Here is a 43648-nt window from a genome sequence, read left to right on the forward strand (position 1 = left end):
GAAAGCTAAATCATTAGCAGATGAACTTATAGATATGACCTTGCCTTACAAAAACTATATAAAGACAATTACTGCTGACAATGGTAATGAATTTTCAGACTTTAAGCGAGTTGAAAAGAAATTGAACCTACAATTTTTCTTTGCTCATCCTTATAGTTCTTGGGAGCGAGGTCTTAGTGAACACACCAATGGTCTTGTACGGCAATACATACCAAAAAACACTGATTTTAAAGATATTACAGATAAAGAAATTAAAAAATATCAATATAAAATTAATAATAGACCAAGAAAAGTATTAGATTTTGAAAAACCTAAAGATTTATTCTATCAGAAAGTAATCTGAAAAATTGCACTTGATGGTGGAATGGGCGTTCTACGATAAATAATCTTTTTCTTTTGTTTATTAAAAAATAATACATACCTTTGCAGAGAAATCTCAAAAGGTACTTTTTCTACTTCTTATATAAAAGAAAAGAAAACTATATGGGGAAAACAATTTCCTATATAGAGAATTAAAAAAAACTATCTCAGTAAAACGTTTTCTCATATAGAAAACCAAAAAAACTATCTCGGGAAAATGATTTCATATGTTGGAAACTGAAAAAACTATCTTAGTAAAACGATTTCCTATATAGGAAACAAATAAAACAAGTAATTATTTCATAAAATTTAATTGACAATCTTATGGCAAAGAAAACTTACTCAACTAATTTAGTCGAATCACAAGTGATGATTGACGGGTTAAAAGGTCGTAATGACAAATTGCCTTTGGGCGTGAAAGCCGAAGACATTACCAAGCTTGAAGAACTCCGCAAGAAGATGGAAACGCTCAACAGCGAACAAGAAAAACTCAAAGCTGACCTCAAAACTAAGACTCAAGAGCTTAGTAAAACTATTACCGAAATAGAAAGTAAAGTATCTTTCATTAAAAAACTCATAAAAATTGATATTCCTCAAACACAATGGAAAGAATTTGGTATTGAGGACAAACGGTAAAAAGAAATACCTTGTTAGGCAGTGCGTCCCAACAAGGTATTTTTTGTAATGATAAATAGTTAAGAACGAATTACTTTGTATATATAATAATTCGGAAACTATACATAAAATCAACTTATTGAATAGAACAAAATGATGAAAAAGTTATTTTTTTTACTTTGTTTACTGCCTTTTTCAGTAGTAGCACAAAAACTGTGGACATTAAGCGACTGTATTCAGTATGCCAAAGAAAATAACCTATCTATTAAACAATCGGAAATAGATTTAAAAGCCACAGATATTGATAAAATGCAAGCCAAAGCAGGTTTCTTGCCCTCGGTGAATGGCAATGCATCTTATAACTTAAATGAGGGAAAAAATATCAATCCTGTAACCAATCAGTTTGAAAATGCTTTCTTTCAATCGGCATCAGGAGGAGTAAGCGTAGACCTTACTCTTTTTGCAGGACTACAAAATTGGCGCAAGTTACATCAGGCGGAACTTAATCGTATAGCTTCTCAATATCAGTTAGATAAAATGAAAGACGATATAGTACTGATGATTATCAATGCCTATGCTGAAGTGTTGAGCAATAAAGAACAAATCAAGAATTTGAAAGCACAGTTAGAAATTTCAAAGGAAAGTTTAACGCGCACCCGAGAACTTATTGGTGCAGGTTCTTTACCTAAAGGAGATATTTATGAAGCCGAAGCACAACTGCTCACACAAGAACAGCAAATAATAGCAACCGAAAACGCTCTCTTTATTGCCAAAATGGGTTTGGCACAATTACTTTTGTTAAAAAACTATCGAGATTTTGATATTGCAGATAGTGCTTTTGAGCAACCTTCTGCTGATATTCTCAATAAAACTCCTGAAGAGATTTATGAGCGTGCCAAAGAGGTAATGAGCGATGTAAAATTAGCCGAAGCGAATATGCAAGTAGCTCAAAATAGTTTGCGTTTATCACAATCAGCTTATTCACCGCGTCTTTCTGCTCAATGGGGTTATAGTTCACGATGGAGTAAGAATCAAACGCAAGATTTTTGGCAACAACTTGATGCTAATAAAGGTATGTATGCAGGGTTATCGCTTAATATTCCTATTTTTAACGGATTTTCAACTTTAGGAACTGTAAAACGCCAGCGATTAAATTTTCTAAAAAGTCAATTTGCTAAAGAACAAGCAGAACTTACTTCTGAGAAGAACATTTATCAAGCCTATAATGATGCTTCGAATGCTAAAAAGCTATATGAAGCAAGTGAAAAGACGGTACAAGCAAAACAACAGGCGTTTAGTTATGCGCAAGAGCGTCATAATGTAGGTTTAATGAATACTTTTGATTTTAGTCAAGCTAAATATCAGTATGAGAATGCTCAAAACGATTTTGTTAAAGCTAAATATCAATATATTTTTAAGCTAAAAGTATTAGAATATTATTTTAGTCATTAATACAAAGTCGATGTTTTTTTGCCCAACTTTGGTACTTTCGAACAAGCCTTATTAAAGATTATCTCAGATAAAGTACAAGCTTTAACTTTGTTGTTTACCTAAATATCTGACAATTGGAAAGGTGTAATCAAAGATGCTCGCAACGTTAAGTACAAAAGTCATAAAAAGTAAAATTACTAATTTATCTATATATGAAAAAATGCATACTATTCAGTGCTATAACCCTATTTGTTGTAGGGCTACAAGCACAAAACAAATTCAAAGTAACGCCTGATGAGGCACGTAATGGTTCGTATACTATTAGTCCTACTTTGCCTGAAGACGGAATGGTAAAAGCAGGCACGGTTCTTACACTCAAAGCAACTCCTGCCACTGGCTATATTTTTGATAGTGGCTATTACTCTTTACCAGAACAGTGGGGAGCTATGTTTTATGAACAATCTACACCTGAGTTCAAAGTGAAAGTAAACAAAGATATGAATGTAGGAGCTTGTTTTATACCTAAAAAAGCGGAAGCTAATCTGAAAGTAGTGCAAGATATTGTTTATGCTAAACCGGGAGTAAAACCGCTGAAATACGATGTATATAGTCTTAAAGGTAAGCAAAATCTACCTTGTATCGTAATTATTCACGGAGGTGGATGGAGCTCCAATACCGAATCGGTGATGAGAGGTTTGGCACGCGAACTAGCAAACAGTGGCAGATATGTGGTTTTCAACATTGATTACCGCTGGATAGACAAACTTGACGGAGATAGTACTCCTACTCAATTACATCAAATTATAGAAGATGTGTATGGTGCTTTGTTACACATTTCTGAAAACGCTGCTAAATACGGAGGCGATAGCAGTAAGTTATTCCTTACAGGCGATAGTGCGGGAGGACATTTATCGGCTTCAGCAGCGAATTTTGTAGAACGTATAGGCGATAGAGGTTTTAATAAAACGCAAGGTGTTTACGAATTTATGCCTACCTATATGCCTAAAGGGAAAACTGTGGCACAAGTGCGCAATGAATTGGCTAAAGCTATCAAAGCTGCTGCACCCAGCTATGGGGTATTTCGTTCTGAAATGCTTACCCATCGCTTTAAAGACTATCCTTATTTAAATGAAATTGCACCTATCAACAGTATTCCAGAGGCTTCTAAAAGAGCAGTACCCCAATTGTTGTTTAGAGGTTCAGAAGATGAACTTATAAAAGATGAAGAGGTCAAAGCTTACGAACGCGCCCTTTCCAAAGCCGGTCAGAGGGTGGAGTATATACAAGTAGGAGGTGCCAATCACGCTTTCTTCGATTGGAAACCTGATACTAAAACACAAGCAACTTTCAACAAATACGGCAAATACCACGCTCACGAAATGTTGTTGTTCTTTGATTCAGTATTAGAAGATCTTAACAAAACAGAAAATACAAATTAGAAAATAGAAAAAGGAAATTAGAAATAATAGCAAAATGTCCGAGAAGTTAACTCTATAACTTCTCGGACATTTTATTATCAAAGTATTAAGAAAACTTATTCTGTATCTATAAAAACAATAAATGTAAAGGTTTGTAAGGCAATCCGAACCACTCGGAGATGTTGTGATGAGTAATGATTCCGTGATAAGAATAGAGTCCGTTTCTAAAACCTTTGTCTATTTGTAAAAGGTTTTCTACACCTCCCTCCTCTCCTATTTTTAGTAAGTAAGGTAATAGGGTATTGCTGAGCAAAGTTGAAGCTGTATGAGCATAACGGGAAGGTAAATTAGGCACTCCACAATGTACTACTTCGTATTTTGTAAAGGTAAGTTGTTCTAAAGTGGTAAGCTTACTGGTTTCTATACAGCCCCCTATGCCAATACTAGCATCTACTATCACAGCACCACGCTTCATCTGTTGTACCATCTCTTCGGTTACTACTATGGGCGAGCGACATTCTCCACTCATAGCCCCTATAAGCACGTGGCAATGTGTTAAGGCTTCTCGGAGCAACTGAGGTTGCAAAGTAGCGGTATATACTGAGGAGGGCAAATGTGTACGCAGTTTTCTCAAATCGGTGAGAGAAGGAGCAAATATCTTTACATTGGCACCCAATCCTAAGGCAGTTTTGGCAGCAGCTTTGGTCAGTTCATTTGCTCCCAAAAGTACTACCTCAGTAGGCGGTATTCCGGTGATATTGCCGAGCAAGAGGCGGTTTTCTTCTGCAAGCAGTTCAGAGGCGGTGAGTACAGCTGCAATACCTGTGAGCTCATCAACCGACTGCTGTATAGGATGATTTTCTGCTTCGTCCTTTATATATTCAAAAGCTAAGGCAGTGATTTGCTTTTGTGCAAGCGTCTCGAAGTAAGTTTTATCTTGAGTGTTAAGTTGTAAAGCCGACAACAATACGGTTTGAGCATTAAAGTAAGCGAGTTCATCAGTAGTGGGTGGTTGAACTTTTAGCACAATAGGGCACGCGAATATTTCTTGGGTATCGTATACTATTTCGACACCTGCCTCACTATAGTCGGTATCGGAAAAATGAGCCTCCTCTCCTGCCCCAGCTTCTATTAGTATTTGATGTCCGTTAGCCACTAATACCGCTACTTCATCGGGAGTTAAGCAGAAGCGATGCTCCTGAAAGGTGTGCTCTTTGGGAAGCCCTATTTTCAAAGATTTTTGTTCATTGCTTACCGCTAATCGTTCTTCTTGTGGTAATAGTTGAGATAAGGATTCCATCAGTCAGAGAATTTAGTTTCCAAATCACTTACATATTTCTTGAATGCACGGTCGGTTTCTATTAGGTTTTCCACCGTTTTACAAGCGTGTAGCACTGTAGCGTGGTCGCGCTGTCCTATTTGGCTTCCAATAGTAGAAAGCGAATTTTTGGTGTATTTCTTCGAGAAAAACATCGCCAACTGTCGTGCTTGAACCACATTGCGCTTTCTAGTTTTTGAATGCAAGGATTCTATATCTAAGCCAAAGTAATCGGCGATGATTTGCTGAATATGGTCAATCGTCAAATCGTTTCGGTTATTCTTTACCGATTTATCAATAATGCTTTGTGCGAGTTCTATAGAGTACTCTTTGCGGTTGAAAGCTGCTTGTGCAATCAGTGAATTACTCACCCCTTCGAGTTCGCGCACATTGGTACGAATATTTTCAGCTAAATAAGCGATAATATCCTCACCTATTTCAGCGCCATCATTATAGAATTTATTTTCTAATATTTTATAGCGTGTTTCATAGTCGGGCGTTTGGAGTTCGGCTGAAAGCCCCCATTTGAAGCGAGAGAGCAAGCGCTGTTCGATATCGAATAAATCAACTGGTGCTTTATCGGAAGTGAGAATTACCTGTTTCCCATTTTGGTGCAGATGATTGAAGATGTGAAAGAAAGCATCTTGGGTTTTTACCTTCCCTGATAGGAACTGAATATCATCAACTATCAGCACATCGATGAGCTGATAGAAGTGTATAAAGTCGTTAAGTGTATTCTTATCTTTATCTTTGGCTGTGGAAGCACTGATAAACTGTTGGGTGAACTTTTCGGCAGAGACGTATAACACCTTCTTTTTAGGGTATTTTTCTTTGATATCTACCCCTATTGCGTGTGCCAAGTGGGTTTTACCTAAGCCTACTCCTCCGAAGATAAATAGCGGATTGAAAGCCGTACCCCCAGGTTTGTTGGCAACTGCCATACCTGCAGAGCGCGCTAAACGATTGGAAGCCCCCTCCACAAAGTTGTCGAAGTTCTGATGTAAGTTCAGCTGAGGATCAACAGTTATTTCGCGAATACCCGGTATTACGAAAGGATTTTTAAGTCCAGGGTCTTTGGTTTCAGTAGCTAAAGTCAAAGTCTGTTTTGCTAATTCCGGCCGATTAGTACTAGGAAGTTGTTCTTTAGTAAGAGGAGTATCGACAATATATACGAGGCGAGAGTTTACACCTAAGGTAAAAGTCATAGCTGATTTGAGAAGAGAAATATAATTTTCTTCTAACCACTCGCAAAAGAATTTACTGGGCACTTTGATTTTTAGGGTGTTGCCCTCTAATTCTACAGGTACGATAGGAGCGAACCAAGTGTTAAATGGTTGCTCAGTGATATTGTCTTTTATAAATTCAAGACACCTACTCCAGACTTTTTCAGCTGCTTCTTTCATCTTTTTTAGTGCTACTTTTTAGCTAAAAATTTGATTATTAGATTTTTTTACTAATTTTGCCGGTGATAAAACTGTTGTTTTTTCAGTGAGCAAAGTTGTGAATAATTTTTGAATAAAAAAAATATTTAACATTTGTTTTTGTACTTTTATTTTATATGGGAGCACTGTTAATATTTTGTTAATATTTATATCTATCTAAATATGAAAGAATTATATTTTGATTATGTATTGCGTACACGCTATGCAGAAACTGACCAAATGGGGGTAGTGTACTATGGGAATTATCCTCAGTATCTTGAATTGGGAAGAGTGGAGTGGCTAAGGTCTATTGGCTTTACCTATAAGGCGATGGAAGAAGAAGGAATAATGATGCCTGTGGTATCTCTGCAAATTCAGTATAAAAAGCCTGCTTTGTATGACGAGCTCATTACTATTCGTACCAAGTTAAAAGAATTACCCTCTACAAAAATAGAGTTTGACTATGAAATTCTCAATGAAAAAGGAGAATTACTCTCTACGGCTAATACTGTATTGGTGTTTGTAGATGCGAGGACTTTCAGACCGGTGCGTTGCCCTGAGAAGGTGCTAAAGCTTATAAAAGCAAAAAGTGAAGAGTAAGGAGTGAAAAGTAAATAATTTGGTAATTTAACTTTGCCAAAGGTTGTAGCACAACAAGCTATTGAAACTTTGGCAAAGTTTATACCACAACTAAAAACTATTGATAGCTTTTAATCAAATTCTTCACCAATAATATCACGTTTGGCATTGCGATATTAGCGGCGTTGAGTACTTCTTCGTGTGATACATCGGGGGAGATGTCGGGACCACCTAAGTCGGTGATGACTGAAAGAGCACACACTTCCATATTCTGATGACGTGCTACAATTACTTCGGGCACGGTACTCATACCTACGGCATCACCTCCTAAAATGCGCACCATACCATATTCGGCTGGGGTTTCAAAAGAAGGACCTTGCAAACCTACATACACTCCTTTTTGGAGCTTGATTTTATGTTTCTTAGCTATCTTTTCGAGCTCGGTTATCATAGCTTGGCTATAAGGCTTGCTCATATCGGGGAAGCGCGCACCAAATAGGTCTAAGTTCTTACCGCGTAGAGGGTGCTCAGGAAATAAATTGATATGGTCGCGAATAACCATTACATCACCTATTGAAAAGTTAGGGTTCACCCCTCCTGAAGCGTTAGAAACAATCAGACGTTTAATACCTAATTGTGCAAAAACGCGTATTGGGAAGGTTACTTCTTGCATTGTATATCCTTCGTAATAATGCACACGCCCTGCCATCATTAGCACATAGCGGTTTTCTATTTTACCGTAAATCAGTTTACCTTTGTGTCCTTCTACAGTAGATTTAGGGAAGTTAGGGATATTGTTGTATTTAATCTCAGAAATTACTTCTACTTCATCTTCTAACTTATTGAGTCCAGAACCTAAAATAATAGCAAATTCAGGAGTGTGCTCTGTGATGTACGACTGTATGATACGAGCCGTTTCATTAATTTTATCGTAAACTTGTTGCATATCTTTATAATGTTTTATTTGTTACCTATATTGGTGTGAATAATACTAAAATATTGACAACCTCTCCCTCTACTCCTTCAAAAGAGGAATCGTAGCGATGCTTATCATATCTTTTAGTTATTGAAAATGGGTGACTCCAAACTTAGCAGCTTCAGCACGTGCTTTGGGTACTAAGGCAGTGAGGTTTTTGATACGAGAGGCATCAGAAGGGTGGGTGCTTAAAATAGTAGGTGTAGATTTACCATTACTCTTGGCACTCATACGTTTCCACAATTCAGGAGCCTCAGCGGGGTCATAACCAGCAATTGCCATAATCTGGATACCTATGGCATCGGCTTCTGTTTCGTTAGAACGACTAAAGGGCAACATTACCCCTAAGTTAGACCCTAAGCCGTAAGCGAGCATAAACTGGTCGGTATAAGCAGCGTATTTGCTAGTTTGCAAGGCTACTGAACCTGCAATAGCACCTATTTGTTGTAAGGTAGCAGCACTCATACGTTGTGCTCCGTGGTCGGCTAAAGCGTGAGCCACCTCGTGCCCCATTACCACTGCCAAACCTGTTTCGGATTGTGTAATAGGTAAAATTCCCGTATAAACCACAATCTTCCCCCCTGGCATACACCAAGCATTTACCTCGGGACTATCTACCAAGTTATATTCCCAACGATAATCATCTAAATAGCCTTTATAACCATTGGTATCGAGCCATAGTTTGGCAGCTTTGGCTATACGTTCGCCTACTCGTTTCACCATAGCGGCATCGTTTGTATTTTTCACTACCTTATTAGATTTTAAAAAGGTGGAATACTCACTAAAAGCCATCGGAAATACCTGACTATTAGGCATAAAGTTAAGGGTACTCTTTCCTGTAAAAGGGTTTGTCTTACAAGAAAAGACAATTAAAAGGAATGCGATTAAAGTTAATTTCTTCATAAGATTTTATTTGAGGGCAAAGATACAAATAATAATCGGAAATACAATAGTAATACTTTATAAATTTTATTGTTAATGAAAAACAATAATATAATAGGTGAAAAGTATTCTTTTTACAGTGAGACTACGTGCCAGAAATCGAACAAATTCGTTTCAAAATTAAAAGAAAATGAAGGTTGATTAATACAAGTACTATATGACTTTGGAGAAGCTGAGAAAAAAATGCTAAAATTTCTAAAATAGGGCATATTTTTTTAAAATAAGACAACAAAATTCTTTTTCATCTTTTAGTGAATAGAAAATAATAATTAGTTGTATATCAGTTAGATATAAAATATACCTATCTTACCTTTTAGATGTATCTTAACCGAAGGAAGAGCGAACCTAAGACGAAGGAAAGACGAACAAAAGACGAAGGAAAGAGGTTACTAAGTTGAATCTCAATTGGTAGAAAGAGGTATCTACGTTATTGAGAAAAAAATCATAAAAACGTGATTTTGGCAAAAAAAATGCAATTTTTAGTGTGAGTAACTTTTGAGGAATGTTTATGAGAATTGAAGATAAGAAGATGTAACTTTCGAGGAACTTCAACGGACTAATTGTCAGAAGAATGCGGTTGGCACAAGTTTTGTTGCTAAATAAAAAGTTGATAATATTTGGTGCTTTAAAAATAAAGTGCTACATTTGCGACTTCAAATTAGTACATAAAACAAAAAACTGCGTTAAAATTGCAAAACAATATGAGAAAACCATTATTAATGGCTGCTGCCTTACTGATTTCGGCAGTGGCATTCGGACAAAAAAAAGAACTCAAAGAGATTGAAAAACAAATCCGTAAAGGAGATTTAGCAACTGCCAAAAGCGGATTAAGCTCCATTAAAGGTTCTATTGAGGGTACTGAATTTGCACCTCAGTTCTATTTCTTGGAAGCACAAGTGAATGTGGAGGCTGCCAAGAAAAATGAAAATGTATTGGCTTCGTTGCAAGCGGCTTCTTCAGCTTTTGCGAAAGTAAGACAATTAGAAGGAGGTAAAGGCAAATACACAAACCAGTTGCAAACTTTGGCTGATGAGGCTATTAATATTGCAGCTAAGCAAGCACAAGACAATTACGAGCGTAAAAACTACAAGAATGCTTCGGTTGCTTTTGAACAAGTATACCGCCTCAGTCCGCGTGATACTGTATTTTTGTACAATGCGGCAGTAGTATCGGTTGAAAATAAAGATTATGACAACGCTGTGAAACTTTATAAAGAGTTGAAAGACTTAGGTTATGACGGTGCTGAAACACTTTATTTGGCTACTAATAAACAAACTAAAAAAGAGGAAACTTTCCCTGATAAAAATCAGCGTGATTTGATGGTAAAAGCAGGTACTCACGAAAAAGCTAGAAATGAAAAAACGCCTTCAAAACGTGCTGACATCGTGAAGAATATTGCCTTTATTTACGTAGAGCAAAACAAGACTGATGAGGCACTAAAAGCTTTTGCAGAAGCAAGAAAAGCTTATCCTAAAGATGCTAACATCATTCTTGCTGAAGCGAATGTTTACTTGCAATTAGACAATAAAGAAAAATTCAAACAACTAATGCAAGAAGCTGCACAGCTTGACCCTAATAATGCTGATCTTCACTACAATATTGGGGTTATCAATATGCAACAAGGTAACAATATAGAGGCTCGTAAAGCTTTTGAACAAGCACTTAAAATTAAGCCTAAATATGCTGATGCTACTTTGAACCTTTCGACTACTTACATTAATGAAGGTAATGCTTTGGTTGAGCAAATGAATTCATTAGGCAATTCGGCTGCTGATACTAAGAAATTCAATGAACTTAGAGACCAAAAAGAAGCTTTGTTTAAAAAAGCTGCTGAAGTATTAGAAAGCTACGTGAAAGCCAATGGTAACGATAAAAATATCTTGGAACAACTAAAGAGCATTTATGGAGCTTTGAGCGACAGTGCTAACTTCCAACGTGTTAAAAAACTATTGGGTGAATAATAATTTAGTATAAGATGTTCGTTAAAAGGTAACAGAGTTATGCTCTGTTACCTTTTACTTTTTATAAAGATAAAAATGCGTTATTTTATAGAACTTTCTTTCTTTGGTAAAAACTATTACGGTTGGCAATCCCAGCCCAAAGCTATTTCAGTGCAAGAAGTTTTACAGAAGGCTCTTTCTACTCTTTTGCGAACGCCTATAGAAGTTGTGGGAGCAGGTCGCACTGATAGTGGTGTGCACGCTTCGCAGATGTATGCTCACTTTGATGTGATAGAAACGTTGCCCGCTAATCTGGTTCACAAGTTAAATGCTTTTCTTCCAAAAGATATAGCTGTTCATCATATATATGAAGTACAGCCTAATGCCCACGCCCGTTTTGACGCTTTGAAACGCACTTATCAGTACCATATTAGCACTCAAAAAGATGTTTTTGCTTACGATTATGCGATGGCATTTACTCTTCCGTTAAATGTAGCGCTTATGAATGAAGCGGCTCAAATACTTTTTGATTATACTGATTTTCAGTGCTTCTCTAAAACACATACCGATGTAAAGACATATAATTGCAAAATATACGAAGCGCATTGGGATAAGGTGGAGAAGCAACTTATTTTTACTATTACTGCCGACCGTTTCTTGCGCAATATGGTACGGGCGATTGTAGGAACACTTATAGATGTAGGCTTACAGAAACTTTCGCTTACAGATTTTGAAGATATTATCATCAGTAAGAAACGCAGTAAAGCAGGAGCTTCGGTTCCCGCTTGTGGGTTATATCTCACTCATATAGAATACCCCGAAAGTCTCTTTGTTGAAAAAAAGGATTAAATATTAGCATTATTCAAGAAGAATTACTACCTTTGCAAACTTTTAAAACAAAAACAGAAATGAAATATTTACAGAACAAATATTTAAAGATAGTTATAGCCGTGCTTATCATAGCGTGGGCGGTATATCAGTTCACACAGGGGAATATAGGAAATGGTATAGCGCTTATTTCGCTTTCTCTTATTCCTATTTTACTCTATTTTCGCAACGAATTTATACTTCTCACATTCTTACGTTTGCGCAAGCAAGACTTTGCAGGAATGGAAAAATGGCTCGGCAAAATAGCAGACCCTCAGACAGCTTTACTCCGCAAACAACAAGGCTATTACAACTATATGTACGGTATTATCTACTCGCAAAAGAACCTTACTCAAGCAGAAAAATACTTTCGTAAAGCCCTACAATTGGGACTTACGATGAGTTATGACATAGCGATGGCAAAATTGAGTTTGGCAGGTATTATGATGCAAAAGCGGAAAAAACGCGAAGCACAGGAACTCCTCACTGAGGCTAAAAAGCTAGATAAGCAAAACTTGATGAGCGACCAAATAAAGATGATGCAACAACAACTCAAGAAAATTTAAAGCATAAAAAAGGCTGTCATTTTAGACAGCCTTTTTTATGCTTTGGTTCTAATATTTTATCCCTTTAAATACACTATTTTCTTAGTCTCGAAGAAAGGTTCATCGTAATAACTACTGATATCAGTCAGTTCTGCCTTAGGGAAAGGTGCTAACTCCTCAGTAAGGTCACCGCCTTTTAAGTAAAGAATACCATTGGGGAGGTCGTTTTTAGAAGTCTTCTTAAACTTTCCTTTTACCCAAGGTACAAAGTCCTTCATTTGAGTAACGGCGCGACTTACCACAAAGTCGTAAGTATCTTTTAGTTCTTCGGCTCTTATCTGCATAGCCGTTACATTGGTGAGCCTTAAAGCTTTTACTACTTCTTGTACTACTTTTATTTTCTTCCCGATAGAATCGACCAATGTAAACTGACAGTTAGGGAACATTATAGCCAAAGGTATGCCAGGAAATCCTCCACCAGTACCGACATCTAATAGTACTGTGCCATCAACGAAATGAATGCGTTTAGCTATTGCCAAGCTATGCAACACGTGTCGTTCGTAGAAATCGTCTATATCTTTGCGCGAGATGACGTTTATTTGAGCATTCCACTTTTCGTACAGTGGTTTGAGCTCTGCAAATTGTTGTTGTTGCAACTCACTAAGTGAGGGAAAGTATTTGAGTATGATTTTCATAGTTGCTAAAAATGTATTACTTTTGCACCCGTTTTTATATATTATAATGAATTTACGAGCCTTATTATTGATTTTTTTGTGGGGAGGTTGCCTTTCGTTCTTTGCACAAGAGCGCGATACTACCTACATTCAACCTTATCCGCAAGAAATATGGCTCAGAGCATATACTCCTACCAAAATGCTCATACTTACGCAAGGGAAAGAGGCTTATTCACCCAACTACCCATTTAGTTTAGGAGTTGGAATAGGTTTGCGCAAGATATTAGGGCTTAACGTACTTTATGCACAGAACTTATTCCGACTAAAAAATGAAACAAATCTAAAAACTCGCAGTATTGATATACAAGCACATAAATACGGTAAACGCATACTTATAGATGCTTATTATCAAGACTATACAGGATTTTATATCGATAGAGGTAAAGGGAATTACACCCTCTTCCCTACCCTTTCTACCCAGCAAATAGGTGTAGAAAGCACTTACGTATGGCGTGCTGACAAGTTTTCGGCACGAGCTGCCTTTGAGCAAAGCGAACTCCAAGTGAAATCGGCGGGGAGTTTGCTTTTTGGCAGTGGTTTCTATTGGCATCGCATAGAGCCTGATGCTAACACAGAGAATGTAAGTAGCGAGGCTTTTGAGAATTTCCAAATAGGTTTTCACGTGGGCTATGGCTATTCGTGGGTAGCTGGCAAACACTGGTTACTTACAGGGGCATTTATCGGTGGATTGAATTTCGGTAACCAAATGGACATACTGCAACAGCTGAATATTAAGGTTTATCCTACTTCTGTGACACGCTTTTCGTTTGTATATCTGAAAGATGATTGGACTGTAGCCTTATCGGGAATTTTTAATAACAAGTCAGTTTATCCTACGGATAACAAACCTATTCGCTTGATTACTCCCCTCCCAGTGTACAACTATCGTTTACTAAGCATTTTTACCTCAAAAGAAAAAACTTTCTCACTCGATTACCTTCCCTAAAAGTACGACCAACCCCTCAACGGAACGGGTAAATATAAGATATTCATTACCACCTTCCACAATACGGTATTTCTTTTTAATTTCTGCTACCGATAACGGATAGTTTTTAGAGAGAATACAATATTTACTACCTTTTTTTAACTCTTTAGGATTGATAGGAGTTACCTGCAAAACACGTCCGGCAAAGGGCTTTTTTAGTTGCTTGGAAGTGTATAGATGGGTATTTACGTCCAACTTCTCTACCTCAAAATACTGCGTTATATAATTAAAAGCGCCTGATTTCAACAAAGCATTATTAGGGATATACAAGTATTGTTTAGGCGCACTATACACCACTTGAGAACTATGCAACACTTCTTCTGTAAATTGCAAAATAGGCTCTTCAGTCTCCAAATTCACACAATGTATTTGTACTTGCGTTTCTTTTTTAGGTTCTTGTACTACCAATACCTCCTTTACTTCATTGCGCAAGGCTACCAAATGAATATGTGTTATCTTGGGTAGCGTATGCAACAGATAACTAATATCTATCATAGGTGATAGTTTGGTAAGCACTTTATCTGCTTTTTGCAATAGTACAGACTGTAACTCTAAGATATTAGGTGAGAGGTCTTCTAAAAGAAACTTCTTTTGTTTGAGTGCGTCTCTACGAGCAGGATCGAGATAAATAAGGTTGTAATGTGCTGTTGTGGCTTTCAAAAAAGCTTCTGCGCTTCCATTTATAAATGTAGCCTTGCGCCCTAGAACCTGCCAATTATGTTCTACTTTACTGAGAAGTTCCTTATTTTGTTCTACCAACGTAACTTCTTTAAACTTCTCTGAAAGAAAAAATGCATCAATACCGAACCCACAAGTAAGATCTAAAAACCGTTCTCCGTGCAAGCCTTGTGCCTTGTACTGAGCGGTTGCCTCGGAGGAGGTTTGCTCTAAATTAAGTGTTGGAGGGAACAATATACCTTCCGTAGTAAGCAAAAAAGGAAGTTTTTTAGCTGCTGTACGCCTGCCTTCAATCTGTTGTGCTAATTCTTTGTTAGAAATGCCATTGAACATAGTTTTTTTAAGGAGCAATGTTGTAGTTGTCCCCTCGTATTCCCTGATAAAGCGTTGTACATTCTCGTCTAACAAATTCATAGCGCGCAAAGATAGTGTATTTTTACAAAAATCAAAGCCATTTTTTGCGTTTGAAGTAGAAAATCATTGTTACTGAAATACCTATCATCACCAACCATACTAACGGATATGCCCACCATACTTCTAATTCAGGCATATACTTGAAATTCATACCGTATACCCCCACAATAAAAGTGAGCGGAATAAAGATAGTAGAAATAAGGGTGAGCAAGCGCATAATGTTGTTCATTTTGTTACTCATTGCCCCCATATAGGTGTCAGTAAGTCCCCATAGAATATCGCGGTAGGTGCTGAGTGTTTCGACAATTTGCACCGTGTGGTCGTGGAGGTCACGGAAATAATGCTTAGTATCGATGTCGATAAGATGATGAGGGGTTTTCTCTATCTTGTTTACTACCTCACGCGAGGGCGTAATCGATTTTTGCAAAAAGATAGCACTCTTTCTCAGCAACTGGATTTCGGAAATCATATCTTCACGAGGGTGAATAATAATATCATCTTCAATGGTTTCAATCTTATCGCTTACTTTATCCAAAATCACAAAATAGTTGTCTACAATAGCATCTAAGAGTCCGAATAGCAAATAGTCAGCGGGGCGTTTGCGCAGACTGCTATCGGCGTTTTGTAAACGCTTGCGCACAGGGTCAAACACGTCTTCGTCTTCACTTTCTTGAAAAGTGATGAGGTAATTTTTGCCCAATAATAAAGCTAAGTGCTCTGAAATGAGTTGCTTATCTTTGCCGTAGTACAGCATTTTAATGATCACAAGAATATGTTCATCGAGGATTTCTACTTTAGGTCGGTGTTCGGTATCGAGTACGTCTTCCAAAAATAGGTTATCTAAATGAGTATAAGCACCTAACTTTTTTACTTCCTCAATATTGTTTAAGCCGTTTACATTCACCCACGTGATACGGCTATCGATTATAAATTTAAGAGCTTCCTCAGCCGAAGAGACTTTCTTTACCTCACAAGAATGCTCGTTATAGGCAAAGACTTCTATATTGAGAGGCTTCTCTTTATTACCGAAATACACCAGACTACCGGCAGGCAAACCTACCTTTTTGGAGCGATTTGCCTTGCGTTTCCTCTTGGTAGTAGAGACTATATTTTTACTCATATATAATTATTATATTAAAATATTGGTTATTAATATTCTATTAAAACATTTTAAAGCTAAAGTATAAGTATCATAACAAAAACGAAAGCATTAGTAAGCGTAATAAATGCTTGTTGCTTTTGTTTAAATTGGTGGTTAATATACTGATTATTAGATTATTTTTACATTTATATACATAGTAAATAGATACTTTATAGAATATATATTAAATAAAAGATTTATATTTTTATTATAAGTTACTTATATTCAGTAGTTATTAACTTGTAAAACACCCAACCTTGCGTTCTTTCTTCTTGTATTAAGGATAGTCCTACTGAGTTTAAAAATTGACTAAAATCTTCTGTTCTTTTTAGCTTAGGAAGGTAATAACTAATCTTTGCATATTCACAAGCAATGAGAAAAATGCCTTTGTCTGAAAGTATGCGTTTGACTTCCAAAAAAGCCTCTTTGAGGTCTTGCCAATGGAAGTGTGTTTGAAAAGCAGTTATCAAATCAAAAGTTTTATCACCAAATGAGGTATGCCGAATGTCCTCTAACTGAAAGATAGCTCTTGTATGAAGCTTCTTTGCTTCCTTAATAGCGATTTCGGATATTTCAATTCCCCAAACTTCACTATGAGGAAAATATTCAGTGAGTAGGACAGTTGATTTGCCATTTCCTACTCCTATATCTAATATTTTTCGTGGAGCTTCTGACGGTTTATAAAATCCTAATGCCCATTGTACCATTGGTATATAAACACGATTAAAAAGTTTCATCATTATTACACCTACAAAACCCGAAGGCTTTTTAGACTGCTGAATTAGGTAATAAAGCAGGAGTATTAAGATTGAGAAAGTAAGAGCTGTTAGAAAAATAATTTTCACTTGTTAATTGTGGTTTTAAGAGAGTACCTTACCGAACTCCTCAGAGAATTTGGTAGGAGTAAACTCAATGACCTGGTAGGTTGCTATTTGGTGCTGATAAAAAGGGTCTTGGGCAATGATAGCTTCTACCTCTCCCCTACTACCTGCCTTGCACAAAATTACCCCACCTACACGAGGTACTTGTGCTCCTGAAGCGACAAAATGTCCTGAAGCATAATGCTTATCTAAATAAGCGCGATGCGCTTCTAAATGTTTTTCAACCTCTGAAAGGTCTTTTTGATACGTTAAAATAATGATGTACATATTTTAGTTTATTAGTCGTTAGTTTTTAATTGTTTTATGGAGTTGTATTGGCTACTTGTACTACTTTTCCATTGAATACCTTACTACCATTAACGGCAAAATCGGCAATGTAGCGTGCCATTTGCTGTGGGGTGATATTAGCTTTATAATCAGGGAAGGCTTCAGTGAGCATTTCGGTCTGTACGGCTCCCAAGGCTAAGGTGTTGAAAATAATTCCACGTTCTTTATATTCTTCGGCTAAGAGCTCCGATAGGGTAATAAGAGCACCTTTAGAGGAGCTATACGCTGCCAAACCGCTAAACTTCAAACTCCCTTGCACACCTCCCATACTGCTGATACTTACCACGTGCGACCCATTCCTCATAAAAGGCAATACTTTCTGAGTGAGTTGTGCCACTCCGAATACATTTACCTTGTACACTTCTAAAAAGTCAGTTTCAGTAAGTTGTTCAAAGGGTTTGTTGATGAGTTTTCCTGCGTTATGAATGAGTATATCCACGCACTGCCATTGTTGCAAATAGGTGACTACCGTTTGTAGGTCTTCTGTCTTTGTAATATCAAAAGGGAAACAATGCACATTAGGCAATTGCAGTGCCTTTATAGAAGCAGTATGCCGCGAAAGGGCTAAAATATTATGCCCTTCCGCAGCCAACTGTTGTACCAGCGCAAAGCCTATCCCTCGACTGGCACCTGTTATGATGATGTTCTTCATATTACCCTAAGAGATGTGTTTCTCCTACAACATACAAAACAAGGTACCCTATCACCATACTGATAAGCCCTACGATAAGCCCCATTTTCAGCATATCATTCTGTTTTACTAAGCCTGTAGAGTACGCAATGGCATTCGGAGGCGTAGAAATAGGCAAACACATTGCTGATGATGCTGCTAGAGCTATCCCAATAAGCACTGTAGAGGTACCACCTATCGCGCTTAGGTTTTCTCCCATTCCTTCACAAATAGTTACCAAAATAGGAATTAATAAGGCTGCCGCAGCAGTATTGGAAATAAAGTTGCTGAGAAGATAACAAATAAGTCCTGAGGCAATCAATACTATTATAGGCGACCACGACCCAAATGGAATAGTATCAATAGCAAGTTTGGCTAAGCCCGATTCATTGATACCTAAACCTAAAGCGAATCCTCCCGCTACCATCCAAATAACGCTCCAATTGATGGACTGTAGGTCTTTGGCGGTAATCACACCTGTTGCTGCAAAAATACCCATTGGTACTAAGGCAACGGTATTGGCATCAATACCAGTTAGTTCACTGGGGAGTAGCCATAAAAGAATAGTAATGATAAAAGTGTCACTTACTACCCACATACGCCAACCTTGGTGTACTTTTCCTAAAATATGTAAGTTAATTGTTTTTTGAGTAAAAGGAAAGAATTTTAATATAAGTCGCCACGAGATGAAGAGTAACAAAAGTACCAATGGGAACATAAACGACATCCATTCGCCGAAATCAACGCCCATATTCAGTCCTTTTGGGTCGTTGAGAGCTTGCAGAGCAATAGCGTTAGGAGGTGTACCAATAGGAGTAGCCATACCGCCTAAGTTAGCGGCAATCGGGATACTCATCGTGAGTGCGGTACGTCCTTTGCCACTTGCAGGCAATGCTGCAAAAACAGGAGTAAGAAAAGTGAGCATCATAGCTGCCGTAGCGGTATTACTCACAAACATTGAGAAAATACCCGTAATGAGCAAGAAACCCAATAGCACATTCTCGCTTTTATTTCCGAACGGACGTATCAAATTTTTGGCAAGCAAGACGTCTAACCCCGATTTGGTAGCGGCAATAGCCAAGAAAAACCCACCTAAAAAGAGTATAATCACAGGGTTGGCAAAGGTAGCCATAATCTCTTTACTGCTGAGTAGTTTTCCGAAAATCTCGTTCTCTTCTCCTTTAAAGAAAAACAGACTGTGGTTAGAAACCGTTAAACACATTAGGGTGATGATACCCAGCGAAGTAGCCCACGAAGGGATAGCTTCACTAATCCACATTAAGGTAGCAAATACAAAAATAGCGATAATTCGCTGATGTACCACCGTTAGTCCGCTAATATGAAACACCTCCGTAGGTAAATTCCACACTACAGCGGTTACAATCACTATACATATCAAAGCGATAAGGTGTTTTTTTTCAAAGTGATTGGTCATTACATTTTCTAATTCTTTAGACATAATATTTTGGTAAGTTTAAAAAGTTATTTGCTATTTAACAAACGAATGACAAAGGTATAAAAAAAGAATAATCCACCAAAGAAAAACGATAGTTTTTTATTGATGGATTTATTTATATTTTACTTTCTTTGTTTTAATTGAAATATATCCTATAACTCAATCTATTTAAAGAGAAGTAATAAAAGTTAAAAATCCTAAAACAACCCCTACCAAATTAGGAATAATGAGAATATAATCGGGCTTAGGTTCTTTTGTCCATCCATACACTACCCAGATAAGACAAGATCCTGCTGCAAACAATGGTTGCCAAGGTTGTGCTTTGTGTCCTTCTAAGTTAGCCATAATTTGAGGAATATAAGCTACAAACACTGCTACCCCTATAAAGGCTCCAATCGAACCTATAAATAAATTAATTTTTTGTTTGGTATTTCTTTTTTCTTTCATAAAAAAATATTTTTTTGCAAAGATAATAATTTCACAAAGAAGTATCAAAAATAATTAGAAAATTTTTGGTTTTACACTCCCCATAATGAAGCCTGTAATCTTTTGATATAAGAATCCTCAATAACATCAATAATAGCCAAAGTATCTCTTGGAATAGAAATACATTTTTCCAAAAGGCTTTTCAGTAAGTTTTCCAATGCCAAAGTATATTCTTGATAAGTAATAAGCTCTTTTGTCTGTTCTATAAATGATAAAACTAGTGAATTGGTTGAGAAATCACTAGTAAGTTGCTTTATAAACAAGTTAATTGTGTAAGAAAGTATACTGATAGGGTCGCAAATTCTAATTCCTAATTTCTCTTGAATAAGAGCCTCTACTTCTTCTTTGGTTTTTTCCCATTCTTCTCCTTCTCCCATAAACTGTAACTCATTGATAACCTCCCACAGCTCATTTGTGGTATTATAGTCTCTGAAAATTGGAAGTATAATCTCCTACTTTTTTAGCATTATAGCCTTCTTTCCAAAGGGCTTGTAAGCCTTGAATGTAATAGACAATTGCTTTTATCTCTTCTAAAGTCATTTTATTACACTTAGTTTTTCAGGTTCATTAATAGGAATTCTTAGTCGTAAGCCAAGTTCAGAACGAGCGATTATATGGTTTGTATCCTCAAAATAGGCTTCCTTAAAATACTCGCTATTATCCAAAAACAAAAACCATAAAAGTTTCCCTTTTTCTTTATTGATAATGTAAATAAAACCATCTCCTTCCCAACTACATTCACCTCCATAAATTTTATATTGGGCATTCTCTACCATAATTTTCGGATAGAGATTAGAGACATAATCCTCTTCGTTATAAGAAAAATAACTATCTAAGGTAGATTGGCACAAAATTCTTAGGTGATACTTCTCTTTAATCCATTGTCCTTCTAAAACAAGCATATCACCATTAGGGTAAGTAATAGATTTGATAATAGGATAAGTGTAATTTTCAAGAATGTTTTTGATACGTGGATGCATATTACATTTATTTTTTTAGTACATTTTATGGTTACTAAAATCCAATGACAAAGATACAGAAAAAAAGTATCATATACAAAGATATTTTGGGATATCTTTTATGATGAACAAATTCATAACAATTATACAAACATACTTAGCATAGAGTTTCACTGAACAATAAATGAGAGAAGAACGAACCTACAGTGGGTCTACAGTGGCTCTACAGTGGGTCTACTCTATACGAAAAGCGAATACAAGGACTAATTTACTAATTACTAAATCGGCGAATAAGCTTTATTAACTCCTCCGAAATTCCCAATTTAAGAAGAAAAAATACACTGACTCCCCCTACGAGTAATGATTTTAAGCAGATATTTACAAGAGGGTGAAACGGAAAGTCCCAAAAGAAGAAACCTCCTATGACTACGATACCAAAGAGGGTGGTTTGTAACGTTTCTTTATAAAAAGGCTGCAAGTTGTATTTGCGATACACAAAAACCGACTTGAGTAGGTTATATGAACTAAAAGCGATTAGGGTTGCTAATCCCGCCCCATTGATGCCGTAAAGCGGTATGAGCCACATATTCATTAAAACGGTGCCTATGACCAAAAAAACACCCAAAAACAGTACGGTACGATAATAAGGTGAATTGAGCAATACTGCATTGTTGAAGCCTACTAAGGCGTCCGATAGCTTTACTACTGATATTATGACAAGCACTGTGAGTCCTGTGCTGTAATCCTTATCGGGCAGAAGAGCGTAACACTGCTGGGCGTTGACGATGATAAGCACACAAATCACCATACTCACAAAATAAGTATTCACAGTGCTGCGTTTATATAGGTCGGATAGCTCTTTTAGCTTGCTTTGATTCATAAATTGTGCCGTCAGCGGACTCACAATCTGGTACATACTCCTATACGGAATGGCAATCACCGTAGCTGTAAAAATGGCTACATTGTACACCGCTATTTCGCCAATGGGTAAGTATTGGTTGAGCATAAACTTATCAATATCCATCAATACGGAAGCTACCGAGCCCGATAAAATCACAAAAAAGCTGTACAAAAAGACTTCTCTCTTGTTCTTAGGCAATCCCCAAGCAAATTGCGGTCGGCGGACATAGAAAGCGAAAACAAACATTAGGAGCATACGCAAGGCATACACCCAAAATACGCCCCATATCAGTTGGTGAAAGTCGATGAGCTGGAAATAAATAGCTAATAGCAGGAGCATCACCCCTACCCTATGGAATACCTCTTTAAGGAAATTGCCAAAAACGGTTTTTAGCTGTACGCGCGTCCACGCATAAGCAATTTCAAAGTAAGCCATTGCTACGGAAGTGAGGAAGATGAGGAAAACGTAATCGCGCACTTCTTCGTTTTTAGCCGAAAGCCATTGCGCAATCTGTTCGTACCCAATTACCCCGACAAAGGTGGCAGGCACAATGATGAGCAAAGGCAAAAAGCAAAGCATCAGGTTGAATTGCGCTTGCTCTTTCTTATCTCGATAAGCAGTATAATAACGCACCAAGGTATTGTTCACCCCAAAGGCAATAAGAGGGGACAGAATGGTGGCGGTGGAAGTAACATAACTCACTAATCCGTACTGAGCTTTGGAGAGGAAGTAAGTAAACAAGAAAAGGGTGTTCAGTGCCCCTATGGCAAACCCTAAATAGGTAGCCAACACATTCTTAAACGATTGACGGAGCACTATCCCCATAAACTATTGTATTTTAAAGTTGAATTTGTGTTCAAAAAACGACTGCCATTCGGGTGCGTGTTGTAAACCTAAGTGGTAATAATGAGTAGCCTCCTCTAAATCGTCTAATCCGTAATAAGCCAAAGCAATACGATAGTAATTCTCCAGCTCGTGCGGGTAGATTTGCACTATATCGGCAATGATAGACAAGGCTTCTCGGTATTTTTGAGAGAGTAATAGTAGGTCAATCCATTCGATGAGGGTAGTATAGGAATAATCGCCGTTTTGTACCGCTTTCCGATAGCCGTATTCTGCTTCTTTTAGGTTCTGAAAGTGATAATAATTCAGCTCGGCATAACGGCGCCAATAATAAGGCTCATTAGATTCAAAAGTAAGTACCTTCTTAATGTATTTTAGAGCCTTAGCGTGATTATGACGCAAGTAATGGAAGTCGGCTAAGGTAATCCAAGCCTTGTCGAGCTGAGGATCTTCGTGAGTAGCCCTGAAATAATACTCTTCTGCCTTGGCATCGTTACGCATTTTCTCATAACAACGCCCAATGTGCAGATAAGCTAAAGCCGAAGGGTCGTCTAAGGTAAGAGTAATCTTATAGTTTTCGATAGCTTTTTCGTAATCTTCTATCATTTCGAGCACACGAGCTTTCTCGAAATAAGCCCCCGTGAAAGTATCGTCGCTGATGATAGCAAAATCGAAGCAACGCAAGGCATTTTTATGGTCGGTAATGGATAAATACAGCTTACCGAGGTAATACCAAGCGACTTCACAATAAGGATTTTGGTCTAAATAAGTGTTTAGAAAGTCGGTTGCCTCTTGCACTTCTCCCAACACCTCATAGCAGAACACCAACTGTTGGAGCGCGGTATAATCCTGAGGGTCTTCTTTCAAACATTTGGTAAAATACTTTTTGGCATTGGTATAATCCTCAGTATAGAGGTATTCCATTGCCATTAGGGCATAGATATTCGAAACGTCATCGGTAAGTGTGATGGCGTATTGTAGCAACTCAATAGCACGATGATGTTTGTTCATTTTAGAGTACAGATTAGCCTGTTGGACGTGTACTTCGGCATTCATAGGTTCTATGAGCAACAGTTCATTGAGGAGTTCCGAAGCCTCTTCTAAGCGGTCTTCAAACACCAATTGTTCTGCATTTAGCAATTTAAGTGATGAAGCATCGGGGTGTTGTGACAAACCGATTTCCAAGGCACGTTTCGCTTTGCTAATGCGTCCGTATTCTAAGTAATATTCTACGATTTCTTCAAATTCATCAACGTCGAAAAAGAGAATGTTATTCTCTTTGAGCATCAATTCGAATTTGGAAACCGCGTAGTTTTCTTCTTCTGGTAACATCATTTTATTTAAGAGGTTTTTTGGCAATCCTCTATTTTAAGTTCGCTATTTGTTCTCTTTTACGCCTATAAAAATATCTACTTCGGAGTTATCTCCTTGCTGAGACTTCTCGGTGTAGCGCTCATAGTCATATACATAAGTGCGATTGAGCGAGGCGTCGTTGTCCCAAATATGTTGCCACATCGCCCCTACTGCCTGAGGCATTGCGCCTTTGGCTACAAACTTTTGAAAGGTTTGCTCAGGGAATTCCCTGCCCTCTAAGCCGTCGGGAATCGTGCTGAGCGTGGTAACTTCTACTCCTATCATACAAGTGTAAGGCTCGGTATAGTCTTTTTGGTAATCGGTGTAGATGCTGTAAATAGCATCGCTTACCTTATTGGGTATTTTTGCCAAAAGTTGCTCGCTAAAAAAGCGTTGCCAAAGGTTTCCGATGTCTTGCATCGCTTGCCCGTTCTGATTGGTAGTGCGTACACTAATTCCGATGATTTTCATTTTCTTATATGATTAATTCTTTGTCGTTTTCCCTCGTTTAGTTTTTTCTATAATTATAGACATTTTGGATTTTTAGAATTTATCTTATAAAATCTTTACCTATTTCCTTTTTAACGGTATTAAAAATTTCAGGGTTATTCATTTCTTGCCAATTGTATTTTAAATACTTAGTTCGGTCAAAGTTATTGTTTTTCCTCATATAAATCCAAATGAAATCTTTATCACATATAACTATTCTATTGGCATTTAATCTAAGAGCATACGATTGTGCTTGCTGAAAAGTTTCTTCTAGCTCTGCATTAGATTTGATATAAAACTTTGTTTCTAATATCATTTTGCCTCTCTCATAACCTTTTTTGGTTTCAGCAAAGAACACATAATCAGGAAAATTGCGCTCTCCTCGTCCCATTCTTACAGGAAGCTGTCGAACCCAATCATTTTCTGAATAATTGAGGTCGTTCAAAAAAGGTTCTACTATTTTGAGTTCTACTTCTCGTTCGTTTTTGCAATCTTTATTAGGAGCAAAATTGGCAGATGAGAGTTTAGGTAACTGAGAAATATCCTCTCCTTTTTGTTCTAGTATTTCTAAAATACGTGTATAATCTTCATTATGAAGTCTTGTACCATTCACTCCTTGAAAGTTCTTGCGAACAATTGGAAGTTCTTTCAAATGCTCATCTGCTTTTATTTCAGCAAGAGTAATAGGTTTAATATGTTGGATATGTCCTATATGTGTTTCTCCATAATACCAGAAAAAAGGATCACGAATACCATCGGTGACAGCTCTACAAACAAATTCTATACTACTTTTGGGCGAAAGACAATACATAAGGATTATATCACCTTTTACTGCATCTTCATTCCCTGACCAAAAACAATTACTATCAGATTTTGCTTCACTTAGAAATTTGTAATCTCCATTTTTTACTCCACCTCCTGTTATCCAAATATTAGTAGGTTCAGGTAAGTCCTCTTCTTTCTCTTTTCCTATAAATTTAGGAGCAAAATCATAAAGGAAAGCACATAACTCAAATATCGTAAAATTATTCTTCTTTCTATATTCATTCCAAAGCTTACAAAATTCTAAGTAGTATAAAGCTCTTCCTCTTTTGTCTTTTCTTAGAGGAACTTTTGGTAATTCAATATTAAAAGTATCTGCTATTTTTTGCAAGTTACCAAAGTTCATTTGGAAAAAATAAGGAATATAGAAGTCTTCCTCTCCTTCTTCATTTGAAGAAAAAAGGCATAAAGAAAAAGGCTCTATAAAGGCTATTATTAAATCATATTCTTCTGGTTTAAAAATATCATATTCTTTTTCAGACTCATCTAATATCTTTAAACCATTTTCTAAAATATATGGGTAAAAGTCTTTATACTTAATATTTTCTGGAAGAGGAGACGAATTTACAATATCATCAATAATAAATAAATATTGTTCTAAGTCTTTATTAGAACTATCTTTTATAAATTTAGAAAGAATATCCTCTAAATACCCTTCCTCAAAAAGTTTAATAACTTCTTGCCCTTCTTTACTCTCTTTATAATTATTCCAAATGAATTGATTAAGTTCCATATAATTCTATTTTAGGCTTTTCATTATAAAAACACTCTGGCAAAGCTCATTTAAATCATCTTTTTGTACAATGATCTTTGCCAAAGTGCTGTGATTAACCATTAATCATTGTTTATACATTTTCTCCCTCAATTCCTGAATATTCTTGTCGTCCATATACTCATCAAAGGTCATATAGCGGTCTATGATGCCATTGGGGGTAAGCTCGATGATACGATTGGCAACGGTTTGTGAAAATTCGTGGTCGTGGGTGGTAAAAAGCACGGTGCCTTTGAAGTTTTTCAGCGAGTTGTTAAAAGCGGTGATGCTCTCCAAATCCAAGTGGTTGGTAGGTTCGTTCAGCATTAGCACATTGGCGCGCAACATCATCATACGGCTGAGCATACAGCGCACTTTCTCGCCTCCTGAGAGCACTTTGCAGTTTTTGAGGGCTTCCTCGCCACTGAAAAGCATCTTGCCCAAGAACCCACGCACATATACTTCCTCACGCTCTTCCTCTGTTTTTGCCCATTGGCGTAACCAATCCACCAAAGAAAGGTCTTGGGTGAAGAAATCGGAGTTATCCACCGGCAGGTAAGACTGCGAGGTGGTGATACCCCACGCAAAGGTACCCGCATCGGGCTTGAGGTTGCCGTTGAGAATCTCATAAAAGGCAGTGGTGGCACGCGAATCTTTAGAAATCACGGCTACTTTGTCGTCTTTGGCAAGGTTGATGTCCACATTTTGGAACAATACCTGTCCATCGATAGACACAGCGAGGTTTTCCACGTGTAGGATTTGGTCGCCTGCCTCGCGGTCGCGGTCAAAAATGATGGCAGGGTAACGGCGAGAAGACGGTTTGATTTCCTCAATATTGAGTTTCTCCAACATCTTCTTACGAGAGGTTGCCTGCTTTGATTTTGCCACATTGGCACTAAAGCGCGCGATAAATTCCTGCAACTCTTTGGCTTTCTCTTCCGCCTTTTTGTTCTGTTGCGCACGCTGACGGGCTGCCAACTGACTACTCTCGTACCAGAAAGTATAGTTACCCGAATAATGATTGATTTTCCCGAAGTCAATATCGGAGATATGGGTACAAACAGCATCGAGGAAGTGTCGGTCGTGAGAGACTACAATCACCGTATTGTCATAGTTTGCCAAAAAGTTCTCCAGCCAGCTGATAGTCTCGAAGTCAAGGTCATTGGTAGGCTCGTCCATTATGAGTACATCGGGGTTACCAAAGAGCGCTTGCGCGAGAAGTACCCGCACTTTGAGTTTTCCGTCCATTTCGGACATTAGGGTATAGTGCATATCTTCGGTAATGCCCAAATTGGAAAGCAGTGCAGCGGCATCACTCTCGGCATTCCAGCCGTTCATTTCATCGAACTGTATTTGTAGCTCACCGATGCGTTCGGCGTGCTCATCGGAATAGTCGGCATAGAGGTCGTCCATCTCTTTTTTGACTTTGGAGAGAACTTTATTGCCCATAATCACCGTGTCGAGCACAGTGTAGTCGTCATAGGCGTAGTGATCTTGCTCAAGCACCGACATACGCTTGCCCGGTTCGAGGATAACACGTCCCGAAGTAGGTTCTTGCTTGCCAGAAAGGATTTTTAGGAAAGTAGATTTCCCAGCCCCATTGGCACCGATGATGCCGTAGCAGTTGCCTTGTGTAAAGGTTACGTTTACCTCATCGAAGAGGACGCGTTTTCCGAATTGTACGGATAAATTGGATACTGATAACATTGTTAATGATTAATGTTTAATGATAAATGATTAAATTAAATATCTACTATAAATATAACGTTGAGTTACTTGTTTAAGGCACATAATATTCCTAATCGTGCCATAATGTATTGTTTTAAAGTGCAAAAGTACGGAATATTTGTGAGATATGGAAATAATAGCAATTGTATAGAGAAGTTATTTCTGAGCTGTTACAATAAGCGCCATTGAAGTTTCAGGATTAAAAGACTCTTTTTTGAAGTTGCCGTATAGTTTAAGGTCTTTAAAACCTATTTGAGAGAGCCATTGGGTGAGTTCTTGGGAAAGAATAGGCTGTAAAAACTCTTCATTGACGATAGTTTCGTCCAAAACTGTCCTAAATATTACCTTGTTATTGCTATTTAAGTGATAAGAACGCTCAAACTTTACTTTTTCGTTCTCTATTAGAGGTAGGTTACCGAGAAAATTACCTTCTTTCTGGGCAAAATACTTCTCAAAGTTTACCATTTGCAAGATGAGTTTGCCTCCTTGCGTGAGTTGGTTATAAGCCTTTTTAAGAAAAGTCTGCACTTCGTCTTTATTATCCAAATGCGGGAGCGTGTTCCCTATGTTTATAATGGTATCGAACATAGGTAAAGTATCGATAGCAAGCATATTGAGCTCTTGCACTTCAATACCCTTGGCAGTAGCCTGAGCAATGAGTGCCTTACTGAGGTCGATAGCCGTAACATCATAGCCCTGTGCGCGCAGATAGGCGGTAAGGTTGCCCGTACCCGCTCCTACATCAAGAACTGTCTTGCCGTGCACTTCATTATCGAAAAAAACTCTATGTGCGGGCGATAGTGGAAAGATAGCATCGTATTTCTCAGCGATACTATTGTAGAATTGTGACATATTTTTTAATGATAAATGATTAATTGTTAATGATTAATGGAACAGAAACACTTAATTTATAAATATTTCTGTACTGATGTATCTCCTTTTTATTTGCGATGTTTAAATCGGTATTTTGTTCGAATGAGGGGTAGACTATAAGGCAATCTATCAACCTATTGTCGTCTATTTTTAGGGCTTTATAAACTCTTTCCAAACGCGCATAAGCACTCACCTGGCGAATATCGTCTATCACTCTACTATCTTCATAAACAGTTTTGTATTTGGCATCAATCACCATTTTGTATTCTGGAGTGTTGAGCAAGAAATCTAACTCAGTGTAATCACCCGTAAAATGATAGTTTACTTCTCCCCTACTGCCGAACTGTTCTTGTAGTTTTTTGTATACATATAACTCAAAAAGTTTGGGCATATCTATCCAAAAAGGCGGAATAGCTACTTTTTGTTGGGTTGTTTCGGTGATATTATACGAAAAACGCTTCAAAATCTGCTTCCCGATGCGAATAGCTTCCTCATATTCTTTAAAAAAAGGATTGGTAGTGAGTTTTTTGAGGTTTTCTACATCAAGTTCTTCTGAAATCAACTCAAAATACGGACTACAATACGTAATAAGTTCTCGAATAGACTCGTCATTGCCTGCAAAGTAATTAGAGTGTGTATTCTTAAAGCTGATGATAAACTGTAAAACTTTCTTCAAAAAGCGATTTTCGAGGCTATCCATTCCAAACTCTTGATACCTACATACGTGAGCTGTGAGTTTGTTCTTAAAAACATTTTGTTTGAGGTGCTTATCTAACTGTATCTTGCCTTTGATGCGGTTATTAAGATTCTCCTCCACCGTGTAGTACGATTTTTTAAGTCCTTTGCGCACAATACGCTTCAGTAGCAATAGGAATTGTACCATTAGGAAAGGCGTGAGCGTGTCTTTTTGCTGTTCGATGGCAATTAGTGGTTCGTCCCAATAGATTTTGATAAGATTTTGTGTATGTTTGGGGTCGAGTGCCGTAATGCTGAGAAGCATTTTTAGGTAGTCGATTTCTGCCCATTCTTCCTCTTGGGTAGGAAAGCCTTCAACAATCTGTTTTTTGTTCATTTTAGGCTCTATATATACGAATTTGTGATGTTTTACCAACCACAAAGCTCCCACGTAATAGCCTGCCTGCAAACACACTTCTTCCTCATTTGTACGACTGATTTCAAAAGGATATATAGGATTTCCCCATTTATCTTTCTTCAATACATACGGACAAATCTTAGGTATTGCTTCAAAGTAAATACTCTCCTCCTCTTTTTTGATGCTATAGGGTTGATGTTCAAGAAGGGTTATTTTCATAGACTAATGTTTTAATTTCTTGCATTTGTTCTTCAATCTTTATATTATTTATGAGTATCCCATCTTTTATGTATTCCAATAGAATAGGCTTGATTTCGTATTCCCAACGAATAGACATAGGCACATCTTTTCCATCGCTATATTTTTTCTGAATAAAATACGACTGTCCAAGCCACACATCTTCTGGTTTAAATTCAGGTGATAAGGTTTTGGCACGTTTTAATTCAGTATCTGTATTGTTAATATATTCATCATAGTTCTCAATAAAGAGCTTACTTACTGCTTTAAACAAGTTTTTATCAAAATTCCCTTCTAACTCCTTAGGCAACACATTCACAAAGGCAAAGCGCCGACGAATGGCATAATCTATATGCCCTACCGAGCGGTCAGCCGTATTCATTGTACCGATGATGTAGAGGTTAGGCGGTAGTGTGAAACTATTGTCATCATCGATAGCATACATACTCTACACGGATTCCCCGCGATATTCCAAGGCATAGATGAGTTCCCCCAATACTGTTGAAAGGTTCGCACGGTTGATTTCGTCAATTACAAGAAAATAAGATTTCTTCCTTTTGAAATCATTAGCCCATTTTATGAAATAGTCAGTTATAAATTTCCAGCCCCATTTGTGATAGTTTTTATAAAAACTATCGAATTTATCATCTAAATTTCTTTGACAAAATTCTTCAATAGGAATACCTGCTAAATTATGATTGCGTCCACTTAAATATCGCAATTCGTTATTTTGTATAAAATTATATTTAAGTTCTTTCCCTTCATCAAAATAAACTTCTCGCCCCTCTTTCTTTTCTTTTTCAAGAAAATCTCTAAAATTTCCCATTTAATAGGTTCTTGGAATGCTTTTAAAGCTTTCTCTGCAAACTTAGCTAACACTTTATTTTCAGCTGTATAGACAATGCCCCCACCTGTTTCATTGGGTTGCGCTACAATGCCCCTTACAAAATCTTCATAAGAGTAACTGGGGTGAAACTGAATCAGTTTAAACTGCTCATTACCCTCTAAGCTATCATTGTCATTCAAACCTAATAGCTGTTTGGCAATACGCTTGGCTTCACGGGTTTTACCTGTGCCTGGAGGACCTTGTAAGATGATTTGGTGCTTGTAATGTAGTAGGTCAATAATCGTAGGCTTAATCGCTTGATTTGTCATATTACTTTCTATTGTTTCAAATTCTACTTTGTATTTCTTTTCAAAAACATATTCCCTGAAATAGCTATTATCATAACTTTTAGGATAGGTCTCCTTATCAAGTGCTATCTCTTCCTTGACAGCATTTTTGATATCAGAGTAATATGTTTCAATATGTTGTGGGGTTCCCTGATAATAAAGAAAAGCATTGTTAGGTCTTTCAAACTCTTCTCTTCTCAACTTTGGAATATCTACTTCCCTTCCTGTAATAAAAAGAAATTCTTTAGGACTTACACTTAAACAAATCCTCTTCCCTATGTGATAACGAAGTGATTTTTCATCTAATCTAACACTGAACACTTGATTTTCGGTATCTCCTAATGCTAAATCCTCTATAATATTTCCTAATTTGTAAAAGAAAACAGAAGCCCAATGCTTAGGAATCTTATCCAATACGTTTCTAAATGCTTTTTCTGAAGAAATTGTCATATTCTGGTACACAATATCCTGAGCCAATAGCAAAGGTTCATCAAAACCTTGTGGAATAAAGTTGCTCGTGAGTTGTTTTAACTCAGGATTGTTAAAATAAGTCGTGATTTCGGTAAGCAACTCAATAAAATGCTCGTATTTGCGCTCTTTTCGAGAAACTTCTCCTAAATACTCACATAACTTAGTATAAATATCCCTTTTATAAAAAGTATACTCATTAGGGAATTTCAGCGTCAGTAAAAAAGAAAGAGTACGCTCATCAATTTTTGTACTAAAATTTATATTGCTTTTCTCTTTTAAGTCATCAATAACATTTTCAGTGAAAGTCCTGCATTTTCCCAATTTGGTATAGAAATCATCAGCCCCATAAACAATACCCAACAATTCCTTTAATTTCGTTGGATAGTTTTCTCCTAACGCTTCCAATATACCAAAAGGACGGTAATCTACTAAATTGTCCTTTTTCCGAAAAGCCTCTTTAAACATTTCGTAAAAATCAGGGGCATTAATATCCCAATGCTGCTCAAAATGTTCTATTGCCTGCCATTTGTACACTTCATCAGGATTAGAAGGTTTTTCTTGTAAGAAACGAATGTAATTGCTTATGAGTGCTTGTATTTTCTCATTCATAGTATTTCAGTTTTTGCGCAACAAAATTACTCAATTTTCTGTATAAACAAAAAGAGCTACCCGATTTTTCATTCAGATAGCCCTTTTAAAAAGTTCTTATTTAGTAGTTAAAAAATCATATAAATCTAATTCTCGGAAAGCCTTATGAAGCAAACGACTCTTATCGTTAAAAGCCTCTTCCATCGATATCATTGTCTCTGAGCGCGACACACCTTGAATGTCGTCTATCATATAAATAACTTCCTTAGCGTGTTTCACCCCCTTTGTCCTAATTTTACAAAACAGATTATATTTCCCTGAAGTAATGTGTGCCTCTGTTACAAACGGAATAGCCTCTAATTGTTCCAAAACATACTCAGCTTGATGATTGCGCTCCAAAAAGATACCCACATAAGCAATAAAAGTATACCCCATTCTCTCGTAATCTACTGAAATGGCAGAACTTTTTATAATTTCCAATTCTTCCATTTTTCTTATCCGTACATTCACTGTCCCCGACGATATATCAAGTGCCTTAGCAACATCTATATAGGGTTTTCGTGCATCTTCTATAAGAATATCCAATATCTTAAGATCCATTTCATCTAATCTATATTTTGCCATCTACATTAAGTTTACGAGTTCTTTTTTTTAAAAGCGCAAAGTAACAATGTTTTTTTGTATATTCCAAATTGCAACATACTTTTTAAGTTGAAATCTACCCATAACCTTCTTTTTATCTCTGCCTTAGCTTCAACTTTCCTTCTACTTAGGTTCGTTATTCCTTCGTTCATCGTTCGTCTTTTGTTCGTTGTAGAGCCACTGTAGACCCACTCATTGTTCGTCTATTCTATAAGTTTCCTATAAGCCCCATCTAATTAACCATTAACCATTAACCATTCAGCATTAATCCATTTTCAATGCCGATAAATCCAAGTGATTTTTAATATAATCTTTATCAATAGCTGAACTTATAAACTTCGATAAAACATCTTCTTTATGTCCGTATTTTTTAGATAAATCACCTATCTCAGCAATATAAGGCACAAACAAGATTTGTCCATTCTCCAAAACTTCCTTATAAAGAATACCTACATCATTACCACAGTGAGTGTCGTCTCTTAAAATAATATCGTAAAAACATTTATCGTTTTCAGGTATACTGAAGTAATCTTTGTAATTTACATTTGTAACATCACAAGTGGCTATATATTGTAGAGCTCTAAATATAGCCATAGCAATATATACTCTCGTTTGTTCACGATTGTAATCATTAGAAAAGTGCCCTGCTTCAAAAAGAATAGTGGGCGTACCTAATTGAGTATACTTATCTCCCGTACAATTGATATTAAAACTATCGTCAAAACGCGCTATCTGATTAGGTATATGGTGCTGTAAAGTGTTATTCATTACTACAATCACTTCCATTGCCTTCTGCCGTACTTCATTAATACTGCGCTCTTCATTATAAGCAGGTGCTAAGAAAGAAACTGTAGCTGGCAAAGGTGTCTGTCCTACACTGAAAATTGTGCGCTGGTCGTGCAGATTAAAGCAATAATCGGGCTGTACAAGTTCATAAGCTTTCCGTAAACACTTACTCTCAGGTTGTGTAAGTTCATCGGCATCACGGTTAAGGTCTACGCCGTTATGATTTACACGTGTAAACATCTCAGCACCGTCGGGATTAAGCATAGGAATGCAATAAACACTTAATTCCGATAAGAAATCAGCTGTTTTAAGCTCGTTTAAAACATCAAAAAGCGCTTTGGTAGTAGTTGATTCATTACCGTGCATTTGCGACCACATAAGTATCTTTTTATGGCCTTTCCCTACTCTGTACAGGTTAATAGGCGTCCCTTTAACTGAGGTACCTAAGGATATTACCTCTTCAAAAGGGTATTTATCTAAAAGTGGGGCTATCATCGGATAAGTGATATAACGCCCAAAAAGCTGTTTTTTCATCTATATATTAATATTTAAAAGCAAAAGTAATAAATATTCATTAAAGTACAACCTGTAATTAAGTAAAAGTTTTCTTATATTTAAGCGTTACATTTGTATCATTTAACATTTACAATTGTAAAACTATCAACTATACTAAATATACTAATCAACGATTATTATGTTCTATAAAAAGACTTTCCCTTCTATTCCAAAATACCATTTTAATAATGATTATACTTATAGATTATTTTTATAGTGGTTTTGTATAATACTATAAACGAATGATTTACATTGTAATCATAAATAAATACTTTAATGTGATAAAAAATATCCTTGTTTATACTTGTATATCTCAAAATATTGATTTACATTTGTGCATTCTTAGAAAAATAAACAAACGTTACAATGTTAAACACATCAGACTTTGCCATTCGCTTACAACAAGTGATGGATTATTACGGTTTAAATGCTGCAGCCTTTGCTGATAGCTTAGAGATTCAGCGTTCAGGGATTTCTCATCTCTTATCAGAACGCAACAAACCGAGCTTGGATTTTATCCTAAAGCTCATCGAAAAATTTCCTGAAGTAGATATGTATTGGATTACACAAGGAAAAGGAAGTTTCCCTCGTAAGGAAGATAAAGAGCTTACTAGCACTAAAAAAACGCAACAACCTGACCTTTTCAGTGATATTCCTGAAATAGAAATGCAAGCCTCTACTCCTGCTCCACCTTCTGTTGCAATAAAAGAAAAGCAAGTAGAGCCAAAAGCCCTACCATTACTCACTAATAAGCATATTAAACGAATTATTTTCTTTTATGAAGATAATCGCTTTGAGGTTTTTGAAAATTAGTAGATTGATAGTAATGAAAAAATCACTACATTTGCACCAATTTTCAATAACATAGAATGAAGAGAGATAATTCGTTATATATAAATGATACGATTGTAGCTTTGGCAACTGCTTCAGGGGTAGGTGCTATTGCTGTAATTCGCCTATCGGGAAAAGAAGCCATAGCTATTGCCGACTCGGTGTTCAAACCTTATACTGGAAAATCTTTACTTGAAGCTCCGTCACATACAGTTCATTTAGGAACTCTCGAAAGTAAAGACCAAGTAATCGACGAGTGTTTGGCTACTATTTTCAAAGGAACTAAATCTTATACAGGTGAACCCGTAGTTGAGTTTTCGTGTCACGGAAGTAATTATATCGTAGAAGAAGTTATCAAGCTGTGCTTGGCAAAAGGAGCTCGTTTAGCCGATGCTGGGGAGTTTACCAAACGCGCTTTTCTCAATGGTAAATTAGCACTCAATCAAGCGGAAGCCGTTGCCGATTTGATTGCCTCCGATAGTAAGGCTTCTCATCAGGTAGCATTACAGCAAATGCGAGGTGGTTTTACTTCTGAGATAGAAGGATTACGACAAGAATTATTAAACTTTACCTCATTAATAGAACTTGAATTAGATTTTTCGGAAGAAGATGTAGAGTTCGCCGATAGAACTCAGTTTAAATTGCTTTTGAGCACTATTAAAACCACTGTTTTATCTCTCTTACAATCATTTTCAGTAGGTAATGTACTAAAAAATGGTATTCCTGTGGCTATTGTAGGGAAGCCTAATGCAGGCAAATCTACTTTATTAAATGTCCTTCTGAACGAAGAACGCGCTATTGTATCGGATATTGCAGGTACTACCCGCGATACTATTGAAGAAACGCTTCATATAGGAGGCATTGCTTTTCGTTTTATTGATACCGCAGGAATTCGTGATACTCAAGACCAAATCGAAGCTATAGGTGTACAAAAAGCTAAAGAAAAGATAGAAAAAGCCTCTATTGTGCTCTACTTATTCGATGTAAAAGATAGTTCTGCCCAAGAGATTATTTCTTTTGTAAAAGAAAATTACCGCGAAGGAACTAAATTTGTACTATTACATAACAAAACTGACTTATCAACAGAAAGTAATATAACTCCTTTTGATAATGAGATTTTACAATCCTTAAAAGGCTATACCGATACACTACTGAGAATATCAGCTAAAGAAGGAAATAATATTTTAGCCCTTAAAGATTTTCTCTCTCACTATGCTCAAAGTCTTAATAATACAGGTAAAGCAACTATTATTACTAATATCCGCCACTACGAAGCTCTACACAATACCTTACAAAGTATTGAAAGAATAGAACAAGGATTACAATTACAACTTTCAGGTGACCTATTAGCTATCGATATCCGCGAAGCTCTCTATCATTTAGGTACTATTACAGGAGCTGTAAGCAATGATGAGGTCTTAGGAAACATCTTTTCCCGCTTCTGTATCGGCAAATAAGATATCTTGCTGAATATTATCCTCTTTTTTCTTATTCTTGAACAACAAATAATAAAAACAAGTGATAAACCACCCTACCCAAAAGAGATAAAACCCTAAATGAAAGCTCAACTTCATCATTTTATGTGAAGTAGTTGTGAAGTCAATATAGGTAAAGTAAGCTCCTATTCCCCCTAAAACAATAAGTAAAAAGGCTAATAATCTACTAAACGATACGCTTACTTTTGTTTTAAACAGTTGTAATACAGCAATAAGTACTAACTGTATTACCAATAATAAAAGAGCCGTTTTCCACCAAGTTTTGAAAATGGTATACTCACGGTACATTGTACTTATGCCTATTTTCCCTATAAACGACATTTTGGATATTAAAATCCCAGATATAAGGCTTAATAATGCTTGTACCAAACCAAGTATAGTTACGTTCTTCATAAGTTTATTTCTTTATAATCTTCCAGCCATTTTTCTCATTGTATTTCAACTTAAACTTCTGAGTAATAAAGGTTGTATTAGGATACGGGTCTTTACCAAAATTGTAAAAAGGTGTTTTCTCTTTATCTAATACTACATTGCAAATAACCACCTTTTCTGAGTTCTTCTCAATAGTAATCCCTTTATCATTTAATTTATAAATGATTGTTTTAACATTAGCACTGTTCTTGTTCTGTTTCACAAGGTAAGGAAGTGCTTCTTTAGTAAGAGTAGGAGAAATCACATATACACTATCCTTTGAAAACCATCTCTTCCTACTTTTCTCATTATTAATATCAATAAGCCCTTCATCTGCTAATTCCTGTATAGTAATTAACAAATCTTTGTCTTTAGTACTGTCTAACTTCTGTTTGTTAGTATTAAATTTCCCTGTCTCGAATAAAGGGTTCTCTTCTAAATAATCAGCAATAAGGTTAGATACCTCATCTTTACTTATTTGATTGCTCGAATTACAAGCTGTAAAAAAGCTTAAAGCTAAAACTATGAGTGAAAAATAAAACTTCATATATTTAAATTTTTAATTATTATCTTATTAAATACTTGCCATTGCCTCATAAAAGTCGGCTTCGTCTATGCCCATATTCTGGCATACCCATTTGGCTGCTTCTATATAGCTCAATTGTTCAGCACTTGTTTCACCTAAGGGCAATTCGCCTTCGGGGGTAATGAGGTAAGTCTCACCTTTATGAGTTTCAAACGCAGGAGTACCATACTCCATCTTGCGAATAGGACTCTCATTATTTTCTACTAACTCATTTAATAGCAGGTCTTCTTCGTTGTAAATGAGTATTCCTCCTTTGGTTATTCCTTCTATAAATTGTTTATAAATATCTTTATTTTCTTCTATTATATCACTGATAAGAGCTACTGTGGGGTGCAACATAGCCCCCTCTTCATTGCCTTCTATAAGCACAAATTCAGTATCAGCAAAATGCACTTGCTTCCCTTCGATAGGACTTTCAAAGTAGTAGCTCACTGGTTGATTACAAAAATCCATAGTGTGAAGCACCTTTGCCAATACTTCTTTTCTTCCTTTGTTACCTGTAATTACTACACGAGTTTTGTGTTTAAAGTATTCGTATAGAAAAGAGGTAGGCGATAGAATATTAAGTCCTAAGTGTTGTGCTTGTAATAAGTCTGGGTGTGTATGAGAAAGATGTGGGTCTACCACCACGTAATCAATTGTAGCCGTCATCTCTTCGGGGAGTGTAGTGATATGATGTCTTTTGTGTAGCTCAGCCATTAATGGACGCAAATGCGTACTGGGAGCTACTATAAAATGAATGTTCATAATCTACGAATCTACTAATTTGCTAATTTTGAATATTAAAGACTCCAAAGGCGCTATATCTACTCGCAATCTTCCTTTACCATTTGCAATCTGTAAGGTAGTGTGTTTTTCATTGTAAAGAGCATCGGTAAGCGTATAAGTACCATCGTTTAAGAACCAACTACCCAACAAGTAATCTGGCAACTGCAAGTCAAAACCAAAATAGTCGTGCTCACTAAAATTGCTCACAATCACCCACTGTTCTTCCTCATTGCCTCTTGCAAAACTATACACCCTATCGTTGTAATACTCAGTATGCTGTCGATTGTATTGGTGCAAATCAATATAAGCCCCATTTACTTTTAAGTTGAGCAATCGCTGGTAGAAATTGCGTAAAGAACGTTCTGCCTCTGATAACTGACCGCCGTCAAAGCGTTTGTTATTCACCCAACGCTGGTGTGCAGGAACACCTATATAATCAAATATAGACGTGCGCGACGGACTACCAAATCCTGCTACCTCTGCTGCTTTCTCCCCTACTTCCTGACCAAAATACAGCATCACTGGCGACTCGCTAATAAACGTAGAGACTGTCATCGCGGGTTTAGCTTTTTCAGCATATCCCGCAAACTCAGGCGAAGCTATGCGCTGTTCGTCGTGGTTTTCCAAGAAGTGTAACATACGATGTGCAATATCGGCAAGGTTGTGCTGTATAGGGGCAATGGCATCGGTGCTATGCCCGTGAGTCACAATATTGCGCAAAGTGTCGTACAGTTGCACCTTGTCGTATAGATAATCCATTTTGCCCAAATGCAGATAAGGACGATATTCATTAGGATTGTATACTTCAGCCAATAAAAATGCCTTTGGATTTTGGTGCTTGATAGCCGAATTGAGATAACTCCAGAACTCCACCGGCACCATTTCAGCCATATCATAACGGAAGCCGTCTACTCCTTTCCCGAGCCAATACAAGGCTATATCTTTAAATTTTCTCCAAGTGTCGGGTACTGTTTTATCAGCCCAAAAGTGGTAATGCGCTTCAGTATCTTCATTCTCAAAGCTTGCAGGTAGTTCAGCAAAATCCTTAGTGCCGTCAGGTCGTACCCCGTAGTTGAGTTTTACCGTTTCATACCAGTCATTGCGGTCGGGTTTAGAAGCGCGTGCACCATTACCCGTCCATTTGGCAGGAAACTCGTGATACTCGCCATAAATACCCTCAGGCAACTGAAAAGCTTCATTAGGATTGTAATAGAAATTGTTATTTACCGCATATTGTACGGTGGTATCATCGTCTTCGCCAAAACCGCGTATGCCTTCCGGCTTGGCTATACTCTCATACCGACGCGCCACGTGGTTAGGCACTATGTCCATTATTACTTTCAGTCCGCATTGGTGGGTACGGGCAATCAAGTCTTCCCATTCCTCCAAGCGTTGTGTAGGGTCATCGGCAAGGTCGGGGTTTACAGTGTAGTAATCCTTAATGGCATAAGGCGAACCCGCACGACCTTTTACCACTGCGGGAAAGTCGTTGCTGATACCATAAGCCGTATAGTCGGTAGTAAGGGCGTGGTGTAACACCCCCGTAAACCAAATATGTGTTACACCTAATGCTTTGAGTTCTTCAAGAGCTTTTGTAGTAAAGTCAGCAAACTTACCTACACCGTTCTCTTCTATCGTCCCCCAAGGTTTATTAGTGGTATTAGTATTGCCAAAAAGCCTTGTAAGCACCTGATAAACTACTATTTTATTATCATTCATTACCCCCATATTCCAAAAGTATTAACCACTAACCATTAATTATTAACCATTACAAATCGCCCGTACGGCTCGTACCCATAAGCATTAGGTAGGCTTTGAGAAACTCATCTAATTCACCGTTCATTACGCTATCTACATCAGTAGATTCGTAATTGGTGCGCACGTCTTTCACAAGTTTGTAGGGGTGCATTACATAGTTGCGTATTTGTGAGCCCCATTCTATCTTCATCTTTCCTGCCTCTATCTCATCGCGCTTGGCTTGACGCTTTTTGAGCTCTATCTCATACAACTGCGATTTGAGTAGTTGCAACGCCTTGTTCTTATTATCCAACTGACTGCGGGTTTCGGAATTCTCAATAATGATACCCGTAGGGTGGTGACGCAAACGTACAGCTGTCTCTACCTTGTTTACATTCTGCCCTCCAGCACCACTGGAGCGCATCGTCTCAAACGTAATATCAGCGGGATTAATGTCTATTTCAATAGTATCATCTACCAAAGGGTACACATATACCGAGGCAAAAGAAGTATGGCGTTTAGCATTACTATCAAAAGGTGAGATGCGTACCAAACGGTGTACACCATTTTCACCTTTTAGGTAGCCAAAAGCGTATTCGCCTTCAATCTCTATGGTAACCGTTTTTACTCCTGCCACATCGCCTTCTTGGAAGTTGAGTGTTTTTACCTTATATTTTTGGTTATTGCACCACATCGTGTACATACGTAGTAGCATCGATGCCCAGTCACAGCTTTCAGTACCACCTGCACCTGCCGTAATTTGCAATACCGCACTCATCGTATCGCCCTCGTCCGAAAGCATATTGCGGAACTCCAATGCTTCAATAGCGTGTAAGGCTTGGGCGTATTGGTGGTCTACATCCTCCGCAGTAGCTTCACCTTCTTTAAAAAAGTCAAGTAGTACTTCTATATCCGAGGTAAGATTTTCGGCTTCCTCATAGTCTTCCACCCATTTCTTTTTAGTGCGAAGCTCGCGCATCACTTTCTCAGCTTCTTTCGCATTATCCCAAAAGTCAGGTGCAAAAGTCTTTTCTTCTTCGTTGCTTATTTCAATGCGTTTAGCATCTACGTCAAAGATACCTCCTTAACGCACCCAGGCGATTCACTAAATCCTTTACTTGTTCGTTGTTTGTCATTTCTTATTACTTATTGTATTACTATACCCCATACCCTCTTACCTCTTATCTCTTACCTAAACTAAACTTTTAGGATCTCAGCTTCTTTTATAGCTAATACTTCTTCTACTTTCTTGATGTATTTGTCGGTGAGCTTTTGCACACGTTCTTCAGCTTCTTTCTTCACATCGTCCGAAGCTTCTACCTTCTTAATCTCTTTATTAGCGTCTTGGCGGGCGTTACGCACACTTATTTTAGCGTCTTCACCTTCACCTTTGGCTTGTTTTACCAGCTCTCTACGGCGTTCTTCGGTAAGTGGTGGTACGGTAATAATCACCATTTCGCCATTGTTCATTGGGTTAAAGCCCAAATTAGCTATTTGGATAGCTTTCTCAATAGGCTGAATCATTTTCTTTTCCCAAGGTTGAATAGAGATAGTACGTGAGTCGGGAGCTGATACATTGGCTACCTGACTAAGGGGAGTTTGCGCACCGTAGTAGTCCACCATTACACTACTTACCATTTGCGGACTCGCCTTGCCAGCGCGGATATTGGCTAAAGCCTTATCTAAGTGTTGCAAAGCCTCTTGCATCGCTTCGCTCGTAGTTTCTAAGATAATATTAATTTCTTCGTTCATTGTATATTGTTTTTAATTATTTGTTAGTTGTTAGCCTTCAATTGTTAAAGAAGCATCGCAATATAACCATTAATCATTGACTGTCGTTCCTACGTTTTCGCCTGCTACTACTTTAGCGAGGTTGCCTTTTTTGTTCATATCGAATACGATGATAGGCAAATGGTTTTCTTGGCTAAGGGTAAAAGCCGTCATATCCATCACTTTAAGGTTTTTATCAATACACTCATTAAAAGAGATATGGTCGAACTTCACCGCATTAGGGTCTTTTTCAGGGTCGGCATTGTAGATACCATCTACACGAGTACCTTTAAGGATTACATCGGCATTGATTTCGATAGCGCGAAGTACCGCTGCCGAATCGGTCGTAAAGTAAGGATTACCCGTTCCCGCTCCAAAAATCACTACGCGTCCTTTTTCTAAGTGGCGTACTGCACGGCGTTTAATAAAAGGTTCAGCTATAGCTTCCATCTTGATAGCTGTTTGCAAACGACTAAAAAGTCCTTCGTCTTCTAAGGCACTTTGTAGGGCAAGCGAGTTGATAACAGTAGCCAGCATACCCATATAGTCGCCTTGCACTCTATCCATACCATTGCTAGCACCAGCTACCCCGCGGAAGATATTCCCCCCGCCAATTACTATAGCCACTTGCACGCCTTGGTTCACTACCTCCTTAATTTCGGCAGCGTATTCTTTTAAACGCGCGGGGTCAATGCCGTACTGGCGACTTCCCATAAGGGCTTCCCCGCTGAGTTTTAGTAAAATTCGTTTGTATTTCATATATGAAAAATGTATTTTATCTAAAGAGTCTGTTTTATAACAAATCGTATATACGTACTTATTTTGGGGGCAAAGATAATGATTAATTAACAATTAACAACATACCATTAAGAATTAAATTCGCAAAATGCGTTCTTTTTTTCTTTTATTTCCACTTTGTCCTCCTCTTATTCTTAATTTTTCTTCGTCTTTTCCCTATCTATCCGTGTGGCTCGCACCGTCATTTGTATAAACTTTGCCAAAGTCCCAAATCTTTGGCAAAGTTGAAATCCACTAATAATCTTCTTTTTATCTCTGTCTTAGCTTCAACTTTCCTTCTACTTAGGTTCGTTGTTCCTTCGTTCATTGTTCGTCTGTCCGTATGGCTCGCACCGTCTTTTGTTTTTCTTAAGCTTGCTTTAACTTCCCTCTATCTTCGAATAAGTCTTGTTTTTCAGACTGATAGCCTTTACCTATTTCTCTTTAAGGCTTGTCCCCCTTCGGGGGTTCGGGGGCTTTTCACTTTTCTTTCCCCTATCTATCCGTGTGGCTTGCACCGTCATTTGTATAAACTTTGCCAAAGTTTCAAATCTTTGGCAAAGTTGAAATCCACTAATAACCTTCTTTTTATCTCTGCCTTAGCTTCAACTTTCCTTCTACTTAGGTTCGTTGTTCCTTCGTTCATCGTTCGTCTTTTGTTCGTTGTAGAGCCACTGTAGACCCACTGTAGAGCCACTGTAGAGCCACTGTAGAGCCACTGTAGAGCCACTGTAGAGCCACTGTAGACCCACTGTAGACCCACTGTAGACCCACTGTAGACCCACTGTAGAGCCACTGTAGACCCACTGTAGACCCACTGTAGA

At 37.4% G+C, this 43648-nt stretch carries 41 protein-coding genes and 3 pseudogenes; 11 read left to right on the forward strand and 33 right to left on the reverse strand.

The window, feature by feature from the left end; translation table 11 throughout:
• From HMPREF1320_RS05245 to HMPREF1320_RS05260, 4 genes are all read left to right on the forward strand, one after another.
• On the forward strand, positions 1–343 hold a 343-nt coding region (locus HMPREF1320_RS05245; RefSeq protein ID WP_009417300.1), incomplete at its 5' end, for an IS30 family transposase.
• A 341-nt stretch (positions 344–684) separates the two neighbouring features.
• Positions 685–996 carry a hypothetical protein gene (locus tag HMPREF1320_RS05250; RefSeq protein WP_002672015.1) on the forward strand — a complete coding sequence of 104 codons (312 nt, stop codon included), beginning with the start codon at positions 685–687 and terminating at the stop codon, positions 994–996.
• Positions 997–1128: 132 nt separating this feature from the next.
• Entirely contained in the window at positions 1129–2427 is a 1299-nt protein-coding gene (locus HMPREF1320_RS05255; protein WP_009417738.1) for a TolC family protein, read from the forward strand.
• 191 nt (positions 2428–2618) lie between these two features.
• Positions 2619–3845 carry an alpha/beta hydrolase gene (locus HMPREF1320_RS05260; RefSeq protein WP_009417730.1) on the forward strand — a complete coding sequence of 409 codons (1227 nt, stop codon included), beginning with the start codon at positions 2619–2621 and terminating at the stop codon, positions 3843–3845.
• Positions 3846–3951: 106 nt separating this feature from the next.
• Here the strand turns inward: HMPREF1320_RS05260 and HMPREF1320_RS05265 are convergent, their stop codons facing one another.
• The gene (locus HMPREF1320_RS05265; protein ID WP_009417744.1) at positions 3952–5124 is read right to left on the reverse strand and encodes an alanine dehydrogenase; all 1173 of its coding nucleotides are present in this window, start codon (positions 5122–5124) and stop codon (positions 3952–3954) included.
• Positions 5124–6545: a chromosomal replication initiator protein DnaA gene (dnaA, locus tag HMPREF1320_RS05270; protein WP_009417739.1), complete on the reverse strand. Its 1422-nt coding sequence runs from the start codon at positions 6543–6545 to the stop codon at positions 5124–5126. Before dnaA ends, HMPREF1320_RS05265 begins: the two co-directional genes overlap by 1 nt.
• A gap of 201 nt (positions 6546–6746) precedes the next feature.
• On the opposite strand from dnaA, the gene HMPREF1320_RS05275 reads away from it, so the two are divergent.
• Positions 6747–7163 (forward strand): acyl-CoA thioesterase, encoded by a 417-nt coding sequence (locus tag HMPREF1320_RS05275; protein ID WP_009417733.1) that lies wholly within the window; start codon positions 6747–6749, stop codon positions 7161–7163.
• Positions 7164–7260: 97 nt separating this feature from the next.
• On the opposite strand, the gene HMPREF1320_RS05280 is transcribed toward HMPREF1320_RS05275, so the two are convergent.
• Positions 7261–8088 (reverse strand): purine-nucleoside phosphorylase, encoded by an 828-nt coding sequence (locus HMPREF1320_RS05280; protein ID WP_009417762.1) that lies wholly within the window; start codon positions 8086–8088, stop codon positions 7261–7263.
• A 117-nt stretch (positions 8089–8205) separates the two neighbouring features.
• Positions 8206–9021, reverse strand: coding sequence for a M48 family metallopeptidase (locus HMPREF1320_RS05285; protein ID WP_009417753.1), 816 nt, complete (start codon positions 9019–9021; stop codon positions 8206–8208).
• A gap of 740 nt (positions 9022–9761) precedes the next feature.
• Between HMPREF1320_RS05285 and HMPREF1320_RS05290 the strand changes: the two genes are divergently transcribed.
• The 3 genes from HMPREF1320_RS05290 to HMPREF1320_RS05300 are packed head-to-tail and all read left to right on the forward strand — an operon-like array spanning position 9762 to position 12433.
• Positions 9762–11021: a tetratricopeptide repeat protein gene (locus HMPREF1320_RS05290; protein WP_009417731.1), complete on the forward strand. Its 1260-nt coding sequence runs from the start codon at positions 9762–9764 to the stop codon at positions 11019–11021.
• A gap of 39 nt (positions 11022–11060) precedes the next feature.
• A complete protein-coding gene (gene truA / locus HMPREF1320_RS05295) occupies positions 11061–11849 on the forward strand; it encodes a tRNA pseudouridine(38-40) synthase TruA (RefSeq protein WP_009417757.1) in 789 nt (262 codons plus the stop codon).
• A gap of 59 nt (positions 11850–11908) precedes the next feature.
• The gene (locus HMPREF1320_RS05300; protein WP_009417721.1) at positions 11909–12433 is read left to right on the forward strand and encodes a hypothetical protein; all 525 of its coding nucleotides are present in this window, start codon (positions 11909–11911) and stop codon (positions 12431–12433) included.
• A 56-nt stretch (positions 12434–12489) separates the two neighbouring features.
• Here HMPREF1320_RS05300 and rsmG read toward each other — a convergent pair whose 3' ends face one another.
• Positions 12490–13107 (reverse strand): 16S rRNA (guanine(527)-N(7))-methyltransferase RsmG, encoded by a 618-nt coding sequence (gene rsmG / locus HMPREF1320_RS05305; protein WP_009417728.1) that lies wholly within the window; start codon positions 13105–13107, stop codon positions 12490–12492.
• A gap of 46 nt (positions 13108–13153) precedes the next feature.
• On the opposite strand from rsmG, the gene HMPREF1320_RS05310 reads away from it, so the two are divergent.
• Positions 13154–14092 carry a DUF4421 family protein gene (locus tag HMPREF1320_RS05310; RefSeq protein ID WP_232207530.1) on the forward strand — a complete coding sequence of 313 codons (939 nt, stop codon included), beginning with the start codon at positions 13154–13156 and terminating at the stop codon, positions 14090–14092.
• On the opposite strand, the gene HMPREF1320_RS05315 is transcribed toward HMPREF1320_RS05310, so the two are convergent.
• The 19 genes and pseudogenes from HMPREF1320_RS05315 to HMPREF1320_RS05405 all read right to left on the reverse strand — a co-directional run bounded on the left by HMPREF1320_RS05315 (position 14072) and on the right by HMPREF1320_RS05405 (position 34427).
• The gene (locus tag HMPREF1320_RS05315) at positions 14072–15223 is read right to left on the reverse strand and encodes a class I SAM-dependent methyltransferase (RefSeq protein ID WP_034554200.1); all 1152 of its coding nucleotides are present in this window, start codon (positions 15221–15223) and stop codon (positions 14072–14074) included. The genes HMPREF1320_RS05310 and HMPREF1320_RS05315 overlap by 21 nt on opposite strands.
• Positions 15224–15254: 31 nt before the next feature.
• Positions 15255–16343, reverse strand: coding sequence for a magnesium/cobalt transporter CorA (gene corA, locus HMPREF1320_RS05320; RefSeq protein WP_009417725.1), 1089 nt, complete (start codon positions 16341–16343; stop codon positions 15255–15257).
• Between the two features lie 236 nt (positions 16344–16579).
• Entirely contained in the window at positions 16580–17209 is a 630-nt protein-coding gene (locus HMPREF1320_RS05325) for a class I SAM-dependent methyltransferase (protein WP_009417736.1), read from the reverse strand.
• A gap of 15 nt (positions 17210–17224) precedes the next feature.
• The gene (locus HMPREF1320_RS05330) at positions 17225–17512 is read right to left on the reverse strand and encodes a YciI family protein (protein WP_009417742.1); all 288 of its coding nucleotides are present in this window, start codon (positions 17510–17512) and stop codon (positions 17225–17227) included.
• 34 nt (positions 17513–17546) lie between these two features.
• Positions 17547–18224, reverse strand: a complete 678-nt coding sequence (locus tag HMPREF1320_RS05335) for an SDR family NAD(P)-dependent oxidoreductase (protein ID WP_009417729.1) — start codon at positions 18222–18224, stop codon at positions 17547–17549.
• Between the two features lies 1 nt (position 18225).
• Entirely contained in the window at positions 18226–19701 is a 1476-nt protein-coding gene (locus HMPREF1320_RS05340; protein WP_009417755.1) for an SLC13 family permease, read from the reverse strand.
• A gap of 165 nt (positions 19702–19866) precedes the next feature.
• Positions 19867–20145, reverse strand: a complete 279-nt coding sequence (locus tag HMPREF1320_RS05345) for a SemiSWEET family transporter (protein WP_009417746.1) — start codon at positions 20143–20145, stop codon at positions 19867–19869.
• Positions 20146–20216: 71 nt separating this feature from the next.
• A pseudogene (locus tag HMPREF1320_RS05350) lies at positions 20217–20724 on the reverse strand (hypothetical protein).
• The gene (locus HMPREF1320_RS05355) at positions 20721–21164 is read right to left on the reverse strand and encodes a hypothetical protein (protein WP_009417735.1); all 444 of its coding nucleotides are present in this window, start codon (positions 21162–21164) and stop codon (positions 20721–20723) included. Before HMPREF1320_RS05355 ends, HMPREF1320_RS05350 begins: the two are co-directional and overlap by 4 nt.
• Positions 21165–21414: 250 nt before the next feature.
• On the reverse strand, positions 21415–22869 hold the full coding sequence (locus HMPREF1320_RS05360) for a lipopolysaccharide biosynthesis protein (protein ID WP_009417722.1): 1455 nt from the start codon (positions 22867–22869) through the stop codon (positions 21415–21417).
• 3 nt (positions 22870–22872) lie between these two features.
• The gene (locus HMPREF1320_RS05365; protein WP_034554203.1) at positions 22873–24222 is read right to left on the reverse strand and encodes a tetratricopeptide repeat protein; all 1350 of its coding nucleotides are present in this window, start codon (positions 24220–24222) and stop codon (positions 22873–22875) included.
• Between the two features lie 42 nt (positions 24223–24264).
• Positions 24265–24711 carry a GyrI-like domain-containing protein gene (locus HMPREF1320_RS05370; RefSeq protein WP_009417748.1) on the reverse strand — a complete coding sequence of 149 codons (447 nt, stop codon included), beginning with the start codon at positions 24709–24711 and terminating at the stop codon, positions 24265–24267.
• A gap of 79 nt (positions 24712–24790) precedes the next feature.
• Positions 24791–26284: a type I restriction endonuclease subunit R gene (locus HMPREF1320_RS05375; RefSeq protein WP_009417719.1), complete on the reverse strand. Its 1494-nt coding sequence runs from the start codon at positions 26282–26284 to the stop codon at positions 24791–24793.
• A gap of 105 nt (positions 26285–26389) precedes the next feature.
• Positions 26390–28009, reverse strand: coding sequence for an ABC-F family ATP-binding cassette domain-containing protein (locus HMPREF1320_RS05380; protein ID WP_009417741.1), 1620 nt, complete (start codon positions 28007–28009; stop codon positions 26390–26392).
• A 177-nt stretch (positions 28010–28186) separates the two neighbouring features.
• Entirely contained in the window at positions 28187–28882 is a 696-nt protein-coding gene (locus tag HMPREF1320_RS05385; RefSeq protein ID WP_009417724.1) for a class I SAM-dependent methyltransferase, read from the reverse strand.
• 19 nt (positions 28883–28901) lie between these two features.
• A complete protein-coding gene (locus tag HMPREF1320_RS05390) occupies positions 28902–30215 on the reverse strand; it encodes a 5-methylcytosine restriction system specificity protein McrC (RefSeq protein ID WP_009417758.1) in 1314 nt (437 codons plus the stop codon).
• Positions 30196–32486: pseudogene (locus HMPREF1320_RS05395) on the reverse strand (McrB family protein). The gene HMPREF1320_RS05390 and the pseudogene HMPREF1320_RS05395 overlap by 20 nt, the downstream one beginning before the upstream one ends.
• A gap of 96 nt (positions 32487–32582) precedes the next feature.
• Positions 32583–33089 (reverse strand): Lrp/AsnC family transcriptional regulator, encoded by a 507-nt coding sequence (locus HMPREF1320_RS05400; RefSeq protein ID WP_015782926.1) that lies wholly within the window; start codon positions 33087–33089, stop codon positions 32583–32585.
• A 282-nt stretch (positions 33090–33371) separates the two neighbouring features.
• Positions 33372–34427, reverse strand: coding sequence for a M14 metallopeptidase family protein (locus tag HMPREF1320_RS05405; RefSeq protein WP_009417747.1), 1056 nt, complete (start codon positions 34425–34427; stop codon positions 33372–33374).
• A 387-nt stretch (positions 34428–34814) separates the two neighbouring features.
• On the opposite strand from HMPREF1320_RS05405, the gene HMPREF1320_RS05410 reads away from it, so the two are divergent.
• The gene (locus tag HMPREF1320_RS05410) at positions 34815–35261 is read left to right on the forward strand and encodes a helix-turn-helix domain-containing protein (RefSeq protein WP_009417754.1); all 447 of its coding nucleotides are present in this window, start codon (positions 34815–34817) and stop codon (positions 35259–35261) included.
• A gap of 56 nt (positions 35262–35317) precedes the next feature.
• Positions 35318–36736 (forward strand): tRNA uridine-5-carboxymethylaminomethyl(34) synthesis GTPase MnmE, encoded by a 1419-nt coding sequence (mnmE, locus tag HMPREF1320_RS05415; protein ID WP_009417743.1) that lies wholly within the window; start codon positions 35318–35320, stop codon positions 36734–36736.
• Here mnmE and HMPREF1320_RS05420 read toward each other — a convergent pair.
• From HMPREF1320_RS05420 to HMPREF1320_RS11125, 9 genes and pseudogenes are all read right to left on the reverse strand, one after another.
• The gene (locus HMPREF1320_RS05420; RefSeq protein WP_034554206.1) at positions 36698–37168 is read right to left on the reverse strand and encodes a hypothetical protein; all 471 of its coding nucleotides are present in this window, start codon (positions 37166–37168) and stop codon (positions 36698–36700) included. The genes mnmE and HMPREF1320_RS05420 overlap by 39 nt on opposite strands.
• A 4-nt stretch (positions 37169–37172) precedes the next feature.
• Positions 37173–37733, reverse strand: a complete 561-nt coding sequence (locus HMPREF1320_RS05425) for a hypothetical protein (protein WP_002671901.1) — start codon at positions 37731–37733, stop codon at positions 37173–37175.
• Between the two features lie 27 nt (positions 37734–37760).
• Positions 37761–38519: a hypothetical protein gene (locus HMPREF1320_RS05430; RefSeq protein ID WP_009417727.1), complete on the reverse strand. Its 759-nt coding sequence runs from the start codon at positions 38517–38519 to the stop codon at positions 37761–37763.
• Positions 38520–38522: 3 nt separating this feature from the next.
• Positions 38523–40268, reverse strand: coding sequence for an alpha-amylase family glycosyl hydrolase (locus tag HMPREF1320_RS05435; protein WP_009417756.1), 1746 nt, complete (start codon positions 40266–40268; stop codon positions 38523–38525).
• Between the two features lie 40 nt (positions 40269–40308).
• Positions 40309–41413, reverse strand: a protein-coding gene (gene prfB / locus HMPREF1320_RS05440; RefSeq protein WP_157446755.1) for a peptide chain release factor 2 whose coding sequence is annotated in 2 segments (ribosomal slippage) — positions 40309–41352 and positions 41354–41413 — 1104 coding nt in all. Because the reading frame shifts where the segments join, the coding sequence is not laid out codon by codon here.
• 61 nt (positions 41414–41474) lie between these two features.
• Positions 41475–42029, reverse strand: a complete 555-nt coding sequence (frr, locus tag HMPREF1320_RS05445) for a ribosome recycling factor (protein WP_009417760.1) — start codon at positions 42027–42029, stop codon at positions 41475–41477.
• Between the two features lie 69 nt (positions 42030–42098).
• Entirely contained in the window at positions 42099–42806 is a 708-nt protein-coding gene (gene pyrH / locus HMPREF1320_RS05450) for a UMP kinase (RefSeq protein ID WP_002671891.1), read from the reverse strand.
• Between the two features lie 220 nt (positions 42807–43026).
• Positions 43027–43152, reverse strand: a complete 126-nt coding sequence (locus HMPREF1320_RS11755) for a hypothetical protein (protein ID WP_255347470.1) — start codon at positions 43150–43152, stop codon at positions 43027–43029.
• Between the two features lie 289 nt (positions 43153–43441).
• Positions 43442–43648: pseudogene (locus HMPREF1320_RS11125) on the reverse strand (hypothetical protein); the annotation flags it as partial.

The sequence above is a fragment of the Capnocytophaga sp. oral taxon 335 str. F0486 genome (assembly GCF_000277665.1).
GTDB classification, from domain to species: domain Bacteria; phylum Bacteroidota; class Bacteroidia; order Flavobacteriales; family Flavobacteriaceae; genus Capnocytophaga; species Capnocytophaga ochracea.

Excerpts from the sequence above, each read along its gene's own strand:
- HMPREF1320_RS05370 (WP_009417748.1), bottom strand. The coding sequence starts at position 24,711 with ATGAAAATCATCGGAATTAGTGTACGCACTACCAATCAGAACGGGCAA.
- HMPREF1320_RS05250 (WP_002672015.1), top strand. The coding sequence starts at position 685 with ATGGCAAAGAAAACTTACTCAACTAATTTAGTCGAATCACAAGTGATG.
- rsmG (WP_009417728.1), bottom strand. The coding sequence starts at position 13,107 with ATGAAAATCATACTCAAATACTTTCCCTCACTTAGTGAGTTGCAACAA.
- HMPREF1320_RS05405 (WP_009417747.1), bottom strand. The coding sequence starts at position 34,427 with ATGAAAAAACAGCTTTTTGGGCGTTATATCACTTATCCGATGATAGCC.
- corA (WP_009417725.1), bottom strand. The coding sequence starts at position 16,343 with ATGAGTAAAAATATAGTCTCTACTACCAAGAGGAAACGCAAGGCAAAT.
- HMPREF1320_RS05340 (WP_009417755.1), bottom strand. The coding sequence starts at position 19,701 with ATGTCTAAAGAATTAGAAAATGTAATGACCAATCACTTTGAAAAAAAA.
- HMPREF1320_RS05360 (WP_009417722.1), bottom strand. The coding sequence starts at position 22,869 with ATGGGGATAGTGCTCCGTCAATCGTTTAAGAATGTGTTGGCTACCTAT.
- HMPREF1320_RS05390 (WP_009417758.1), bottom strand. The coding sequence starts at position 30,215 with ATGAAAATAACCCTTCTTGAACATCAACCCTATAGCATCAAAAAAGAG.
- HMPREF1320_RS05265 (WP_009417744.1), bottom strand. The coding sequence starts at position 5,124 with ATGGAATCCTTATCTCAACTATTACCACAAGAAGAACGATTAGCGGTA.
- HMPREF1320_RS05365 (WP_034554203.1), bottom strand. The coding sequence starts at position 24,222 with ATGATGTTACCAGAAGAAGAAAACTACGCGGTTTCCAAATTCGAATTG.
- HMPREF1320_RS05355 (WP_009417735.1), bottom strand. The coding sequence starts at position 21,164 with ATGCATCCACGTATCAAAAACATTCTTGAAAATTACACTTATCCTATT.
- frr (WP_009417760.1), bottom strand. The coding sequence starts at position 42,029 with ATGAACGAAGAAATTAATATTATCTTAGAAACTACGAGCGAAGCGATG.
- HMPREF1320_RS05285 (WP_009417753.1), bottom strand. The coding sequence starts at position 9,021 with ATGAAGAAATTAACTTTAATCGCATTCCTTTTAATTGTCTTTTCTTGT.
- HMPREF1320_RS05330 (WP_009417742.1), bottom strand. The coding sequence starts at position 17,512 with ATGTACATCATTATTTTAACGTATCAAAAAGACCTTTCAGAGGTTGAA.
- HMPREF1320_RS11755 (WP_255347470.1), bottom strand. The coding sequence starts at position 43,152 with ATGAACGAAGGAACAACGAACCTAAGTAGAAGGAAAGTTGAAGCTAAG.
- HMPREF1320_RS05280 (WP_009417762.1), bottom strand. The coding sequence starts at position 8,088 with ATGCAACAAGTTTACGATAAAATTAATGAAACGGCTCGTATCATACAG.
- HMPREF1320_RS05260 (WP_009417730.1), top strand. The coding sequence starts at position 2,619 with ATGAAAAAATGCATACTATTCAGTGCTATAACCCTATTTGTTGTAGGG.
- HMPREF1320_RS05300 (WP_009417721.1), top strand. The coding sequence starts at position 11,909 with ATGAAATATTTACAGAACAAATATTTAAAGATAGTTATAGCCGTGCTT.
- HMPREF1320_RS05400 (WP_015782926.1), bottom strand. The coding sequence starts at position 33,089 with ATGGCAAAATATAGATTAGATGAAATGGATCTTAAGATATTGGATATT.
- mnmE (WP_009417743.1), top strand. The coding sequence starts at position 35,318 with ATGAAGAGAGATAATTCGTTATATATAAATGATACGATTGTAGCTTTG.
- HMPREF1320_RS05310 (WP_232207530.1), top strand. The coding sequence starts at position 13,154 with ATGAATTTACGAGCCTTATTATTGATTTTTTTGTGGGGAGGTTGCCTT.
- truA (WP_009417757.1), top strand. The coding sequence starts at position 11,061 with ATGCTCTGTTACCTTTTACTTTTTATAAAGATAAAAATGCGTTATTTT.
- dnaA (WP_009417739.1), bottom strand. The coding sequence starts at position 6,545 with ATGAAAGAAGCAGCTGAAAAAGTCTGGAGTAGGTGTCTTGAATTTATA.
- HMPREF1320_RS05375 (WP_009417719.1), bottom strand. The coding sequence starts at position 26,284 with ATGGAACTTAATCAATTCATTTGGAATAATTATAAAGAGAGTAAAGAA.
- HMPREF1320_RS05385 (WP_009417724.1), bottom strand. The coding sequence starts at position 28,882 with ATGTCACAATTCTACAATAGTATCGCTGAGAAATACGATGCTATCTTT.
- HMPREF1320_RS05255 (WP_009417738.1), top strand. The coding sequence starts at position 1,129 with ATGATGAAAAAGTTATTTTTTTTACTTTGTTTACTGCCTTTTTCAGTA.
- HMPREF1320_RS05430 (WP_009417727.1), bottom strand. The coding sequence starts at position 38,519 with ATGAACATTCATTTTATAGTAGCTCCCAGTACGCATTTGCGTCCATTA.
- pyrH (WP_002671891.1), bottom strand. The coding sequence starts at position 42,806 with ATGAAATACAAACGAATTTTACTAAAACTCAGCGGGGAAGCCCTTATG.
- HMPREF1320_RS05425 (WP_002671901.1), bottom strand. The coding sequence starts at position 37,733 with ATGAAGTTTTATTTTTCACTCATAGTTTTAGCTTTAAGCTTTTTTACA.
- HMPREF1320_RS05345 (WP_009417746.1), bottom strand. The coding sequence starts at position 20,145 with ATGAAAGAAAAAAGAAATACCAAACAAAAAATTAATTTATTTATAGGT.
- HMPREF1320_RS05335 (WP_009417729.1), bottom strand. The coding sequence starts at position 18,224 with ATGAAGAACATCATCATAACAGGTGCCAGTCGAGGGATAGGCTTTGCG.
- HMPREF1320_RS05290 (WP_009417731.1), top strand. The coding sequence starts at position 9,762 with ATGAGAAAACCATTATTAATGGCTGCTGCCTTACTGATTTCGGCAGTG.
- HMPREF1320_RS05435 (WP_009417756.1), bottom strand. The coding sequence starts at position 40,268 with ATGGGGGTAATGAATGATAATAAAATAGTAGTTTATCAGGTGCTTACA.
- HMPREF1320_RS05420 (WP_034554206.1), bottom strand. The coding sequence starts at position 37,168 with ATGAAGAACGTAACTATACTTGGTTTGGTACAAGCATTATTAAGCCTT.
- HMPREF1320_RS05315 (WP_034554200.1), bottom strand. The coding sequence starts at position 15,223 with ATGAATTTGTTAGACGAGAATGTACAACGCTTTATCAGGGAATACGAG.
- HMPREF1320_RS05380 (WP_009417741.1), bottom strand. The coding sequence starts at position 28,009 with ATGTTATCAGTATCCAATTTATCCGTACAATTCGGAAAACGCGTCCTC.
- HMPREF1320_RS05275 (WP_009417733.1), top strand. The coding sequence starts at position 6,747 with ATGAAAGAATTATATTTTGATTATGTATTGCGTACACGCTATGCAGAA.
- HMPREF1320_RS05410 (WP_009417754.1), top strand. The coding sequence starts at position 34,815 with ATGTTAAACACATCAGACTTTGCCATTCGCTTACAACAAGTGATGGAT.